This is a genomic window from Sphingomonas sp. Leaf67 (assembly GCF_001421965.1).
Lineage (GTDB): Bacteria > Pseudomonadota > Alphaproteobacteria > Sphingomonadales > Sphingomonadaceae > Sphingomonas.
The window spans coordinates 228,500-269,620 of the sequence record NZ_LMLP01000022.1; the positions used below are offsets into that span (position 1 = coordinate 228,500).

Consider the following 41,121-nt stretch of genomic DNA (forward strand, 5'->3'; position numbering starts at 1 on the left):
ACAGACCTACGACAACGCCCGATACACACTGTAAAGGCTGGTGATCGTCAGCACGATGCCGACCAAGATCAGCAGCGTGCGCGCCGGGATGTGCTTGGCGAACATCGCCCCGAACGGCGCGGCGACGATTCCGCCGATCAGCAGCCCGGCGACGGCGGTGGTGAACGCCTCCAGCCCGAGATGGATCAGGAACGTCGCCGAGATGCTGACCGTCAGGAAGAATTCGACGGTGTTGACCGTGCCGATCGTCGTGCGCGGCGTGGCGCCCTGAACCAGCAGGTTGGACGTCACCACCGGCCCCCAGCCGCCGCCGCCCGCCGCGTCGAGGAACCCGCCGATCAGGCCCAGTGGGGCGATGACCTTCGGCTCCCTGGGCTTGGGCGGATGGCGCAGGCCGCGCCACAGCAAATAAAGGCCGATCGCCGCCAGATAGGTCATGACGAACGGCCGCGTCACCGACGCGTCGAGCGATGACAACAGATACGCGCCGGTCACGCCGCCCGCGACACCCGGCAGCAACAGCCGCCAGAACAGTTTCCAGTTCACGTTCTTGTGCAGCACATGACTGATCCCCGACACCCCGGTCGTGAAGCATTCCACCACATGGACGCTCGCCGAAGCGGTGGCGGGCGGCACACCGAGCACGCTGACTAGCAAGGTCGACGAAATTACCCCGAACGCCATGCCGAGCGCCCCATCGACGATCTGGGCGGCAAATCCGGCGGCAACGAATTCGGCCAGACGCGTCCAGTCGATATTCTCGAACATCCAAATTCCTTCGACATCGGCTCAAGCGGCGGACAGTGATGACGGCAAACGACAATGCCTACAAGATACATAGGGTTTGTTACGCCTACAGCATGGCTTGGCGGCGGGCGGCCGGGTGCTTACATGCGATCGTCGTTTAAGGGGATTGCCCATGTTCGCGCGGCTGGTGCGCTATTTGGATTCGATCAAGGCGCGGGACCCCGCGCCACGGTCGCGCGCGGAAATCCTGACGTATCCGGGCGTATGGGCGGTGGCGCTGCACAAGGTCGCGCACCGGTTGTTCAAGGCGCGCCGGTATTTCGCGGCGCGCTGCGTGAACCATATCGCCCGCTTCATGACCGCGATCGACATCCATCCTGGCGCGACGATCGGGCGACATTTCTTCATTGACCACGGTTTCGTCGTCATCGGCGAGACGGCCGAGATCGGCGACGGCGTCACCATCTATCAGAACGTTACGCTGGGCGGGACCAGTCCCGACAACGGGATCGCCGGCAAGCGCCACCCGACGATCAGCGACGGCGCGATCATCGGGTCGGGCGCGCAGGTGCTGGGGCCGATCACCATCGGCCGGCGCGCGCGGGTCGGCGCCAATGCGGTAGTGACGAAGGATGTGCCGGAGGGCACGACCGTTGTCGGCATCCCGGCGCGCCCGACCGTCGTCGAGGGTGGGCAGGCGGGCGACCCGCGCTTCGTGCCCTATGGCACGCCGTGCCGCGACATGTTCGATCCACAGACGCAGCGGATCGAGCTGTTGCGCTGCGAACTGGAAACGCTGCGCCGGCGGCTGGACGAAGTTCTGGCCGAACAACAGGACCAGCGCGACCGCGCCTGATGGGAGTCGTCACACCCTTTCCCGCCGCGCGCGAGCCGGGACAGATCGGGTTCGACCGCGCCGAACTGACGCGCATCCTCGATCTCTATGGCCGGATGGTCGCCGCTGGGCATTGGCGCGATTATGCGATCGATCTCGGACGTGAGGCGGCGGTGTTCAGTGCCTTTCGTCGTGCGACCGAACGGCCCGAATTCCGGATCGAGAAGCGGCCTTCCTTACGCAACAAACAGGGCATGTGGGCGCTGGTCGGCGAAGCGGGTGCGGTCGTGAAGCGCGGCCACGAACTGGGGCTGGTGCTGGCCCCGGTCGAACGACGGCTCATGAAGCTGGTAGAAGACTAAAAAAGGCGGCCCCGGTTGCCCGGGGCCGCTAGAGGTCGCTCACTAAGGAATGTTTCAGGCCATCGCCACGGGCGGTAGGCGTTCGCCCAGACTGCCGAGCACCCCAACTACCGTGCGGCGCATCGGTTGCCAGAATACCGACAGCGTCAGCAGCGCCGATCCGATGACGAAGGCGGTGAACGCCGCCGACAGTTCCACCGCGCCGGCCTTTTCGAACAAGGCGTAGAGCGCATAGAGGACATAGGCGAGGCTGGAGACCAGCAGCGCGCGGCGGTCGACGGCCAGCGCGACGATGCCGAACAGGATGTAGAGCGCGATCACGACCGCTGCCATCGGCAGCGTGACGCTGGGTCCGAACACGCCGAGCAACTGGAACAATGAATGCGCGATCAACGGCGCGGCGACGAGGTGCAGCCAGAAGGCGACGTCGCTGCGGCGGGTGCGACGATCGCGGTCGCTCATGTCCCAGCGCATCGCCGCGACGAACACGCCAAGGCCGCCGAGCAGAGTGATCGGGTAGACATTGTCCTTCAGCACCGGGAAGGCAGCGACCAGCAGCGCGGCGACGGTCGCGACCAGCGCAGCGGCACCGGCGGCGACGGTGATCGGCACCATGAACCGACGCCAGTGCAACCATGCCCCGCCGGCGGCGGCGATGCCGATGCCGGCAACGATCATTGCGGTGGTGCGGTCGGTCAGGTTCTGGGGCTCGAGTTCGACCATGACCCCGACCAGCGTGGCGGCGACCCCACCGACAAACGCGAGCAGCAGCAGGATGCTGGGCAGCGCCATGCGGCGACGCGCGGTGAAATATTCGGCAAGGAACCACGCGGCACCCGCAACGCCGAGGCCCCCCAGCGGCTTGAGGATGGTGCCCCCGATCCATGCGAGCGATACCAGCAGCAGGGCCAGCGCAACCGAGACGAAAATGTCGTTGAACCCGGTGAGCAGGCGGAAATGCTCTTCGTCGACCACCGGCGTCGCGCGTTGCCGCGCGATATGGGTGCGGAGGGCTTCGGCGGTGGCGGGCGACAACACCCCTGCCTCCACTGCGCCGTTCAGATCGCTCTCGCTGTACATGTTGCTACCTCCCTGTGTTGGTGGAGTATAGCAGTAGTGTATTGTTCGGACAATACGGTTGTTTTGGTGCCATCGATCGTAATTCCGGATCAGACCCGGTTTGATCGAAGGTCGGGCATTGTTGGTCGACCCTTCCCTTGAAACGACGCAAAAACGCCCCGCCGGTGAGGGCGGGGCGCTTGTTCGGCCATCAGGCCGGTGTGGTTACTTGCCGCCGGGGTTGCGGCAACCGTCCTTCACCGTCCGCGAACAGACCGGATAGCTCTGCGGCGCGGGCGGGGGCGGGGTTACCTGCGGCGGGGCGAAGGTAACCTGCGGGGTGCCCGCCATCGGTGCGTTCGCCATCGGGGCGGGCGGCGCCATCGGTGCGGCGGCCGGGTCCGGCTGGCCTGCCATCGGTGCCGGCGGGGGCGGCGGCGGCGCGTTGGGATCCGCCGGAGCGTTGGCATCGGGTGCCATCGGTGCAGGCGGCGGGGTCATGTTGTCGGCGGGCGGAGTCGGCGCACCCGGCGTACCGGGCTGCATCGTCGAATCGGCGGGCGGCGTGGTCGGTGGGGTCGTCTGGGCGACAGCGGCACTACCAATCAGCAGAGCGGCCATGAAAGCGACAGTCTTCATCGGAAGATTCCTTTTCGACTTGTTTCGTTTAGGCTGCGGTCCAAACGAGCCAAGTCGAAAAGGTTTCCTGTGCAGTGTTCAGCCGGTCGCGTCCAGTGCGTAGCCGGCCGACCGCACGGTACGGATAATGTCGGGCCGTTCGCCGATATTGATCGCCTTGCGCAGCCGCCGGATATGCACGTCGACGGTACGCGATTCGATGTCCGAATCATGCCCCCACACCGCATCGAGCAGCCGTTCGCGCGAAAATACCCAGCCGGGATGTTCGAGGAAGTGTTTGAGAAGACGGAATTCAGTCGGGCCGAGCGGCACGACTTCGCCGCCGCGCCGGACGCGGTGGCCGACCGTGTCCATTTCGATATCGGCATAGGTCAGCGCCTCGCCTGCCAGCGCGGGGCGGACGCGGCGGAGCACGGCGTTGACTCGGGCAACTAGTTCCCGCGGCGAAAACGGCTTGGTGACATAATCGTCCGCGCCGGTTTCGAGACCGCGGACCCGGTCCTCCTCCTCGCCGCGCGCGGTCAGCATGATGATCGGTACGTTCTGCGTTTCGGCCTGCCGGCGCAGCTGACGACAGACTTCGATCCCCGACAACCCCTCGACCATCCAGTCGAGCAGGACGATGTCGGGCGTCGCCTCACGCGCGAGGAGCAGGGCTTCCTCGCCCTCATGCGTGCGGACGACCTCGAAATCCTCGCGCTGGAAATGAAAGGCGATCAGTTCGGCGAGCGCCGCATCGTCTTCCAGCAGCAACATGCGTGCCTTGGTCATGATTATCCTGCGAATTCGGAAGTTTCACGCTCGGCCAAGGTCCGGCCGGTCGCGGCGAAATAGACCATTTCGGCGACGTTGGTCGCATGGTCGCCGATGCGTTCGAGGTTCTTGGCAACGAACAGCAGGTGCGCGACCTGGCTGATCGTCTTGGGGTTTTCGACCATATAGGTCACCAGCACCCGGAAGATGCTGTTGTAATAATCGTCGAGCGCATTGTCGCGCTTGCAGATTTCCACCGCCGCCTGTGCATCGCGCGCGGAAAAGGCGTCGAGCACGTCATGGACCATGTCGGCGGCGAGCTGTGCCATCGCCGGCAGGATGCTGAGCGGTTCGATGCGCGGGTCGTGCGTTTCGCCATGGATCGACGACACGCGCTTGGCGATGTTCTTGGCATAGTCGCCGATGCGTTCGATCACCGCCGCGATCTTCAGTGCCGCGACCACCTCGCGAAGATCGTCGGCCATCGGCGCGCGCAGCGCGATAACGCGGACGACCAGCTTCTCGACCTCCGCCTCGATCGCGTCGATCGCCTTGTCCTGCGCGCGGACCTGCTTGGCAAGTGCGGGGTCGTTGCGGGTCAGTGCCAGCATCGCGTCGCTAATCGCCTGTTCGGCGAGGCCGCCCATTTGCGAGATCAGCGCACGTAAATGCCCGATATCGCGGTCGAATGCCTTGACGGTGTGTTCGTGGCCGGTCGCCATCTCGTCTCCCTCAACCATAACGCCCCGTAATATAGTCTTTTGTGCGCTCTTGCCGGGGGTTGGTAAAGATGTCGGACGTACGGCCATATTCGACCAGCGTGCCGAGATGAAAGAAGGCGGTGCGTTGCGACACGCGCGCAGCCTGCTGCATGTTGTGCGTGACGATGGCGATGGCGTAGCGGCCGCGCAGTTCGTGGATCAGTTCCTCGATCTTGGCCGTCGCGATCGGATCGAGCGCGCTGCACGGTTCGTCCATCAGAATGACTTCGGGATCGACGGCGATGGCGCGGGCAATGCACAGTCGCTGCTGCTGCCCCCCCGACAGGGCGGTGCCGCTGTCCGACAGGCGATCCTTGACCTCGTTCCACAGCCCGGCGCGGGTCAGCGAACGTTCGACGATGCCGTCCATGTCGCCCTTCGACGCGGCGAGGCCGTGGATGCGCGGGCCGTAGGCGACGTTTTCGTAGATCGATTTGGGGAAGGGGTTCGGCTTCTGGAACACCATGCCGACGCGGGCGCGCAGCTGCACCACGTCCATCGCGGGGGAATAGATATCCTCGCCGTCCAGCCGGATGTCGCCGGTCACGCGGGCCGAGGCGACGGTGTCGTTCATCCGGTTCATCGTGCGCAGGAAGGTCGATTTGCCGCAGCCCGACGGGCCGATGAACGCGGTGACATGCTCCATGGCGATGTCGATCGACACGTCCTTGATCGCCTGTTTCTGGCCATAGAAGACGTCGACGCCGCGCGCGGACAGCTTCGGCACGGCGTTGGAGAGAGTGGTGTCGGTCATTACCAGCGGGTCTCGAAGCGATTGCGGAGATAGATGGCGAGCGCGTTCATCGCGAGGAGGAACGCCAGCAGCACGAGGATCGCGGCGCTGGTCTTTTCGATGAAGCCGCGGCTGACCTGATCGGACCACAGGAAGATCTGCACCGGCAGCACGGTGGCGGGATCGGCGAACCCCTGTGGCGGCTGGCTGATGAAGGCGCGCATGCCGATCATGAGCAGCGGCGCGGTTTCGCCCAGCGCGCGGGCCATGCCGATGATCGTGCCGGTCAGAATGCCAGGCAGTGCCAGCGGCAGCACGTGGTGGAACACGACCTGTACCTTCGACGCGCCGATGCCCAGCGCGGCGTCGCGGATCGACGGCGGCACCGCCTTGATCGCGTTGCGCCCGGCGATGACGATGACGGGCATGATCATCAGCGCCAGCGTCAGCCCGCCGACGATCGGCGCGGAGCGCGGCAGGTTGAGCGTGCCGAGGAACACGGCCAGCCCCAGCAGGCCGAAAATGATCGAGGGAACGGCGGCCAGGTTGTTGATCGACACCTCGATCAGGTCGGTCCAGCGGTTTCGGGGGGCGTATTCCTCCAGATACAGGGCCGATAGCGTGCCGACCGGGAACGCGATCGCCAGCGTGATCAACATCGTCATCAGCGAGCCTTTCAGCGCGCCCCAGATGCCGACCGCCGTCGGATCGGTCGAATCGGCCGATTTGAAGAAGTCCGCATTGAACCCGGTCGAGATCGTGCCGGCCTGTTCCAGCCGCGCGACCAGTGCCTCCGCCTGCGGATCGCCATCGGCCTTGGCGGCTTCCTCGACCGCCGGGGCGGCGGGGACGGGGATGGTGACCCGGCGCGACAGGATCGACGGGTCGGCCTTGATCGCGTCGCGGACGGTCAGCCATGCGCTGTCCGAGATGACGCGGTTGTCCTCGCCGAACGCCGCCGCCGCCGCGCCGTTGACGGCGTTTTCGACACCCGCGCCGGCCAGCGCCAGATCGGCGCCACGCCCCTGCAGCTGCGACCGTTTGACCTCGATCCCCGCGGTCGGGAAGTCGATCGGCAGCGCGACCAGCGTCCGCTGAAACCCGCCCGCGCCGCTGATCAACATGGTAACCAGCAGGAAGGCGAGGAACCCGGCCGACAGGACGACGGCGGCCAGCCCGAAAAAGCGGAAACGGCGTTCGGCGGCATAGCGGCGGCGGATGCGTTTCTGCATCACCCCCGTCTTCCAGTCGGTCGGCACGCGTTCCGGGACACGGGCGGGCACGTCGCGATCGATCGCGGGCGATCCGGCGACGTTCGCAGGACTATTCATACGCTTCCCGATACCGTTTGACGACGCGCAGCGCGACGACGTTGAGAAGGAAGGTGATCGCGAACAGCGTGAGGCCAAGCGCGAAGGCGGCGAGCGTCTTCGGGCTGTCGAACTCGGCCTCGCCGGTCAGCAGGTCGACGATCTGTTTGGTGACGGTGGTCGCGCTTTCGAACGGATTGAGCGTGATCGACGCCGCGCCCGATGCCGCCATGACGACGATCATCGTCTCGCCGATCGCACGGCTGACCGCGAGCAGGACGCCCGCGACCACGCCCGGCAATGCGGCAGGGAGCAGGACCTTGCCGATCGTCTCGCTGGTGGTGGCCCCCATGGCGAGGCTGCCGTCGCGCATCGACTGCGGTACGGCGGCGATCGAATCGTCGGCCATCGACGAGACGAACGGAATGATCATCACTCCCATTACCAGCCCGGCGGCGAGCGCGCTTTCCGAACTGGCGAACGGCATGCCGAGCATGACCGCGAGGTCGCGGATCGCAGGACCCACGGTCAGCGCGGCGAAATAGCCATAGACCACGGTCGGCACGCCGGCGAGGATTTCGAGGATCGGCTTCATCCATTTGCGGACGGTCGGCCGGGCATATTGCGTCAGGTAGACCGCGCTCATCAGCCCGAACGGGATGGCGACGATCATCGCGATCACCGCACCGATGAAGAAGGTGCCCCAGAACAGCGGCACCGCGCCGAGCGTCGCGCCCGGATCGTTCGAGCGGATGACCTGCGGGCTCCAGTTGGTGCCGAACAGGAAATCGGTGACCGGCACGATCCGGAAGAACCGCCAGCTTTCGATCACCAGCGACAGGAAGATGCCGAGCGTGGTCAGGATCGCGATCAGCGACGCGACCAGCAGCGCGAGCATCACCGCACGCTCGACCTGCGTCCGCGCGCGATAATCGGGACGGATGCGGGTAAAGGCGAAGGCGCCGCCGGCAAAGGCGAGCAGGATGGCGAGCGTGGTGCCGATCCAGTCGTAGCGGCTCTGCGCGTCGGCATAGGCCGGGGCCAGCACCTCCGCCTGGGGATTGAACGCGCCATAGGCGTTGCCGAGCGCCAGCGAGCGCGCCTCGGCAAGGATCGCCGAGCGTTCGAAGCCGGGGCCGGGCAGGCCGGTGGCGGCGGGCGTCGACAGCACGGAATCGCGGACCAGCGTCGGCGACACCGCGCTCCAGATGCTGAGGAACAGCAGCGCCGGGGCGGCGATCCAGATCGCCATGTGCCAGCCATGCTGGCCGGGCAGCGAATTGGGGCGATCGGCAGCGGTAAGGGGCTTGGCGAACCGGGCGGCGCGGGCGCAGGCGACCATCCAGCCGATCCCGCCGAACCCCAGCACCAACAGGATCAGCGTGACGCCGTGCATCAGTGCAGCTCCGCCGGGTTCATCGGCCTCTGGTTCGCAATCTCCGCCGCCGATTCGGCGCGGACCGCCGCCGGGGCGGCGATCATGCCGCGCCGGGTCAGCGGACCGCCCGGGTCCCACGACCTGGCATACATGGCGAGGAAGTCGTTCATGCCGGGCACGGGTTTGATGTGCGCCTTCTTCACATAGATGAATAGCGGGCGTGCGCCCGGATAGGTGCCGCCGGCGATGCTGTCATAGCTGGGCGCGATGCCATCGATCGGCACGCCGTGCAGCCGCGACTTGTTTTCCTCGAGATAGGAATAGCCGAAGATGCCGACCGCATTGGGGTTGGTCGACAGATTCTGGACGATCAGATTGTCGTTCTCGCCCTTGTCGACATAGGCCGCGTCCTCACGGATGCGGGTGCAGATGTCTTCGTAGCGATCCTTGTCGCTGTCCTTCAACGTCTTCACCCCCGGCACCGCCGCTTCGCAGGCGGGGACCATGATGAGTTCGACCAGCGCGTCGCGGGTGCCGCTGGTCGCGGGGGGGCCGAAGAACTGGATGGGAATGGCGGGCAGCGCCGGATTGATCTGGTTCCACATCCGCGCGGTGTTGGGCTTGCCCAGCGGATTGGCCGACAGCGCCATATACACGTCGCGCTTGCTGAGTTGCAGCTTGGGGCCATTGTTCGATTCGGCCAGCGCCACGCCGTCGACGCCGACCTGCACCTCCATGATGTCCTTCACGCCGTGCGACAGGCAGGTGGCATATTCCGACTTCTTCAGCCGGCGCGACGCGTCGAGGATATCGGGATGCTGCGGACCGACGCCTGCGCAGAACAGCGACGCACCCGCGCCGGTGCCGGTCGATTCGACCAGCGGCGCGCGCAGGTCGGGGTTCGCATTGACCAGCATTTCGGCCACGGCGGTGGTGAAGGGGTAGACGGTCGACGACCCGACGACGCGGATATGGTCGCGCGACGTCTGCGGCTCGCAAGCGACGAGCGCGAGGCCGAGGGTCAGGACGGACGCGATCCGACGGGTCATGCGGTTCCGGTTTCCAGAGGCGTATACGGTCATTCGCGACGCTCTGCCGTGCTCTGTTACCATGGCGTTACGGCTTCATGACAGTGTGCAGCGGCAACAGGACGTTGACCGTCGTGCCGTCGCCGACGACGCTGCCGATATCGAGCCGCCCGCGATGCCGTTCGACGATGTGCTTGACGATGGCGAGGCCGAGGCCGGTGCCGCCCAGTGCCCGGCTACGTCCCGAATCGACACGATAAAATCGTTCGGTCAGGCGCGGCAGATGATCGATCGCCACCCCCTCGCCATGATCGCGCACCACCAGTTCGGCCATGGTATCGCGCGGGGCGAGCCGAATTTCGACCGGGGTGCCGGCGCGGCCATATTTCATCGCATTGCCGATGACGTTGTGCAGCAGTTGCGACAATTGCGCGCGGTCGCCGATCACGGTCACCGCCGGTTCGACCAGCAGCGACAGGTCGGCCCCACGCGCCGGGTTGGTCGCGCTCACTTCGTCGCGGACCGCGCGCAGCATCGCCGACAGGTCGACCGTCTGGTCGGGCGGCCGGTATTTCTCCGCCTCGATCCGGCTGAGCGAGATCAGATCGTCGATCAGCCGCTGCATCCGCCGCGCCTCGTCGTTCATGACCTTCAGGAAGCGTTCGCGCACTGCGGGGTCCTCGCCCGCTTCGTCGCGAAGCGTTTCGATGAACCCCAGCAGCGAGGCGAGCGGCGTGCGCAGTTCGTGGCTGGCATTGGCGACGAAATCGACGCGCATCCGTTCCGTCGCGCGATTGCCGGTCCGGTCGGCGAGATGGACCAGCCGCCGCTCGCCGCCCAAGGCACGGACCCGCATCTCCCAGCTCTGGTCGCGGGCACCAAGGCCGACCAGCCCGACCGGTTCGGGATCGTCGCTGTTGCCGAACAGGCGTTCGGCGGCGGCGGGATGGCGGATGGCAAGGCGGACGTCGCCGCCGACGATATGCTGGCCGAGCAGCGTGCGGGCGGCCGGGTTCGCGGCCTCGACATGACCGGCGACGACGACGAGGATCGGTTCGTCGATGGCGTCGATCGCCGCCTGCGTCGCAGCGGAGCCGTGTTGCCGCGCGGTATCGGACGATTCGGTCGTGCCGCGATCGGGGGTGTGCAGTCCGGCGACCAGCACCGCGGCGACCGCCCCGACCAGCACCACCGCGCTGGCGTTGATGTCCGCGCCCAGCAGAAAGGCCAGCAGGGCGACGCCGACGGCAAGCGCGATGGCGAGGGGCAGGCGGGGGCCGAATTCGTCCATCGCCCCCGATTAGGCGCAAGTGTCGCCTTAGGCCAGTGTGTCCGTCTTTACGATTGCGTAATCGCGCGGGTTCAGGAAGATGCCTCGCATGTCCGACGATCCGCATTCTCCCGCCACGCCCGGTGCCGCGACCACGCGGCGCACGCTGCTGATCGGCGCGGCGGGGGCGTCGGCGGTCGTATCGATCCGGCCGGCACTGGCGCAGACCCAGGCGTCGGTGATGACCTGCGAAATTCCGGTGCCCGACAATGCCCGGCGCGGACAGATGATCGATGCCGAGGGCAGCGTCGTCGCGCCGGGCACGCCGGGGGCGTTTCCCGGAGCCAATCGACCGTTCACCGGTGAGGATGTGAAGCGCGCCATGAACGGCGCGAACCTGCCGGGTGCCGATGGCGACACGACCCGCGCCTATATGAAATATGTCCAGCGGTTGCAGAACGGGACCAGCGGCTTCACCTGCTTCGCATCGTTGCAGATGCCGCGCGGCTGACGCGCATGGGCGCACGCTATCGCGCGCCACCGCCGGGGCATGTGCTGATCCTGTCGCTCGATCCGCTGACGGCGATCTATCACCGCGCGTCGGGGCAGACGCATGTCGTGGCACCGCCGGTGCCGGAGATGCTCGCGCTGCTGGCCGATCCGCTGACGCCGCAGCAATTGCTGGCGGCGCTGGCGGAGCGGTACGACCTGCCCGACGGCGATCTGACGGCGCTTACCGCGCGGCTCGACGAACTGGCGGCGATCGGACTGGTCGAGCGCGATGCGGCATAGCCGGACGCTGCGCATCGGCCCGGTAGGGTTCCGGGTCGGCAGCGACTGGCGCGCGCCGATCGCGGCGCTGGACGATCTGTATCGTGACTATCCGCTGCCCGAGGGGGGCATCGCCGATTTCAACGTCCGCCTGTTCGCGGCACGGCCGTGGCGGCGCCTTGTCCGGCCGGCGGTGATGATCGGCGGCGACTATATGCTGCCCGACGCGCTGCCGCTTCCGCTGGCGCAGGGGCTGCTGGCCGCGGAGATGGGGATGAATTTGCAGATGGCGCTGGCGCAACGCCGCTATCTGTTGCTCCACGCCTCGGCGGTCGAGCGGGGCGGGCGGGCGCTGTTGCTGAGCGGGGTGTCGGGCGCGGGCAAGTCGACGCTGGCGGCGCTGCTGATGACGCGCGGCTGGCGGCTGATGGGTGACGAGTTCGCGCTGATCGACCCCGCCAACGGGCTGGTCCATGCCTTCCCCCGGCTCATCAGCCTGAAGAACGAGGCGATCGCGGTGGTGCAGGCTGCCGCCCCCGACGCACGGTTCGGGCCGTTGCTGGCGGGAACGCCCAAGGGGGATATCCGGCATCTGGTCCCCGACGCGAGTGCCATCGCGGCGATGGATCGACCGGCGGTACCGGCGCTGCTGCTGTTCCCGACCTTCGGTCGACCGCAGGCCGTGCGGGCGGTCGGCGCGGCGGAGACGTTCGTGCGGCTGACCCAGGCATCGACCAATTATGTCGCGATGGGTGAGCGCGGATTCGGCGCGCTGGGGCGGCTGGTGCAGGACGTGCCGGTGCGGGCGATCGACTATGCCGATACGGATACCGGGCTTGCGCTGGTTGAGCGGCTGTGGGGCGCGCTGGCATGACCGATGCCCGCCTTGCCGGCGCGCTCGCCGATCCTGCCCTGTGGGACGGGTTGGATTCCCCCGACAGCTGGAACGCACTGATTGCGGCGGCGCGAGCGGAGCAGTTGATCGGCAGCCTCGCCACCCGGCTTGACGGCATCGCTATGCCGCCCGCCGCCGCGCGGATCATGGCCGATGCGCGGGCGTCGGCCGAACAGGGGCGGGTCGCGGCGCTGTGGGAGGCGGAGATGGCGCGCCGTGCGCTTGCGCCACTCGGGGTGCCGGTCGTGCTGTTGAAGGGGACTGCGTTCGTCGCCGCCGGGCTGGATGCGGGGCGGGGGCGGTCGATAGGCGATCTCGACATCCTCGTGCCGCGCGACGCCCTTGATGCGGTCGAGGCGGCGTTGCTGGCGGCGGGGTGGGAATGGGTCAAGCCCGACCCGTATGACGACGCCTATTATCGCCGCTGGATGCACGAGTTGCCGCCGCTGATCCATCGCGAGCGGGATCGAATGATCGACGTCCACCACACCATCCTGCCCCCGACCGCGCGGCCGACGCCGGATGCGGCGCTGCTGATCGCCGATGCGGTGCCGCTCGGCAACGGGCTGTCCGTGTTGTCGCCCGCCGACATGGTGATCCATGCCGCTGCCCATCTGTTCGTTGATGGCGATTTGCAGGGTGGCCTGCGCAACCTGTGGGATATCGACCGGCTGGTGCGGGAGTTCGACGATGGCGGGTTCGTCGATCGGTTGATGGCGCGCGCCGGGCGGCATGATCTGGTTCCGGCGACGGCGCGGGCGTTGCGGCTGGCGAAGCGAATTTTCGGGACGCCTTTGGAAGAGTTCGCGCCGGTCGCTTCGGATGCGCTGTTCGTCCGGCGGCTGCTGGCGCGCGATGGCTGGGGGCGGTTGCGGCATCGGGGGACCGAATTCGGTTTCTATGTCCGGTCGCACTGGCTGCGGATGCCGCCAGCGATGTTGGCACGGCATTTGTGGACGAAGTTTCGGAAGAAGTAGTTGGTTCACGCGGAGGCGCGGAGAAGAAAGAGGTTGTTCGCGCAAAGGCGCAAAGGACGCTGAGGGGTTGTGGACCGGGCCATCTCAGCCTGTCTGGCGCAGCCTTTTCTCTTTCGGCGGCCCAACGAGAGAGGGCCGCTGTCGCGGCGAGCGCAACATCTTCGCGTCCTTTGCGCCTCTGCGTGAAAATCAAACCTTCTTCTACTCCGCGTCTCCGCGCCTCCGCGTGAACCCCCTTAAACCTTCAACGCCACATGCCCCGCGTATCGTACACCTGCTTGCCGACCCGAACCTCCGCCGGCACCCGCTTGAACACGCCATGGTCGACCAGCACGACCAGAATGTCGTTCGCCAGCCCATCGTCGAGCGATACCAGCCGCCCGCCCGCCAGCGCCTTTGGCAGGCTGCTGACGAACGGTTCGACCAGATCGATCCGGTCGCCGAACCGTTCGATCAGCGCAGCCGCGACCTTTACCGCCGGGCTTTCGCGCAGGTCGTCGATATCCGCCTTGAACGCGAGGCCCAGCAGCGACGCGCGCGCTTCGGGGGCGGCATCGAGCAGTGCGGCGGTGCGGGCGACGACATGGTCGACCTTGCCGTCATTCACCTCGCGCGCGGTGCGGATCAGCGGCGTCTGTTCGGGGGCGGCATCGACGATGAACCACGGGTCGACCGCAATGCAGTGCCCACCGACGCCGGGGCCGGGCTTCAGGATGTTGACGCGCGGGTGGCGGTTGGCCAGCTCGATCACGTCCCACACGTTCAGGTCCATCCGGTCGCACACGATCGACAATTCGTTGGCAAAGGCGATGGCGACGTCGCGGCTGGTATTTTCGACCAGCTTGACCATCTCCGCCGTCCGCGCGGTGGTGACGGTGCAGGCCCCCTCGACGAAGCGGCGGTAGAAATCGCACGCCGCCTCGGCACAGGCCGGGGTGATCCCGCCGATCGAGCGTTCGTTCGACACGAGTTCGAGGATAATCCGCCCCGGCAGCACCCGTTCGGGGCAATAGGCCACGGCGATGTCGGGCGTTTCGGACACGCCGGGCAGCGACAGATCGGGGCGCAGTTCGGCCAGCAGGTCGCGAATTTGTTCGGTGGTGCCGACCGGCGAGGTCGATTCGAGGATGACGGTATTGCCCGGCGTCAGCACCGGCGCGATCGCGCGCGTGGCGTTCAGGACATAGGAAAGGTCCGGCGCATGACCCGGGCCGAACGGCGTCGGCACCGCGATGACGAACACGTCGGACGGGGCGGGGGTGGTCGCGGTGGTCAGCCGGCCGAGCAGTACGACGTCGCGCACCAGCGTGTCGAGATCGGCTTCCTCGATATGAATGTCGCCGCGCGCGACGGTGTCGACCACGCGCTGGCTGACGTCGATCCCGATCACCCGCGCGCCCGACCGGGCGACGACGGCGGCGGTCGGCAGGCCGATATAGCCGAGGCCGACAACGCACACGTCATAGCTGTCGGCGGCGGTGATCCGCTGTTCAAGCATAGAGTGTCTCCACGATGCGTGCGGACGCATGGCCGTCTCCGAAGGGATTATGCGCCCGTGCCATGGCGGCATGAGCGGCCGGGTCGTCGAGCAGCCGCGTCACCTCTGCGACGATGCGGTGCTCGTCCGATCCGATCAGCCGGGCGGTGCCGGCGGCGACCCCTTCGGGACGTTCGGTCGTCTCGCGCAGGACCAGCACCGGCTTGCCGAGGCCCGGTGCCTCCTCTTGCACGCCGCCCGAATCGGTGAGGACGAGGTAGCACAGGTCGAGCAGGCGGACGAACTGCGGATAGTCCTGCGGATCGAGCAGCGCCACGCGCGGGTGATCGCCGAGCATCGCCTCCATCACGCCGCGCACCTGCGGGTTGGGATGCACCGGAAAGACGATGCCGATATCGTCGCGCTCGGCGATGCAGGCGATGGCGCGGGCGATGCTGTCCATGCCGCCGCCGAAATTCTCGCGGCGATGGGTGGTGACCAGCAGGATGCGCTTGCCCGCGAACCGTTCGGCGATGGCGTCCAGTCCGGCGGTGTGCCGCGGGTCGGCGGCAATGCGGTCGCGCGCCATGTGCAGCGCGTCGATCACGGTATTGCCGGTGACCTGCACGCGCGACGGCGGCACGTTTTCGGCGAGCAAGGCGTCGGCGGCGGTCCGGGTCGGGGCGAAATGCAGGTCGGCGATGCTGCCGACGATCTTGCGGTTCACCTCTTCGGGCCAAGGGTGATAGATATCGTGGCTGCGCAGGCCCGCCTCGACATGCGCGACCGGCACCTTGCGATAATAAGCGGCCAGCGCCGCGACCATGGCGGTCGCGGTGTCGCCCTGCACGATCACCCGGTCGGGCCGCTCGGCATCGAACACCGGCCCCAGCGCATTCAGCAACCGCGCGGTCAGGGCGTCGAGCGACTGGCCGGCGGTCATGATGTCCAGGTCGATGTCGGGCACGATGCCGGCAAAGGCCAGCACCTGATCGAGCATCTCGCGATGCTGGGCTGTGACGACGACGCGCGTGTCGAAGCCGGGATGCGCGCGCAGGGCATGGATCAGCGGAAACAGCTTGATCGCTTCGGGGCGCGTGCCGAAGACAACCAACACCCGCTGCACCTGCTTGCGCATCGACGACCCCCCACGACCGGAATTGGCCGCTGCTGCGGTGTGTCCTAGCGGCAGGAGTTTAACAATTGGCCAAAATCCTCCCCGGCACGGGGAGGGGGACCAGCGCAGCTGGTGGAGGGGGGTATCGGCATACGGCACCGTCCCGTTGCGCGGAGAACCCCCTCCACCACCGCTTCGCGGCGGTCCCCCTCCCCGTGCCGGGGAGGAGCGGTCAGCCGTGATACCGTTCCGCCACCTTGTCGCGCGACGCGTTCGGGGCGACCTTCGCTTCCGCCGCGACCAGCGCGTCCCAGTCCGCGACGTCGGGCAGCGACGGGATGCAAACCGGCTCACCCAGTTCCAGGCCGCGCAGCGAGGCGACGACCAGATCGTCGGGTTCCATCACCCGTTCGGGCGGGAAGTCGTCGACGCTCTTGCCCGCGACATGGTGGAAATCGGTCGCGGTGACGCCGGGGATCAGCAGCTGGACGCGGATGTCACTGTCCGCGGTCTCGGTCTGCATGACCCGGGTATAATAGGCGACATAGGCCTTGGACGCGCCATAGCCGGCATAGGTCTGCATCTTCGTGAACAGCGTGCCTGATCCGACGTTGATGATCGTCCCCCGACCATCCCGCTTCATGCCGGCCATCGCCGCATCGGCCAGCCGGCTGAACGCCACGACGTTGAGCAACAGCATATCGGTCATGTCTTCGCGGTCGCCTTCGCCCACCTTGCCGATCGCGGCGAAGCCGGCATTGTTGACGAACAGCGCGACGGGCTCGCCCGCCTCCAGCCGTTCCTCGACCACGTCGAGATCGTCGGGGTCGGCAAGGTCGGCGACGATCACCTCGATATCGATGCCGTGGTCGACCGACAATTGCTCGGCAAGGTCACGCAACCGGTCCTCGCGCCGGGCGACGATGACCAGATCGTGGCCGGTCCGCGCCAGATGATGCGCAAAGCTGAGACCGATACCGGACGATGCGCCGGTGATGAGGGCGACGGGGCGGGGCATGGCAAATCCTTGGGTGAGGGAAGTTCAGGCCGACAAACGCGCCAGCATCGGGATAAGCTCGTCGAAATGATCGATCACCGCATCGGCACCCAGTTCGGCGACCGGCTGCATCATGAACCCGAACGAACAAGCGATCGACGGAATGCCGGCATTGCGCGCGGCATCGATGTCGAAATGCGAATCGCCGACGAATGCCGCGCGTCCGCCGCCGCAGCGTTCGATCATCGCATCGATCGGCGCCCGGTCCGGCTTCGACTTGCCCGGCCCCAGCGTGTCGCCGCCGAGGATGCAGCCGAATCGGTGGGTCAGGTCGAGTTCGTCCAGCAACCGCCGCGCCAGCGCCTCCAGCTTGTTGGTGACGATCGCGACCTTGACCCCGCCCGCCTCGAGCGCGTCGAGCGCCGCCATCGCACCCGGAAACGGCCGCGAATGCACCGCGATATGCGCTTCGTAATAGTCGAGGAGCAGCCGGTTGAGCCGATCCAGTTCGGCTTCGTCGCAGCCGCCGGTCGCCTCCATGCCCTGGCGCAGCATGTGTTTCGCGCCGCCGCCGATCATCGGGATCACCTGTTCGCGCGTCAGCGGCGGCCGTCCGGCATCGGCCAGCGCATGGTTCACGGCATCGGTCAGGTCGCCGCTGGTATCGACGAACGTCCCGTCGAGATCGAAGCCGACGATATCGAATGAAATCTTTGTCATCTGGTCCGCTTTGGCGCGCGTGATATGGAATTGGCAAGGGTCGTATGCCAAGGAGCGGCCCCATGAACGCGCAACCGATCGCCGCCGTCATCCTTGCCGCCGGGCAGGGGACGCGCATGAAATCGTCGAGGCACAAGGTGCTGCATCCGCTGGCCGGACAGCCGATGCTGTTCCACCTGCTCGACAGCCTGAACGCCGCCGGCATTTCGCGCCGGGTCGTGATCGTCGGCGCGGTCGGCGAACAGGTCGAGGCGGCGGTGGCCGGGCGCGGCGTCGAGATCGCGTGGCAGCGCGAACAGCTCGGCACTGCGCACGCCGCGTTGCAGGCGCGCGACACGCTGTCCGATCATGACGGCATCGTCCTCGTCTGTTTCGGCGACACGCCGCTGCTGTCCGCCGATACCGTCGCGCGGCTGGCCGCCCGGCTGGCGGCAGAGGACCAGCCGGCCGTCGCCGTGCTCGGCTTCCGCCCGCCGCACGCCGCCGCGTACGGTCGGATCATCGCCGACGACGCGGGCAACATCGCCAAGATGGTCGAGTTCAAGGACGCTTCGGCGGACGAACGCGCGGTCGACCTGTGCAACAGCGGCGTGACCGCCGTGCATGCCCGCGACGTGTGGGCGTTGCTGGACCGGGTGGGCAATGCCAATGCTGCGGGAGAATATTACCTGCCCGACATCGTCATGCTGGCGATCGCCGATGGGCGCGGTGCGGTGGTGATCGAAACCGGTGCCGACGAAGTGGCCGGCATCAACAGCCGCGCCGAACTGGCGGCGGTCGAGGGCGCGTGGCAGGCGAAGCGGCGTAGCCAAGCGATGGCCGATGGCGTCACGCTGGTCGCGCCCGACACCGTGTTCTTCGCGCACGACACCAAACTCGGCCGCGACGTGACGATCGAGCCCAACGTGGTGTTCGGTCCCGGCGTGACCATCGCCGACGATGTCATCATCCACGCCTTCAGCCATCTCGAAGGTGCGAGCGTCGCATCGAAGGCCGATGTCGGCCCCTATGCCCGGCTGCGCCCCGGCGCGGCGCTGGGCGAGGGCAGCCGCGTCGGCAATTTCGTCGAGGTGAAGAACACGACGCTGGGCACGGGGGCCAAGGCCAACCACCTGACCTATCTGGGCGACGCGATCGTCGGCGCGAACGTCAATATCGGCGCGGGTACGATCACCTGCAATTACGACGGCTTCTTCAAATACCGGACCCATATCGGCGAGGGTGCCTTCATCGGATCGAACAGCGCGCTGGTCGCGCCGGTATCGATCGGTGCCGGCGCGCTGGTCGCCGCCGGATCGACCGTGACCCGCGATGTCGAGGCCGACGCGCTGGTGCTGGTCCGTGCCGAGCGCGCCGACCACCCCGGCTGGGCCAAGCGCTTCCGCGCGCGGCAGGCGGCGGCAAAGGCCGCCAAGTCCAAGAAATAATCCCGCCGGAGAGAGCGATATGTGTGGAATTGTTGGCATCATCGGCACCGACAGCGTTGCCGACCGGCTGCTCGACGGGCTCAAGCGCCTCGAATATCGCGGCTATGATTCGGCGGGCATCGCCACGGTCGAGGGCAGCGCGATCGAGCGTCGCCGCGCGTCGGGCAAGCTGAAGAACCTCGCCACCGAACTGGCGGCGCACCCGTTGCCCGGCCATGTCGGCATCGCCCACACCCGTTGGGCGACACATGGCGGGCCGACCACCAACAACGCCCATCCCCATGCGACGGCCGAGATCGCGGTCGTCCACAACGGCATCATCGAAAACTTCAAACCGCTGCGCGAGGAACTGACCGCGCGCGGCCGGGTCTTCACCAGCGAAACCGATACCGAAGTCGTCGCCCATCTGGTCAGCGAACAGGTCGAGGCCGGACTGTCGCCGGCGGACGCGGTCAAGGCGATCCTGCCGCGCCTGCACGGTGCCTTCGCGCTTGCCATCCTGTTCCGCCGGCATCCCGACCTGCTGATCGGCGCGCGCCTCGGTTCGCCGCTGGTCGTCGGTTATGGCGAGGGCGAGGTGTATCTCGGCTCCGACGCGCTGGCGCTCGCTCCGCTGACCCAGCGTATCGCGTATCTGGAGGAGGGCGACTGGGTCGTCTGCCGCCGCGACGGCACCGACATTTTCGATCGCGACAACAATCCCGTCGACCGCCCGGTCACACTGTCGGGCGTCACCGGCGCGCTGATCGACAAGGGTAATCACCGCCACTTCATGCAGAAGGAGATTTACGAGCAGCCGATCGTCGTTGCCCAGACGCTGCGCTCGTACCTGCAGCGGTTCGAGGGGAAGGTGACACTGCCCATCCCCGATTTCGACCTGTCGGGGATCAAACGCGTCACCATCGTCGCCTGCGGCACCAGCTTCTATGCCGGCATGGTCGCCAAATACTGGTTCGAACAATTCGCCCGCGTGCCGGTCGACTTGGACGTCGCCAGCGAGTTCCGCTACCGCGCACCGGTGATGGAGGAGGGCGGCCTTGCCCTGTTCATCAGCCAGTCGGGCGAGACCGCCGATACGCTCGCCGCGCTGCGCCATGCCAAGAGCGAGGGCCAGACCATCGCCGTCGTCGTCAACGTGCCGACCAGCACCATGGCGCGCGAGGCCGACCTGCTGCTGCCGACCCATGCCGGGCCGGAGATCGGCGTCGCATCGACCAAGGCGTTCACCTGCCAGCTGGCCGTCCTCGCCGCGCTCGCCGCGAACCTCGCCAAGGCCAAGGGGCGGCTGAGCGAGGCCGAGGAGCGGACCATCGTCCGCCATCTGGCCGAGGCCCCCGCATCGATCAACGGCGCGCTCGCCTATGATGAATCGATCGAGGCGATGGCGGGCGTCATCGCCGCCGCCCGCGACGTGCTGTATCTGGGGCGCGGCACCGATTATCCGCTGGCGCTGGAAGGCGCGCTGAAGCTGAAGGAAATCAGCTACATCCATGCCGAGGGCTATGCCGCCGGCGAGATGAAGCACGGGCCGATCGCGCTGATCGACGAACATGTGCCGGTGATCGTCATCGCCCCGTCGGGGCCGCTGTTCGACAAGACCGTCAGCAACATGCAGGAAGTGCAGGCGCGCGGCGGCAAGGTCGTGCTGATCTCCGACTATGACGGCATCCAGGCGGCGGGCGAGAATTGCATCGCCACCATCACCATGCCCAAGGTCCACCCGCTGATCGCGCCGATCGTCTATGCGGTGCCGGTGCAGCTGCTGGCGTACCATGTCGCGGTCGCCAAGGGGACGGATGTCGACCAGCCGCGTAATCTGGCCAAGAGCGTGACGGTGGAGTGACCGTAAGCGGTATCACCCAATCCGTTCTTCCCGAGTAGCCGTCGAGCTTGTCGATACGGGTCTTCGACTGCGCTCAGCCCCTACTCAGCACGAACGGTTCTGCCGGTAGCAAGCGCACCAAATCCTCCCCGTGCCGGGGAGGAGCTGACCGTTCACCCCTTGTGGCGGAAATACGCGGCGAAACCGCGCACCTGATGCTTCAGCTTCAACAGGTCGCGGTTCTTGATCAGGTCGTGCTGCGACTTGCCCAGCACATCGCGCAGCGCGGCGCGGACGCTTTCGACCATCCAGCTGCGCACCCGCTTCTGTCCCAGATGCTTGGCGAACAGCGCGCCGTTGCCGAAGCCATAGCCGCGATACATCTTCCGCGCCGCGTCCAGCCCGCGCCGGCCATGATAATGATCCACGCGGAAGGTCGGATCGTACAGGATCGGAATGCCCAGATCCTGCGCACGCACCAGATAATCGGTGTCGTCCGACCCGACGAACGCCGCGCCCGCGCCGAAGCGTTCGTCGAACGTGCCGATCCTCTGCGCAACCGCGCGCTGCATCGTGAAGTTCGCGCCGATGATGAAGCCGCTCGGCATCGCCGTCGGTCCCAGTTCGGCGGGATTGGCGGCGCGCTTGGTCGTGAACGGAATGTCGCGCGGATCGCCGAGGCCGACCATGCCGCCCCGGATCACGTCGCGCGGGTCCTTGGCATAGGCGGCACGGACATGGTCGAAATAATCGGGTTCCAGCGTGCAGTCGTCGTCGGTCATGACGATGATCCGCCCGCGCGCCGCCGCCAGTCCGGCATTGCGCGCGCACGACAGCCCGCGCCGTTCCTCGACTACGATCCGCACCGGCACCGCCTGCCCGCCCGCCCAGCGTTCCATGACCTGCTGCGTATCGTCGGTCGACCCGTTGTTGACCAGAACGACCTCGACCGATTGCTGCGCGCGCCCGACCGCGATGGCGAGCGCGTCGAGTGCCAGCGGCAACTGCGCGGCACGGTTCAGCGTGCAGATGATGACACTGAATTCCGGGTCGGTCATGGCGTCCTCAGTTTCCGACTTGTTTCAGCAGGTCGACGGCCTGCGGTGCCGAGGTCGCCTGACGCGCGATGCGCAGGCCCTTGGTCCATGCATCGGCATAGCGGCCGATCTTGCCGTAGGAATTGTCGAGGTAGACATGCGGGATGTCGAGCAGCGTGCACATGATGTGACCGTGCAGCCGGTCGGTGATGACCTTGCGCCCGTCGCTCAATACGCGTGCACCGCGATCGAACCGCTGGTTGGCGAGGTAGTTGTAGACCGAAACCTGCCGCTTGCTCTTGGTCAACGCCCCCGTCGCGATCGCGCGGGCGTTTGCGAAACGGCGTTGCCATGTCCGCGATTTCGGCGACTCCGCCCGCCAGTCGGCTTCGCGCGCATTCGGGATGCTCTGCAAGAGGCTAGCGTCGAGGTTCACCTTTTCCTTGTCGGTGCGCAGCAGCATGACGACGTCGTGGGTTGGCGTCGCCGGGCGCGGCAACAGGCCAATGCCGAACGCCGCGTCGGGAACCAGCGTTGGGGACAGGCCGAGCCGTTCCTGTGCAAAGGTGACGCTGTGTCGATCGCGGACCATCAGGTGAAAGTCGGGGTGCGCGCCGAAGGAGTCGACGCATTGCTGAATGGCCGTGTCGTCCTGAAACTGGATCGACTGCGGCGCCTGTACCAGCCGCCGATCGGTGAAGATGCGCGCCATCTTTTCGCGGAATTGCTGGTGGCGCGGCCAAACGTCGCCGAAATTGCCGCCGCCATGCAGGAAGATCGGCCCGGTCGGTGCCGCGCGGCGCAGCGCATCGGCGTCGAACCGCGCGAGGCTCGCCACATAGCTGGGATCGCGACCGGTCAGCTCGCGCAGGACGGACAGTTCGCCGAGATAGATCGCGCTGTCGCCGACATTGCCGTGATCGGGGAAGTCGATGATCGCGTATGGATCGCCCCGGCCGACATGCTTGCCGAACTCCGTCAGCAGCAATGCGCGCTGTGCGGCAATGACGCTTTCCGTCGAGCGCGAGGTCTCGTTACCGTGTTCGCTCATACGTCCCCCGATGATGATAAGGCGCGCATGATCGGGTTCGGCCGAAGAGTCAATTGAACAACCAACCGTGTTTAATCCACAAACGGGAAGTTGCGGTGGTGCGATGGTAATGCCGCGCCGCGACCCGCGCGGTGATTTAGGGGCGGTGCAGGATTTTCATGTGCGACCGATCGCTGCTCTGCGCCCGCCACCCCAACTCCTTCCCGGCATGGGGAGGGGCGCGCAGCGGCGGCCGGCGACTTGCCGGGGGCCGGTCACGCCGTAATCCACTCCACCCCGGCGGTAACCGCCGCATAGTCCGCATCGCATGCCCGGTCGCTGACGATCCGGTCGACCTCGGCGAACGACGCGACCGCTACCACGCTCGCCCGGTCGAATTTCGACGCGTCGACCGCCATCGTCACCCGCCGCGACTGACCGATCATCTGCCGGCACAATTCGCCCTCGCCGATATGATAGTCGGTAAAGCCCGCTTGGGCGTCGACCGATTCGGTCGACACGATCGCCATGCCCGGCCGGAATTGCGCCAGATACGCCCGCGCCGTCGCGTCGAAGAATGCGCGGTAGCGATCGTCCAGCTCGCCGCCCGCCAGATACAGCCGGTTGCCGTTGCGCCCGCCCAGTTCGGCAGCAACGCCCAGCGCGTTGGTGACCACGGTCAGGTCGCGCTTGCCCTTCAGCGCCTGCGCGATGTGGAACGCGGTCGAGCTGGCGTCGAGGTAGAGCGACTCGCCGTCCGCCACCACCTGCGCCACCGCGGCGGCGATGCGTTGTTTGGGCACGGCATTGCGGTGCAGCCGCGCCTCGAACGGCCCTTCCTCGACCGACTTGGCCAGCCGCGCCCCGCCATGGATGCGCTCGATCAGGCCATCGGCCTCCAGCAGCCGCAATTCACGGCGTACGGTTTCGTCGGATACCGCCAGCACATCGGCCAGCCCATGGATGCCCATCGCCTCCCCCTGCGCCAGCAGGTCGAGGATTTCCTGGCGGCGGTCGCGGCGCTTCATCATGGGGGTGCAGCATATCGCCCAAACCGCCGGCCGCAACCGCCGATCGACCGATATCAACACCATATCATCATGATTGTTCGATTTCGTCCCGATCCGATCGTCAGTCCGCCAATATCCTGACCGCATGTAACAAATTATACGTATTGGCAGGCTAGGCGCGCCGTCGAACGGGGAACAACCCCGCATCCGATCCAAAGGGGAATTCCATGTTTTCGTTTTCGACGCTGCCGGCTCGCCGGTGGCGTGTCTCTGCGCTTGCCCTGTCCAGCGCTGTCACCGCCCTTGCTATCGCCGCGTTGCTGCCTGCGACCGCGCAGGCACAGGACGTGCCCGCCGCCGAACCGGCCGATCAGCAGACCGCCAGCGAATCGCTGACCGACGACATCGTCGTCAACGGCCGTCGGCAGCGCACCGCGCTGATCGAGGAACAGTCGGCGATCGCGACGATCGACATCGTCACGACCGGCGACGTCGCCATCCATTCGCAGACCAGCATCGCCGACCTCGCCAAGATGCTGCCCGGCGTCTCGGTCAGCCGCGATCAGGGCCGCAACCAGAGCGCGACCGGCGAAGCGCAGTTCGCGACGATCCGCGGCTTCGACACCAGCTACAACGCCTACACCCTCGACGGCCTGCGCCTGCCGCAGACCTCGGGCAGCAACCGCGCGATCTCGCTCAACCTCTTCTCGCCCTTCGCGATCGGTGGCATCGTCGTCGACAAGACGCCGGGTGCTTCGCTCGACGCCGACGCGATCGCCGGCATCATCGACCTGCGCACTCCGACCGCGTTCGACTTCGCGCAAGGGTTCACCCGCGCCCGTGTGCTGGGGCAGGTCGCCGGCCTCGCGCTCGACCGCGAACAGGAAGCGTTCGGCGGCGCGATCGGGCTGGATACCGCGCGGCGTTTCGGCAGCGACCATCAGTTCGGCGTCTATCTGGCCGGCTATTACGAGGAACGCGGCAACGCGGCGGAATCGACCGCGGTGCAGAATGACTACAAGACCACCAGCTTCGACGTCGGCACCCCGCGCGCCAACCCGAACGCGCTGTCGGCCGATGGCGTCCAGTGGAATTTCTACAACAACAAGATCAAGCGCTATGGCGCGACCGGATCGTTCGACGTCCGTGGCGAAGCGATCGACCTGTTCGCGCGGGTCAATTACGCGACCTATCTGAACACCAACACGATGAACCAGACGGGCCTGCGCAACGAGACGACCAGCGGCCAGTCGAGCGGCAACCCGCTGCGCACGCTGACGGGCGGCGGCACGACCCGCGCCTACAACGCGGCCGGCGTCTACACCCCGCAGGGCATCAATCCGGCAAGCTATTTCCGGACCGAGGATATCGAACAGGAACTGTTCTCGGGCCAGATCGGCGCGAAGGCGCACTGGAACGGCTTCACCGCCGCGCTCGAAGGTGCCTATGCTGATGGCCGCTTCGACCAGCCGACCCGGATCGAGGCGGCGTTCCGCGGCATCGCCTATAACGGTACCGCCACCAACACCGGTGCCGCGACCGAAGGCGTCGTCGTCGACCTGTCCGCCCCGAAATCGCCGCGTCCGGTGCTGTCGGCGGGGGCGACGCGCTATGTGTCGTCGCTCGACCGTCCGACCCAGCTCTATGTCCAGCGCGGCTACGACTATCTGACCGAAACCAAGAAGACGCTGAAGGGCAGCATCGGCTGGACCGGCGAGGCTTTCCTGTCGTCGGTCGAGGTCGGCGGCCTGTACGAGGATGCCGACCGCACCGGCCGCAGCCTCGCGCCCGACAACACCCGCTACCGCTTCCTGACCCCGTTGCAGAGCGGCACGGTGCAGGGACCGTCGATCAACCAGTATCTGGGCTATGTCCTCAAGGACTTCCTCGACTACTATCCCGCCCGCCCGATCAAGGTGCTGTCGCGCGCGCAGCTCGACGCGCAGGTCCGCGACTATGTCGACCCGATGGTGATCGCGGCGAACACGCTCAATCAGGGCCTGCTTGACGGGAACGAACAGCGCAAGGCGATCTACGCCACGGCGACGCTGAAGCTCGGGACGCTCGAAGTGATGCCGGGCATCCGCTACGAGGATAACAGTTTTCGTGCGCGCTATTTCCTGAACGACAATGCGGTGGACGGGGCGCGCTTCGTGAATGCCGGTCGCGATTACGACCATCTCGACCCCAGCGTGCTGGCGGCATGGAAGCCCAGCGACCGGATCACGGTACGCGCCGCCGCCCGGTCGAGCTATGCCCGGCCGTCGTTCGACCTGATCGCCGGTCCGACCCGCATCACCCGCGATCCGGGCCGGGGCAACGCGATCACCGCGATCAGCCAGCCCAATCCCGACCTGAAGCCGGTACAGGCGTGGAGCTATGACGCGGGCGTCGATTTCTACGCTGGGGTCGGCCGCTATTTCCAGCTGGCGGCCTATTACAAGGATCTGTCGAACTTCGTCGTGACCACCGCCACGCGGACGGCGGGCGAGACGATCGACGGCATCGTCTATACCCGCCCGATCAACGGCGGCGGCGGCAAGGCGAAGGGGGTCGAGGCATCGGGCCGCTTCACCGTCGGCGACATGGTCGACAGCAGCTTCCTCGGCAATTTCGGCGTGGGCGGGAACATCACCTACCAGCAGACCGAGGCGAGCTACGTCATCCCGCTCAACGGCGTGCGCACGACCCGCACCAGCGCGCTGCCGCAGGCACCGGACCTGATCTACAATGCCGAGGTCTTCTATGCCGGTGGCGGGTTCCGCACGAACCTGTGGTACAACCATACCGGTCGCATCCTCGCGGCGGTGCAGGACAGCCAGCCCGACATCTACGTCCAGCCGGTCGGCGAGCTGAACTTTGGCGCGGCGTACGAGGTGACCGACAATCTCGAAATCGGCATATCGGCGCGCAACCTGCTCGACCAACACACCTATTGGGCGACCGTGGGCAAGGACGAGACCTATATCTCGAACGACCGCAACGGTGGGTATCTGAAGACTGGCCGCGTGTTCCAGTTCAGCCTGACGATGAAGATGTGAGCGGGCGGGCGGGGTGGACATCGACGCCGGTCACCCCGCTTCCCCCTTCGTCATCCCGGCGCAGGCCGGGATCCAAGGTTCCGCGAACGCCGACACCGGGGAATATGCGGCACGATGGATCCCGGCCTGCGCCGGGATGACGACGTTTACGTGACAGAAGGACCGACCATGCGCCCCATCCTGTTCCTTGCCGCCGCGCTCGCCTTCGCGCCTCCCGCCGCCGCCCGCGACACGCTCGACCGCGTCGTCGTGCTGATGCGCCACGGCGTCCGCGCCCCGATCGTCGGCGAAGCACCGGCCGACACCAAGGTCGCCGGCGAGTGGCCCGCATGGCCGGTCGCGCCGGAATTCCTCACCCCCCACGGCGCGGCGGCGATCGCGCACCTCGCCCGCTACGACCGCCGCTGGCTGTCCGCCACGGCCTGCCCGGCTCCCGGCAGCGTCCGCATCCGGACCAACACCGCCGAACGCACCATCGCCACCGGCCGCGCCTATGCCGACGCGCTCGCCCCCGGTTGCACGCTGCCGGTCGATCACAATCCGGCCGGACGGATCGACCCGCTGTTCGAACCGCTCCGCGCCGGCGCGACCGCGTTCGATGCGGACAAGGCGGTGGCGGCGATCACCGCCTATACCGGGGGCGTCGACGCGCTGACCGCCCGTCATGCCGATGCGATCCGCGCCCTTGATCGCGTGCTGGGTTGCGGCCTGCCCGCCGGCTGCTCGACGCCGGGACCGGCGACGCTGAACCCGAGCCGTGACGGACGCGGTATCGACTTTACCGGGCCGATCCGCGCGACGTCGGGCACCGCGCAGGTGATCCTGCTGCAATATGCCGAGGGGATGCCGATGGCGAAGGTCGGCTTCGGTCGCGCCGATGCCGCGACGATCCGCCGGATCGGCACGCTCCACGCCGCGCTGTTCGACGTCTTCACCCGCTCGCCCTACATGGCCGCGCACCAGGCGGGACCGGTCGGCGCGCACATGCTCGCCACCCTGACCGCCGCCAAGGCACCGCGTCTCGAAATGCTGGTCGGCCATGACACCAACGTCACCGCGCTCGGCGCGGCGCTCGGCGTCGATCTCGACGCGCCGGGTTTCGCGCGGGGCGACGTCGCCCCCGGCGGCGCGCTGGTGTTGAAGCGGTGGCGTGGGCGCAAGGGGCCGTATGTCACCGTCTCCTACCGCGCGCAGCCGCTGGAGGCGATCCGGTCGGGCGCGGCGACGGTGGTCGAAACCCCGCTCGCAATTCCCGGCTGCAGCGTCCGCTGCCCGATCGACCGGTTCGACGAACTGCTGCGCGCAAGGCTCGCCTCGGTCGTGGCGGGGTGATAGCATCGGCGGCATGCCTTGCTACGCGCTCGCCGATGCCGTCCCCGATCTGAGCCCCGACTGCTGGGTCGCGCCGTCCGCCGATGTGATCGGCGCGGTGCGGCTGGCGGCGGGGGCCAGCATCTGGTTCGGCGCGGTGGTGCGTGCCGACAATGGTGCGATCGTCATCGGTGACCGCAGCAACGTACAGGATGGCGCGGTCCTGCACAGCGACCCGCACGCGCCGCTGACGCTGGGGCAGGACTGCACGATCGGCCACCGCGCGGTACTGCACGGCTGTACCATCGGCGACCGCGTCCTGATCGGCATGGGCGCGACGGTGCTGAACCATGCGGTGATCGCCGACGACTGCGTGGTCGGAGCCTGCGCGCTGGTGACCGAGGGCAAGACCTTCCCTCCGAAAAGCCTGATCGTCGGTGCCCCCGCGCGGGCGGTCCGGACGCTGACCGACGAACAGCTCGCCGGGCTGAAAGCGTCGGCGGCGGGGTATGTCGAGAAGGCGCGGCGGTATCGCACCGATCTGCGTCCGATCGCATGAAGTCCGGCACGGTCCATATCGTCCCCGACGATCTCGCCACCGCGCTGACCGCCGACGCATCGATCGAGCCGCTATGGGATGCGCTGACCCCGCTCGGCCGCAACGAGTTTCTGTGCTGGATCAAGGATGCGAAGCAACCCGCCACCCGCCAGCGTCGCATCGCCCGCACCATCGCCGAACTGGTCGACGGCAAGAAGCGCCCCTGTTGCTGGCCCGGCTGCATCCACCGCACCGACAAGGCTCCCGGCCGCTGGCAACAGGCGGTGCTGATCGACGGGAAGGCGTGAAGCAGCCACCACGTTAGTCCCAGGCTTGATCGAACCGCATGCGAACGCCGTGCGCTCGACCCCAAGGCCGCCGTACCCCCACGTAGGCGGGGGTCCAGAGCCAAGCAAAACAACCGCTTGCGACCGGGGGCCCTGGACCCCCGCCTGCGCGGGGGTACGGTGGATTTTCGGTGAGCATGCTCGCTCAGGTCTCGGCTCGATCCGGGGCAACGAACGGCGCAGTGGTCGCGCGCTCCCTACAGCGTAACCCCCGACTTCCAGATCCCGATCGCGCGTTCCTCGTTCACCTCGTTACGCGCCGGCTCGCCCGAAGCGACCGCGACGATCCGCGCCAGCAGCGCATCCGCCGCCGTGTCCTGCCCGTCGTCCAGCACGATGCTGGCATCGAAGTCGATCCAGCCCGCCTTGCGCGTCGCCAGATCGCGATTGGTTGCGATCTTCATGGTCGGTACCGGGCTGCCGAGGGGCGTGCCCCGTCCGGTCGAAAACAGCGTGATCGTCGCCCCCGCCGCCGCCAGCGCGGTAGTCGACACCGCGTCGTTGCCTGGCCCGTCGACCACCGACAGTCCGGGCGTACGCACCGGTTCGCCATAATCGAGCACGTCGCAAACCGTAGCAAGGCCACCCTTCTGCACCGCGCCCAGCGACTTTTCCTCCAGCGTGGTGATCCCGCCCGCGATATTACCAGGGCTTGGGTTCTCCGACACCGGCTCGCCATGGTCGAGGAAATAGCGTTTGAAGCGGTTGGTCACCTCGACCAGCCGGTCGAAGACGCCCTCGTCGGCACAGCGCGCCATCAGCAATCGCTCGGCACCGAAGATCTCCGGGATTTCGGTCATCAGCACCGTGCCGCCCGCCGCCGCGACCCGGTCGGTCATCCGCCCGATCAGCGGATTGGCGGTCAGTCCCGACATCGAATCCGATCCCCCGCACTTCACCCCCAGCCGCAGCGCCGACAGCGGCACCGCCTGCCGCTTCGCTTCCGCCGCCTCGGCCAGTTCGTCGACCGCCGCCATCGCTTCGGCGAATTCATCGGCGCTCGCCTGCGCCCGCACTGTCCGCACCCGCGCCAGTACGTCCGCCGGCAACCGCGCCAGCATCGCATCCAGCTGGTTCGATTCGCAGCCAAGGCCCAACAGCACCACGCCCCCGGCATTGGGATTGCACGCCAGCGCGGCGAGAATCGCTCCCGTGCGGTTCAGGTCGTCACCCAGCTGCGAACAGCCGAACGGATGGTTGAACGCATGGACTCCGTCGATCCGTCCGGCATGGCGTGGGGATGCCTGCGCAGCGATCCGCTCGCCCAGCCGCCCGACACAGCCGACCGTCGGCAGCACCCAGATTTCGTTGCGCGTCGCCACGCTGCCATCGGCGCGGACATAGCCGGCAAAGCCCGGCTCGACGCGCGGCTCGGGGGCGGGTGGAAGGGCAGGGGCGTAGCGATACGCATCCTCGCCGACCAGCGCGGTCGCGACATTATGGACATGAACATGCTCGCCCGCCGCGATGGGTGAGCGGGCGAACCCGATCGGGCTGCGATAGCGCCGCACCGGCGCACCGGCCGCAACGGCGCGCACCGCGATCTTGTGCCCGACCGCTATGTCGACGCGTGCCACGACACGCTCGTCATCGACCGCCACCACGTCCCCCGCCGCAACGGGATCGAGCAACAGGGCGACATCGTCGTCGCGATCGACGCGCACGGCACGGGCGGGGGAAACATCGAGCATTACACGGAAATAGGCCATTGCCACCGCTGGCACAATCCACGAAAGGACCGGGCAAAGGAGAACCGCGCATGGCCGCCCTGCTGCTGAACCCCGATCGCCTGTTCCCGGCCGATCCGACGACGCGCGGCATCGCCCGCACTCTGTATGCCGCCGTCCGCGACCTGCCGATCGTCAGCCCGCACGGTCATACCGATCCGGCATGGTTCGCGACCAACCGGCCATGGACGAACGCGACCGAGCTGTTGCTGTCGCCCGATCACTATATCTTCCGTATGCTCTACAGCCAGGGCATCGCGCTCGACGACCTCGCCGTGCCGCGCCGTGACGGCACCATCGTCGCCGACCCGCGCAAGGCATGGGGGCTGTTCGCCGCCAACCAGCATCTGTTCCGCGGCACCCCGTCGCGCCTGTGGCTCGACCATGTGTTCGGCGCGGTGTTCGGGTTCGAGGAGGCGCTGACCGCCGCCAACGCCGATACCTATTATGACCGGATCGGCGAATTGCTGGCGACCGACGCCTATCGCCCGCGCGCACTGTTCGACCGCTTCGGCATCGAACTGATCGCCACCACCGAAGGGGCCGACGACCCGCTCGACCATCACCGCGCGATCCGCGCCAGCGGCTGGAGCGGGCGCGTCGTCACCGCCTATCGCCCCGATGCGGTGATCGACTGCGAACACGAAGCCTTCCGCCCGGCGCTCGCCAAATTCGCCGAACTTACGGGGGAGGACGTCCATGACTGGACCGGTTACCTGAACGCCCACCGCAAGCGTCGGCAGGACTTCATCGCCGCCGGTGCCACGTCGAGCGATCATGGCCACCCGACCGCGCGCACCGCCAACCTCTCGCCCGCCGAGGCGGAGGCGCTGTTCGCCAAGATCATCGCCGGCACCGCCGACGCCGCCGATGCCGAGTTGTTCCGTGCGCAGATGCTGACCGAAATGGCGCGCATGTCGATCGACGACGGGCTGGTCATGCAGATCCACCCCGGGTCGTTCCGCAATCATAATCGCGGGCTGTTCGAAGCCTATGGCCGCGACAAGGGTGCCGACATCCCGACCCGCACCGATTATGTCGCGGCGTTGAAGCCGCTGCTCGACGTGGTCGGCACCTCGACCGAACTGACCATCATCCTCTTCACGCTCGACGAATCGACCTATGCCCGCGAACTCGCCCCGTTGGCCGGCCATTATCCGTGCCTGAAGCTCGGCCCCGCATGGTGGTTCCATGATTCGCCGGAGGGGATGCGCCGCTTCCGCGAGATGACGACCGAGACCGCCGGCTTCTACAACACCGTCGGCTTCAACGACGATACCCGCGCCTTCCTGTCGATCCCGGCGCGCCACGACGTCGCCCGCCGCGTCGACTGCGGCTTCCTCGCCCGGCTGGTCGCCGAACACCGGCTGGACGAGGGCGAAGCGCATGAGGTCGCGCACGACCTGACCTATAGCCTCGTGAAGAAGGCGTACAAGCTGTGAAGCTGTCCAACGCGACCCTGAACGACCTGCCCGCCACGGTCGCCCGCCCGACGTACGACCGCACCACGCTCACCGCCGGCATCGTCCATATCGGCCCCGGCGCGTTCCACCGCGCGCATCAGGCGGCCTATGTCGACAGCATCCTCGGCGCAGACCCGCGCTGGGCGATCAGTGCGGTCGCACTCAATTCGACCGGGGTCGCCGATGCGCTCGGGCCACAGGACGGCCTCTATACGCTGGCGCTGCTCGACCGCGAGACCAGCCATCGTGTTATCGGATCGATCACCGAATTGCTGACCGCGCACCGCCGCGACGCGGTGCTGTCGCGTATCGCCGCGCCGACCACCCGGCTGGTGACGACCACGGTCACCGAAAAGGGCTATCACCTCGACGGCACTGGCGCGCTCGACGTCGACCATCCGGCGATCGTCCGCGAACTGACCGGGGCCGAACCGTCGACGCTGTCGGGCTGGCTGGTCGCCGGCCTCGCCGCGCGCCGGGCGGCCGGGGGCGGGACGATCACGCTGATGTCGTGCGACAATCTGGTGGACAACGGCCACCGCTTCCGCCGCTCGGTCCGCGATCTCGCCGCCGCGCGCGATCCCGATCTGGCGATGTGGATCGACGATCACGTCCGCTTCCCCTCGACGATGGTCGATTCGATTACGCCCGCGACCGACGACACGCTGCGCGCATCGATCCGCACCGCCACGGGCCTCGACGATGCGTGGCCGATCCAGCGCGAAGGCTTCGCGCAATGGGTGATCGAGGATGATTTCGCCGGCGACCGCCCGCCGTTCGACGCCGCCGGGGTACAGTTCACCCGCGACGTGCGCGGCTTCGAAAACGCCAAGCTGCGGCTTTTGAACGGCGCACATTCGACGCTCGCCTATGTCGGGCTGCTGATGGGCCTCACGACCGTCCGCGACGCGATGGCGACCCCGCCGCTCGCGGCCTTCGCCGAACGGCTGATGCGGCACGATATCGCGCCGTCGATCCAGCCGCCCGCCGAAATGGACCTGTCGGCCTATATCGACGCGGTGCTGGCGCGCTTCGCCAACCCGGCGATCGCCCACCAACTGGCGCAGATCGCATGGGACGGCTCGCAAAAGCTGCCCTATCGCCTGTGCGACACGATCCGCGACGCGCGCGCGGCGGGGCGGTCGGTCGATCGGCTGGCGGTGCCGATCGCGGCGTGGTTCCGCTTCCTCGAACTGCGTAAAGATAGCGGCGAGAAGCTGGTCGATCCCCGCGCCGAAGCATTGCTGGCGCGGGCAGGGGAGCCGGCGGCGTTGCTGGCGATGCGCGATGTGTTCGGCGATCTCGGCGAGGATGTGGTGTTCGTCGCGGCGGTTGAGCGAGCCTATGCAGCGCTGGCGCCGGGTGCCGATCTGGCGGCGGCGTTGGTCTGACCGGGTAAATTGGTTCACGCGAAGGCGCGAAGCTCGCGAAGAAAAGAAGGTAGATCGTCGCGCAGAGGCGCAAAGGGATTTCGCTCCGGACGATCGGCTCGCGATCGGGAGATAATAGCGCGCTTTGCAGCGTATGCTGAAGCCGCTGACGCGCAGGGACGCTGCGTCCAGCGGAACCCGCCGCGTCTCCACGTCTCTGCGCGGGAATCTACCTTCTTCTTCGCGTCATCGCGCCTTCGCGTGAACCCAATCCCTTAAACCAAACCAACCCCCTCATGCGCCAGCAACCACCGCTTGCGCTCCAGCCCACCACCGTAACCCGTGAGCGCCCCCGACCGCCCGATGATGCGATGGCACGGCACGACGATCGCGATCGGGTTCGATCCATTGGCCAGCCCGACCGCCCGCACCGCGCTCGGCCGCCCGATCGCGGCGGCGATATCGACATAGGCGACCGTCCGCCCCGCCCCGACATCACGCAATGCCTTCCACACCGAACGCTGAAAGTCGGTCCCGCCCGTCGCGGTCGGCAGCCGGTCGATCGCCGCCACGTCGCCTGCGAAATACGCGGTCATCGCCCGCATCGCGTCACTGGTCCGCCCCGCCGGCATGACCCGCCACCCGCCCGGTCGATAGTGCAGCTGCAACAGCCGCTCCATCCGCGCACCGAAATCCTCGAATTCCAGCACCCGCAACACCCCGTCGCCATCGGTCAGGATGGTGATCGTGCCGACCGGACTGGGCAGCCATTCCTCATACAGCGTCATCATGCCGGCAATCTGGCCCCGCGCCCGACCGACTGCCAGCGGAAACCGGACACGACACCACACCCATGTCCGTTTTCCGCTAGTCGCGCTTCGCAGCGGCGATAAGGTCGCCCCATGCTCGACCCCGACCATTGCTATGCCGCGATCGAACGCCGCGATCCGACGCAGGACGGGCTGTTCTTCACCGCCGTCCGCACGACGCGTATCTATTGCCGCCCGGTCTGCCCGGCGCGCACCCCGATCCGCGACAACGTCACCTTCTACGCCAGCGCGGCGGCGGCGCAGGCGGCGGGTTACCGTCCGTGTCTGCGCTGCCGGCCCGAAACCGCTCCCGACAGTCCGGCATGGGCCGGCACGCTCGCCTCGATCCACCGTGCGCTCCGCCTGATCGATGACGGCGCGCTGGCGGAGGGCAGCGTCGCCGCGCTGGCCGACCGGCTGGGGATGACCGATCGCCATCTGCGCCGGCTGTTCGTCGACCATCTGGGGCTGACCCCCCTCGCGATCGAGGCGACCCGCCGCCTGCACCTCGCCAAGCATCTGGTCCACGACACCCGCCTGCCGCTGACCGACATCGCCTTCGCGGCCGGCTATGGCAGCGTCCGCCGGTTCAACGAAGCGTTCCAGTCCGCCTTCGGCCGCGCCCCCTCGGCGCTGCGGCGCGAAGGCACGCCCCCCGATCCGGCCGCGCCGATCACGGTCACCATCGCCCACCGCCCCGATTTCGTGCCCGCCGGCCCGGTCCGGGTCGCGCTACCCGAAGGCCATGCCGAAGTGACGCCGGGCAAAAACCGGACCCTGCGCATCACCCTGACCGACGTCCCGCTTCCCGCGTTGGGCCGCGCCATCGCCGCCGCCAAACGCGCGGTGTTCGCAGGGAACTGAAAACACCGTCCTACAGGTGTGCGGACGGCCAGGATCGCTGCCGTTCTTTCTCATTCCTGTTCATCACGCGAAGGTGCGAAGGCGCGAAGGTAGGAAATTAGGGGTTCGCGCGGAGCCGCGGAGGAGTTGCGCTCGGTGCGACCTCCCCCGCGCCAGCGGGCCTCATGCCAAGCTGTCAGCGAGCGCACCGTCTCCCGATCGCGAACGGTTCGCAAAAAACGCAGCCCCTCCGCGTCTCCGCGCTTTCGCGTGAAAACGGATTTTCTCTTCGTGCCTTAGCGCCTTCGCGTGAGCCAAAACCGACAAGGACGAAAACCTGCGCGAGTGTGACTTTCGTGACCTTTGGCCCGATCAGGCCAACCCATGCCGCGCCAGCATCGCCGCCGGATCGGGATCGCGCCCGCGAAACGCCCGGAACAGTTCGATCGCCGGCCGCACCGCGCCTTGGGCGAGCACCGTCTCGCGCAACCGGTCGCCGGTCGCCCGGTCGACCGTACCCGCCTCGACGAACGCGGCAAAGCCGTCCGCCGCCAGCAGCTCCGCCCACAGATAGCTGTAATACCCCGCCGCATAGCCCCCGGCGAAGATATGCGAGAAGGCATGGGGGAAGCGATGCCATGCCGGTGGCCGCACCACCGATACTTCGTCGCGCACCGCCTCGATCACCGCGATCGGGTCATCGCCCTGCGTGCCCAGATGCAGCAGCAGGTCGAACATCGCGAACTCGATCTGCCGCAACAGGAACATGCCCGACCCGAAGCGCCGCGCCGCCAGCATCCGCTCGAACAGGTCGCTCGGCAGCGGCTCGCCGGTTTCGACATGGCCCGACATCGCCGACAGCACCGACGGCTCCCACGCGAAATCCTCCAGCAACTGGCTCGGCAGCTCGACCGCATCCCATTCGAACCCGGTCGTCCCGGCGATGTCCGGTCGCGGCACGCGGGTGAACAAATGGTGCAGGCAATGGCCCGTCTCATGCAGCAGCGTGACGACGTCGTCATGGCTCAGCAGCGGCGTCGCCCCCCCGGTCGGCGCGAAGTTGCAGACCATATAGGCGACCGGGATGCCGTCCGCCGGATCGGCGCGATAGGGCCGGGCAGGGGCCATCCACGCGCCGCCCTTCTTCCCCGCCCGCGCATGCAGGTCGAGGTAGAGGCCGGCAAACACCCCGTTGCCGTCGGCAACATCGTAATAGCACGCATCGGGATGATAGGTCGCGACGTCGCTCCGCTTGGTCAGCGTCAGCCCGAACAACTGGCCCAGCAGCTTGCGCCACCCGCCAAGCACCCGGTCGACCGGAAAATATTGCTTCACCACCGACTGGTCGATCGTATGGGCATGCCGCTTCAGCCGGTCGCTGACGAAGCCGATATCCCAGGGTTGCAGGTCGGCAATGCTCAGATGCTCAGCGGCAAAGCCGCGCAGTTCGGCCATCTCCGCCTCGGCATGCGGCCGCGCCCGCTTGGCGAGGTCGCGCAGAAACGCCAGCACTTCCGCCACGTCCGGCGCCATCTTGGTGCTCAGCGACCGCGCGACCGGATCGGTGAAGCCCAGCAGCGTCGCCGCCTCGTGCCGCAGCGACAGGATGCGACGGATGCGATCGCCATTGTCGAACCTGCCCGCATCCGGCCCCTGATCCGACGCCCGCGTGCCAAAGGCGCGATAGACCTCCGCCCGCAGGTCGCGGTCCTCGGCAAAGGTCAGGACCGCGACGACGCTCGGCTGTTGCAGCGTCACGACCCAGCCGTCCAGCCCACGCGCTGCTGCCGCCGCCGCCATCATCGCCCGGTCCGCGTCCGACAGCCCGGTGAGTCGCGCGGGGTCGGTAACGTGCAACGTCCACGCATCGGTCGCGTCGAGCACCGCACTGGCGAATTCGGTCTGGAGCGCCGACAATTCGGTCGCGACGTCCTTGAACCGCGCGCGATCGACATCGTCCAGCGCGACGCCCGCCAGCGTGCGGTCGCGGATCGACCGTTCGACCGCCATCCGGTCGGCATCGTCCAGCTCGGCGAATTCGGGCGCGACCGCCAGCGTCCGCAGCGTGTCGAACATCGCCCGGTCCTGCTGCGCCGCGATCCCGCGCGCGGTCAGCACCGCCTGTCCCGCCGCATGTGCCTCGCGCAATTCGGGCGTGTCGGCAACGGCATGCAGGTGCCAGACGGTCGACCAGAAATCGTCGATCGCGACGTCCGCCGACTCGACCGGCAACCACGTATCGGCAAAGCCGGGGCGCGCCGCCTTGGCCTGTTCGGCAACGGCATCGCGCTCAGCCAGCAGCGTGTCGAGCGTGGGCGCGATCGTGGTCGGGGTGATCGCGGCGAAATCGGGAAGCTGGGACAAGCGTAAATCCTTCAACATTCGACGACATTGACCGCCAGGCCGCCCTGGCTGGTCTCCTTGTACTGGCTCTTAATATCCTCGCCGGTCTGGCGCATCGTCTCGATCACCTGATCGAGGCTGACAATGTGGCGACCATCGCCGTGCAGCGCCAGATAGGCGGCGTTGATCGCCTTGATCGCGCCCATCGTATTGCGCTCGATGCACGGGATCTGCACCAGCCCGCCGATCGGATCGCAGGTCAGGCCCAGATTATGCTCCATGCCGATCTCGGCGGCATTCTCGACCTGTGCCGGCGTCGCGCCAAGGGCTGCGGCAAGCCCGGCGGCCGCCATCGAACAAGCGACTCCGACCTCGCCCTGACACCCCATCTCGGCCGCGGAGATCGACGCGTTCTGCTTGTAGAGAAACCCGATCGCCGCCGCCGTCATCAACAGCGTGTGCGCTCCGGCACGGGTCGATCCATGGACGAACGTCTCGTAATATTTCAGCACCGCCGGGATCACCCCCGCCGCGCCGTTGGTCGGTGCGGTGACCACGCGGCCACCCGCCGCATTCTCTTCGTTCACCGCCAGCGCCCACAGGCTGACCCATTCGAACACGACGCTGGGATCGCTGCGGGGGCCGCGCTCCAGCAGTTTCTCACGAATCGCCCGCGCCCGCCGCTGGACCCGTAAGCCTCCGGGCAGTTCGCCGCTCCCGGTACAGCCGCGATCGATCGAGGCGAGCATCGCCGAGCGCACCGCATCCAGGAAGCCGACTGTCTCCGCCTCCGCCCGCCATGCGCTTTCGTTGGCGGCGACGATTTCGGCGATCGACTGCCGGGTGTCGGTGCAGATCGTCAGCAGTTCCGCGCCGCTGGTAAAGGGGTGGGGCAGCGTCAGGTTCAGCCGAGGAGGCGTCTCGCCCTCGGCCCGGATCGCGCCGCCGCCGATCGAATGATAGCGCCGCACGATCCGGCTTCCGTCGGCAAGGACTGCCGTGAACGCCATCGCGTTGGGATGGCCGGGCAGGAAGCCGGGATGGAAGACGATGTCACGCGCCGGATCGAACGCGATCGGGTATTTCCCCGCCAAGTCGATCGAGCAGTCGGCATGGATCGCGGCGACCATCGCCGTCACCGCATCGGGATCGACCCCTTCGGGCGTCGCGCCCGACAGCCCCAGCAAGATCGCGACATCGGCGGCATGGCCTCGACCGGTCAGCGACAGCGACCCATAGAGGTCGCACAGGACCCGTTCGGGCGCGATGCCCTCTTCCTCGAGCATCGTCGCAAAGGCATGGGCGGCGCGCATCGGTCCGACGGTGTGCGAACTCGACGGCCCGATACCGATCGTGAACAGGTCGGTGATGCTCAGCGGGGTCATGCCGGATTGCCGAGCAACGCCGCGAACCGGTCCGCCGCCGGGCGCCAGTCGATCTCGCGCGCCGCCAGCCAGTCGTCGTCATAATAGGTATCGCCGTAGCGCAGCCCCGAATCGCACAGGATCGTCACGACCGATCCCCGCTGCCCCGCCGCCGCCATTTCCGCGATCAGCGTGGCGCAGGCGACGATATTGGTCCCGGTCGATCCGCCGACCGGCCGCCCGAGCCGTGCGCTGATCGCCCGCATCGCCCCGATACTGTCGGCATCGTCGACGGCGATCATCCGGTCGATGACGGCGGGCACGAAGCTCGGCTCGACCCGCGGCCGTCCGATACCTTCGATGCACGAACATTCGCCTTCGACCATATGGATCGTCGGGTCGGCATAATGGCGGTGAAAGACCGATGCTGCCGGGTCGGCGACGCACAGCCGTGTCGCATGCCGACCATAGCGGATGAAGCGGCCCAGCGTCGCCGATGTGCCGCCGGTCCCGGCACCGCACACGATCCAGCTCGGCTCGGGCGAATCCTCCTTCGCCATCTGCGCAAAGATCGATTCGGCGATGTTGTTGTTGCCCCGCCAGTCGGTCGCCCGCTCGGCATAGGTGAACTGGTCGAGATAATGGCCGCCGCTGGCGTCGGCCAATGCCTGTGCCGCCGCATATACGTCGCGCGGATCATCGACGAAATGCACTTCGCCGCCCTGGAACCGGATCGCATCGATCTTCGCGCTGGCGATGGTCCGCGGGACGACGGCAATGAACCGCAACCCGATCAACCGCGCGAAATAGGCTTCCGACACTGCGGTCGACCCGCTGGTCGCCTCGACCAGTACCGTGTCCGGACCGATCCACCCATTGCACAGCCCATATAGGATCAACGAACGGGCGAGCCGATGCTTCAGGCTGCCGGACGGATGGACCGATTCGTCCTTCAGGTAGAGCGTAATTCCCGGTGTCGCCGGCAGTTCGACGCGGATCAGATGCGTATCCGCCGACCGGCAGAAATCGGCTTCCAACCGCCGGATCGCATCCAGCGTCCAGATGCGATCATGCGAAGGCGGCGTGGGAGCGGCGGTCAACGGGATGATCCTCTCAAAAAATACTATCATCCGCCTTATGACGCGGTCGGGGAACAGGGGGAAGGGCGCGCCAATATCGCCGCAATCGCCCGGAAACGGCACGCAGGATCGCAAAATCACATGGAACCGGAAAAAATGCGAAAACGTTGTTGACGCCTTCTGAAGCCGCCCATATAAGCAGCTTCACCGGACGACGAGACGCTCTTCGCTTCTCCCGCCGGTCGCCTCGCTGATCTTCGGATCGTGCCGCTGATGCGGATAGCGAGTTGCTCTTTTTATCCGGGACCTGGTGCTAACCGAATGGTTGGTGCCATGTGTTCCGGTCTCTCTATCGCCGGTTCGCTGGCGCTTCGGCCTTGGTGGTTTGGAGCAGGGAGNTCCGGGACCTGGTGCTAACCGAATGGTTGGTGCCATGTGTTCCGGTCTCTCTATCGCCGGTTCGCTGGCGCTTCGGCCTTGGTGGTTTGGAGCAGGGAGTGCTATTTGACATTGTTGATGTAGATGAAGGGACATGTGGGCGGCGGCTTGCGGTCTATGCCATTCAAGGTGGTATTGGATCGTTTAAAAGTTAAGTCGGCTCATATGTCTTACAACCACCATATTGTATGTGCAGAGCCGGCTCCTTGAAGTGAGCCGAGTGCATCTGGTTATTCCACCGGGTGTATTTGGAACATCAAACTTGAGAGTTTGATCCTGGCTCAGAACGAACG

37 protein-coding genes are annotated in these 41,121 nt (G+C 67.1%); 15 read left to right on the forward strand and 22 right to left on the reverse strand.

Annotated features, from left to right (window positions below):
• Positions 1-6 precede the first annotated feature (6 nt).
• Positions 7-768: a sulfite exporter TauE/SafE family protein gene (locus ASE90_RS15790; protein WP_056002915.1), complete on the reverse strand. Its 762-nt coding sequence runs from the start codon at positions 766-768 to the stop codon at positions 7-9.
• A gap of 151 nt (positions 769-919) precedes the next feature.
• Here ASE90_RS15790 and epsC point away from each other — a divergent pair, with 151 nt between their 5' ends.
• The gene (epsC, locus tag ASE90_RS15795; protein ID WP_056002918.1) at positions 920-1,603 is read left to right on the forward strand and encodes a serine O-acetyltransferase EpsC; all 684 of its coding nucleotides are present in this window, start codon (positions 920-922) and stop codon (positions 1,601-1,603) included.
• Positions 1,603-1,944, forward strand: coding sequence for a DUF2794 domain-containing protein (locus ASE90_RS15800; protein ID WP_056002921.1), 342 nt, complete (start codon positions 1,603-1,605; stop codon positions 1,942-1,944). Before epsC ends, ASE90_RS15800 begins: the two co-directional genes overlap by 1 nt.
• A gap of 54 nt (positions 1,945-1,998) precedes the next feature.
• Here the strand turns inward: ASE90_RS15800 and ASE90_RS15805 are convergent, their stop codons facing one another.
• The 9 genes from ASE90_RS15805 to ASE90_RS15845 form a co-directional block, all read right to left on the reverse strand.
• The gene (locus ASE90_RS15805) at positions 1,999-3,024 is read right to left on the reverse strand and encodes a hypothetical protein (RefSeq protein WP_056002923.1); all 1,026 of its coding nucleotides are present in this window, start codon (positions 3,022-3,024) and stop codon (positions 1,999-2,001) included.
• Positions 3,025-3,228: 204 nt separating this feature from the next.
• The gene (locus ASE90_RS15810; RefSeq protein WP_156361621.1) at positions 3,229-3,642 is read right to left on the reverse strand and encodes a Fe-S oxidoreductase; all 414 of its coding nucleotides are present in this window, start codon (positions 3,640-3,642) and stop codon (positions 3,229-3,231) included.
• Positions 3,643-3,720: 78 nt separating this feature from the next.
• The gene (gene phoB, locus ASE90_RS15815) at positions 3,721-4,413 is read right to left on the reverse strand and encodes a phosphate regulon transcriptional regulator PhoB (RefSeq protein ID WP_056002930.1); all 693 of its coding nucleotides are present in this window, start codon (positions 4,411-4,413) and stop codon (positions 3,721-3,723) included.
• A gap of 2 nt (positions 4,414-4,415) precedes the next feature.
• Positions 4,416-5,117 (reverse strand): phosphate signaling complex protein PhoU, encoded by a 702-nt coding sequence (gene phoU / locus ASE90_RS15820; RefSeq protein WP_056002933.1) that lies wholly within the window; start codon positions 5,115-5,117, stop codon positions 4,416-4,418.
• Positions 5,118-5,127: 10 nt separating this feature from the next.
• Positions 5,128-5,910: a phosphate ABC transporter ATP-binding protein PstB gene (gene pstB, locus ASE90_RS15825; protein ID WP_056002936.1), complete on the reverse strand. Its 783-nt coding sequence runs from the start codon at positions 5,908-5,910 to the stop codon at positions 5,128-5,130.
• On the reverse strand, positions 5,910-7,121 hold the full coding sequence (gene pstA / locus ASE90_RS15830; RefSeq protein ID WP_082449878.1) for a phosphate ABC transporter permease PstA: 1,212 nt from the start codon (positions 7,119-7,121) through the stop codon (positions 5,910-5,912). Before pstA ends, pstB begins: the two co-directional genes overlap by 1 nt.
• A gap of 91 nt (positions 7,122-7,212) precedes the next feature.
• Positions 7,213-8,595: a phosphate ABC transporter permease subunit PstC gene (pstC, locus tag ASE90_RS15835; RefSeq protein WP_056002939.1), complete on the reverse strand. Its 1,383-nt coding sequence runs from the start codon at positions 8,593-8,595 to the stop codon at positions 7,213-7,215.
• On the reverse strand, positions 8,595-9,626 hold the full coding sequence (locus ASE90_RS15840; protein WP_056002942.1) for a substrate-binding domain-containing protein: 1,032 nt from the start codon (positions 9,624-9,626) through the stop codon (positions 8,595-8,597). The genes pstC and ASE90_RS15840 overlap by 1 nt, the downstream gene beginning before the upstream one ends.
• 67 nt (positions 9,627-9,693) lie before the next feature.
• Positions 9,694-10,896 carry an ATP-binding protein gene (locus tag ASE90_RS15845; protein ID WP_056002945.1) on the reverse strand — a complete coding sequence of 401 codons (1,203 nt, stop codon included), beginning with the start codon at positions 10,894-10,896 and terminating at the stop codon, positions 9,694-9,696.
• A gap of 88 nt (positions 10,897-10,984) precedes the next feature.
• On the opposite strand from ASE90_RS15845, the gene ASE90_RS15850 reads away from it, so the two are divergent.
• From ASE90_RS15850 to ASE90_RS15865, 4 genes are read left to right on the forward strand one after another with little or no spacing between them, the layout of a single operon-like run.
• A complete protein-coding gene (locus ASE90_RS15850) occupies positions 10,985-11,386 on the forward strand; it encodes a hypothetical protein (protein WP_056002948.1) in 402 nt (133 codons plus the stop codon).
• Positions 11,387-11,391: 5 nt separating this feature from the next.
• The gene (locus ASE90_RS15855) at positions 11,392-11,667 is read left to right on the forward strand and encodes an HPr-rel-A system PqqD family peptide chaperone (protein WP_056002951.1); all 276 of its coding nucleotides are present in this window, start codon (positions 11,392-11,394) and stop codon (positions 11,665-11,667) included.
• Positions 11,657-12,520 carry an HprK-related kinase A gene (locus tag ASE90_RS15860; RefSeq protein WP_056002954.1) on the forward strand — a complete coding sequence of 288 codons (864 nt, stop codon included), beginning with the start codon at positions 11,657-11,659 and terminating at the stop codon, positions 12,518-12,520. The genes ASE90_RS15855 and ASE90_RS15860 overlap by 11 nt, the downstream gene beginning before the upstream one ends.
• A complete protein-coding gene (locus tag ASE90_RS15865) occupies positions 12,517-13,518 on the forward strand; it encodes a nucleotidyltransferase family protein (protein WP_056003072.1) in 1,002 nt (333 codons plus the stop codon). The genes ASE90_RS15860 and ASE90_RS15865 overlap by 4 nt, the downstream gene beginning before the upstream one ends.
• 244 nt (positions 13,519-13,762) lie before the next feature.
• Here the strand turns inward: ASE90_RS15865 and wecC are convergent, their stop codons facing one another.
• From wecC to ASE90_RS15885, 4 genes are all read right to left on the reverse strand, one after another.
• On the reverse strand, positions 13,763-15,016 hold the full coding sequence (gene wecC / locus ASE90_RS15870; protein ID WP_082449869.1) for a UDP-N-acetyl-D-mannosamine dehydrogenase: 1,254 nt from the start codon (positions 15,014-15,016) through the stop codon (positions 13,763-13,765).
• Complete coding sequence (wecB, locus tag ASE90_RS15875) at positions 15,009-16,133, reverse strand: non-hydrolyzing UDP-N-acetylglucosamine 2-epimerase (RefSeq protein WP_056002959.1); 1,125 nt, start codon at positions 16,131-16,133, stop codon at positions 15,009-15,011. Before wecB ends, wecC begins: the two co-directional genes overlap by 8 nt.
• Before the next feature lie 211 nt (positions 16,134-16,344).
• Positions 16,345-17,130 carry an SDR family NAD(P)-dependent oxidoreductase gene (locus ASE90_RS15880; protein ID WP_056002962.1) on the reverse strand — a complete coding sequence of 262 codons (786 nt, stop codon included), beginning with the start codon at positions 17,128-17,130 and terminating at the stop codon, positions 16,345-16,347.
• Between the two features lie 24 nt (positions 17,131-17,154).
• Positions 17,155-17,829 (reverse strand): HAD-IA family hydrolase, encoded by a 675-nt coding sequence (locus ASE90_RS15885; RefSeq protein WP_056002965.1) that lies wholly within the window; start codon positions 17,827-17,829, stop codon positions 17,155-17,157.
• A gap of 62 nt (positions 17,830-17,891) precedes the next feature.
• Here ASE90_RS15885 and glmU point away from each other — a divergent pair, with 62 nt between their 5' ends.
• Both glmU and glmS read left to right on the forward strand, forming a co-directional pair.
• Positions 17,892-19,256, forward strand: coding sequence for a bifunctional UDP-N-acetylglucosamine diphosphorylase/glucosamine-1-phosphate N-acetyltransferase GlmU (glmU, locus tag ASE90_RS15890; protein ID WP_056002968.1), 1,365 nt, complete (start codon positions 17,892-17,894; stop codon positions 19,254-19,256).
• A gap of 19 nt (positions 19,257-19,275) precedes the next feature.
• The gene (gene glmS, locus ASE90_RS15895) at positions 19,276-21,099 is read left to right on the forward strand and encodes a glutamine--fructose-6-phosphate transaminase (isomerizing) (RefSeq protein WP_056002971.1); all 1,824 of its coding nucleotides are present in this window, start codon (positions 19,276-19,278) and stop codon (positions 21,097-21,099) included.
• A 152-nt stretch (positions 21,100-21,251) separates the two neighbouring features.
• Here glmS and ASE90_RS15900 read toward each other — a convergent pair whose 3' ends face one another.
• From ASE90_RS15900 to ASE90_RS15910, 3 genes are all read right to left on the reverse strand, one after another.
• Positions 21,252-22,136 (reverse strand): glycosyltransferase family 2 protein, encoded by an 885-nt coding sequence (locus ASE90_RS15900; RefSeq protein ID WP_056002974.1) that lies wholly within the window; start codon positions 22,134-22,136, stop codon positions 21,252-21,254.
• A gap of 7 nt (positions 22,137-22,143) precedes the next feature.
• The gene (locus ASE90_RS15905) at positions 22,144-23,166 is read right to left on the reverse strand and encodes a polysaccharide pyruvyl transferase family protein (protein WP_056002977.1); all 1,023 of its coding nucleotides are present in this window, start codon (positions 23,164-23,166) and stop codon (positions 22,144-22,146) included.
• A 254-nt stretch (positions 23,167-23,420) separates the two neighbouring features.
• On the reverse strand, positions 23,421-24,176 hold the full coding sequence (locus ASE90_RS15910) for a DeoR/GlpR family DNA-binding transcription regulator (protein ID WP_056003078.1): 756 nt from the start codon (positions 24,174-24,176) through the stop codon (positions 23,421-23,423).
• Positions 24,177-24,382: 206 nt separating this feature from the next.
• Here ASE90_RS15910 and ASE90_RS15915 point away from each other — a divergent pair, with 206 nt between their 5' ends.
• The 4 genes from ASE90_RS15915 (at position 24,383) to ASE90_RS15930 (ending at position 29,353) form a co-directional block, all read left to right on the forward strand.
• Positions 24,383-27,196, forward strand: a complete 2,814-nt coding sequence (locus ASE90_RS15915; RefSeq protein WP_056002980.1) for a TonB-dependent receptor — start codon at positions 24,383-24,385, stop codon at positions 27,194-27,196.
• A gap of 168 nt (positions 27,197-27,364) precedes the next feature.
• On the forward strand, positions 27,365-28,528 hold the full coding sequence (locus ASE90_RS15920) for a histidine-type phosphatase (RefSeq protein WP_156361622.1): 1,164 nt from the start codon (positions 27,365-27,367) through the stop codon (positions 28,526-28,528).
• A gap of 13 nt (positions 28,529-28,541) precedes the next feature.
• Positions 28,542-29,066: a gamma carbonic anhydrase family protein gene (locus ASE90_RS15925; protein ID WP_056002985.1), complete on the forward strand. Its 525-nt coding sequence runs from the start codon at positions 28,542-28,544 to the stop codon at positions 29,064-29,066.
• Complete coding sequence (locus ASE90_RS15930) at positions 29,063-29,353, forward strand: YdeI/OmpD-associated family protein (RefSeq protein ID WP_056002988.1); 291 nt, start codon at positions 29,063-29,065, stop codon at positions 29,351-29,353. The genes ASE90_RS15925 and ASE90_RS15930 overlap by 4 nt, the downstream gene beginning before the upstream one ends.
• Positions 29,354-29,589: 236 nt before the next feature.
• On the opposite strand, the gene ASE90_RS15935 is transcribed toward ASE90_RS15930, so the two are convergent.
• Positions 29,590-31,083, reverse strand: coding sequence for a UxaA family hydrolase (locus tag ASE90_RS15935; RefSeq protein ID WP_056003081.1), 1,494 nt, complete (start codon positions 31,081-31,083; stop codon positions 29,590-29,592).
• Positions 31,084-31,151: 68 nt separating this feature from the next.
• Here ASE90_RS15935 and uxaC point away from each other — a divergent pair, with 68 nt between their 5' ends.
• The gene (gene uxaC / locus ASE90_RS15940; RefSeq protein WP_056002991.1) at positions 31,152-32,561 is read left to right on the forward strand and encodes a glucuronate isomerase; all 1,410 of its coding nucleotides are present in this window, start codon (positions 31,152-31,154) and stop codon (positions 32,559-32,561) included.
• Positions 32,558-33,973, forward strand: a complete 1,416-nt coding sequence (locus ASE90_RS15945) for a mannitol dehydrogenase family protein (protein WP_056002995.1) — start codon at positions 32,558-32,560, stop codon at positions 33,971-33,973. The genes uxaC and ASE90_RS15945 overlap by 4 nt, the downstream gene beginning before the upstream one ends.
• Positions 33,974-34,227: 254 nt before the next feature.
• Here the strand turns inward: ASE90_RS15945 and ogt are convergent, their stop codons facing one another.
• Complete coding sequence (gene ogt / locus ASE90_RS15950; protein WP_235531869.1) at positions 34,228-34,743, reverse strand: methylated-DNA--[protein]-cysteine S-methyltransferase; 516 nt, start codon at positions 34,741-34,743, stop codon at positions 34,228-34,230.
• 111 nt (positions 34,744-34,854) lie between these two features.
• On the opposite strand from ogt, the gene ASE90_RS15955 reads away from it, so the two are divergent.
• A complete protein-coding gene (locus ASE90_RS15955) occupies positions 34,855-35,625 on the forward strand; it encodes a bifunctional transcriptional activator/DNA repair enzyme AdaA (protein WP_082449871.1) in 771 nt (256 codons plus the stop codon).
• Positions 35,626-35,976: 351 nt separating this feature from the next.
• Here the strand turns inward: ASE90_RS15955 and ASE90_RS15960 are convergent, their stop codons facing one another.
• The 3 genes from ASE90_RS15960 to ASE90_RS15970 are packed head-to-tail and all read right to left on the reverse strand — an operon-like array spanning position 35,977 to position 40,411.
• Complete coding sequence (locus ASE90_RS15960) at positions 35,977-37,968, reverse strand: M3 family metallopeptidase (protein ID WP_235531870.1); 1,992 nt, start codon at positions 37,966-37,968, stop codon at positions 35,977-35,979.
• Between the two features lie 11 nt (positions 37,969-37,979).
• Positions 37,980-39,332, reverse strand: coding sequence for an L-serine ammonia-lyase (locus ASE90_RS15965; protein WP_082449872.1), 1,353 nt, complete (start codon positions 39,330-39,332; stop codon positions 37,980-37,982).
• Positions 39,329-40,411 (reverse strand): PLP-dependent cysteine synthase family protein, encoded by a 1,083-nt coding sequence (locus ASE90_RS15970; protein ID WP_235531872.1) that lies wholly within the window; start codon positions 40,409-40,411, stop codon positions 39,329-39,331. Before ASE90_RS15970 ends, ASE90_RS15965 begins: the two co-directional genes overlap by 4 nt.
• Between the last annotated feature and the right edge of the window lie 710 nt (positions 40,412-41,121).

What these genes read in the sequence shown, in the direction of transcription:
- ASE90_RS15790 (WP_056002915.1), bottom strand. Translation starts at nt 768, where the DNA reads ATGTTCGAGAATATCGACTGGACGCGTCTGGCCGAATTCGTTGCCGCC.
- epsC (WP_056002918.1), top strand. Translation starts at nt 920, where the DNA reads ATGTTCGCGCGGCTGGTGCGCTATTTGGATTCGATCAAGGCGCGGGAC.
- ASE90_RS15840 (WP_056002942.1), bottom strand. Translation starts at nt 9,626, where the DNA reads ATGACCCGTCGGATCGCGTCCGTCCTGACCCTCGGCCTCGCGCTCGTC.
- phoU (WP_056002933.1), bottom strand. Translation starts at nt 5,117, where the DNA reads ATGGCGACCGGCCACGAACACACCGTCAAGGCATTCGACCGCGATATC.
- ASE90_RS15850 (WP_056002948.1), top strand. Translation starts at nt 10,985, where the DNA reads ATGTCCGACGATCCGCATTCTCCCGCCACGCCCGGTGCCGCGACCACG.
- ASE90_RS15955 (WP_082449871.1), top strand. Translation starts at nt 34,855, where the DNA reads ATGCTCGACCCCGACCATTGCTATGCCGCGATCGAACGCCGCGATCCG.
- ASE90_RS15905 (WP_056002977.1), bottom strand. Translation starts at nt 23,166, where the DNA reads ATGAGCGAACACGGTAACGAGACCTCGCGCTCGACGGAAAGCGTCATT.
- ASE90_RS15920 (WP_156361622.1), top strand. Translation starts at nt 27,365, where the DNA reads ATGCGCCCCATCCTGTTCCTTGCCGCCGCGCTCGCCTTCGCGCCTCCC.
- glmU (WP_056002968.1), top strand. Translation starts at nt 17,892, where the DNA reads ATGAACGCGCAACCGATCGCCGCCGTCATCCTTGCCGCCGGGCAGGGG.
- ASE90_RS15900 (WP_056002974.1), bottom strand. Translation starts at nt 22,136, where the DNA reads ATGACCGACCCGGAATTCAGTGTCATCATCTGCACGCTGAACCGTGCC.
- ASE90_RS15810 (WP_156361621.1), bottom strand. Translation starts at nt 3,642, where the DNA reads ATGAAGACTGTCGCTTTCATGGCCGCTCTGCTGATTGGTAGTGCCGCT.
- ASE90_RS15925 (WP_056002985.1), top strand. Translation starts at nt 28,542, where the DNA reads ATGCCTTGCTACGCGCTCGCCGATGCCGTCCCCGATCTGAGCCCCGAC.
- phoB (WP_056002930.1), bottom strand. Translation starts at nt 4,413, where the DNA reads ATGACCAAGGCACGCATGTTGCTGCTGGAAGACGATGCGGCGCTCGCC.
- ASE90_RS15935 (WP_056003081.1), bottom strand. Translation starts at nt 31,083, where the DNA reads ATGCTCGATGTTTCCCCCGCCCGTGCCGTGCGCGTCGATCGCGACGAC.
- uxaC (WP_056002991.1), top strand. Translation starts at nt 31,152, where the DNA reads ATGGCCGCCCTGCTGCTGAACCCCGATCGCCTGTTCCCGGCCGATCCG.
- wecB (WP_056002959.1), bottom strand. Translation starts at nt 16,133, where the DNA reads ATGCGCAAGCAGGTGCAGCGGGTGTTGGTTGTCTTCGGCACGCGCCCC.
- ASE90_RS15860 (WP_056002954.1), top strand. Translation starts at nt 11,657, where the DNA reads ATGCGGCATAGCCGGACGCTGCGCATCGGCCCGGTAGGGTTCCGGGTC.
- wecC (WP_082449869.1), bottom strand. Translation starts at nt 15,016, where the DNA reads ATGCTTGAACAGCGGATCACCGCCGCCGACAGCTATGACGTGTGCGTT.
- ASE90_RS15865 (WP_056003072.1), top strand. Translation starts at nt 12,517, where the DNA reads ATGACCGATGCCCGCCTTGCCGGCGCGCTCGCCGATCCTGCCCTGTGG.
- ASE90_RS15880 (WP_056002962.1), bottom strand. Translation starts at nt 17,130, where the DNA reads ATGCCCCGCCCCGTCGCCCTCATCACCGGCGCATCGTCCGGTATCGGT.
- ogt (WP_235531869.1), bottom strand. Translation starts at nt 34,743, where the DNA reads ATGATGACGCTGTATGAGGAATGGCTGCCCAGTCCGGTCGGCACGATC.
- pstA (WP_082449878.1), bottom strand. Translation starts at nt 7,121, where the DNA reads ATGCAGAAACGCATCCGCCGCCGCTATGCCGCCGAACGCCGTTTCCGC.
- ASE90_RS15885 (WP_056002965.1), bottom strand. Translation starts at nt 17,829, where the DNA reads ATGACAAAGATTTCATTCGATATCGTCGGCTTCGATCTCGACGGGACG.
- ASE90_RS15800 (WP_056002921.1), top strand. Translation starts at nt 1,603, where the DNA reads ATGGGAGTCGTCACACCCTTTCCCGCCGCGCGCGAGCCGGGACAGATC.
- ASE90_RS15805 (WP_056002923.1), bottom strand. Translation starts at nt 3,024, where the DNA reads ATGTACAGCGAGAGCGATCTGAACGGCGCAGTGGAGGCAGGGGTGTTG.
- ASE90_RS15915 (WP_056002980.1), top strand. Translation starts at nt 24,383, where the DNA reads ATGTTTTCGTTTTCGACGCTGCCGGCTCGCCGGTGGCGTGTCTCTGCG.
- ASE90_RS15930 (WP_056002988.1), top strand. Translation starts at nt 29,063, where the DNA reads ATGAAGTCCGGCACGGTCCATATCGTCCCCGACGATCTCGCCACCGCG.
- glmS (WP_056002971.1), top strand. Translation starts at nt 19,276, where the DNA reads ATGTGTGGAATTGTTGGCATCATCGGCACCGACAGCGTTGCCGACCGG.
- pstC (WP_056002939.1), bottom strand. Translation starts at nt 8,595, where the DNA reads ATGCACGGCGTCACGCTGATCCTGTTGGTGCTGGGGTTCGGCGGGATC.
- ASE90_RS15965 (WP_082449872.1), bottom strand. Translation starts at nt 39,332, where the DNA reads ATGACCCCGCTGAGCATCACCGACCTGTTCACGATCGGTATCGGGCCG.
- ASE90_RS15845 (WP_056002945.1), bottom strand. Translation starts at nt 10,896, where the DNA reads ATGGACGAATTCGGCCCCCGCCTGCCCCTCGCCATCGCGCTTGCCGTC.
- ASE90_RS15855 (WP_056002951.1), top strand. Translation starts at nt 11,392, where the DNA reads ATGGGCGCACGCTATCGCGCGCCACCGCCGGGGCATGTGCTGATCCTG.
- ASE90_RS15910 (WP_056003078.1), bottom strand. Translation starts at nt 24,176, where the DNA reads ATGATGAAGCGCCGCGACCGCCGCCAGGAAATCCTCGACCTGCTGGCG.
- pstB (WP_056002936.1), bottom strand. Translation starts at nt 5,910, where the DNA reads ATGACCGACACCACTCTCTCCAACGCCGTGCCGAAGCTGTCCGCGCGC.